The organism is Virgibacillus salexigens, from assembly GCF_000723585.1.
GTDB lineage: Bacteria > Bacillota > Bacilli > Bacillales > Amphibacillaceae > Virgibacillus > Virgibacillus salexigens.
Genome location: NZ_CCDP010000001.1, coordinates 2536310 through 2593790, shown reverse-complemented (window position 1 = coordinate 2593790; position 57481 = coordinate 2536310). Strand labels below are relative to the sequence as shown.

The 57481-nt window shown below is 35.8% G+C and carries 66 protein-coding genes (2 of these 66 cut by a window edge); 34 read left to right on the top strand and 32 right to left on the bottom strand.

What is annotated here, in order from left to right; all coding sequences use genetic code 11:
* From BN990_RS12515 to BN990_RS12480, 8 genes are all read right to left on the bottom strand, one after another.
* Positions 1-759, bottom strand: partial view of a dicarboxylate/amino acid:cation symporter gene (locus BN990_RS12515; protein WP_021291767.1) — the 5' portion only. 486 nt of this gene lie to the left of the window's left edge; 759 of the gene's 1245 nt are visible here — the first part of the coding sequence; the start codon lies at positions 757-759; its stop codon lies beyond the left edge, outside the window.
* 119 nt (positions 760-878) lie between these two features.
* Entirely contained in the window at positions 879-1736 is an 858-nt protein-coding gene (locus BN990_RS12510) for a DUF421 domain-containing protein (protein ID WP_021291766.1), read from the bottom strand.
* A 27-nt stretch (positions 1737-1763) separates the two neighbouring features.
* Positions 1764-1964 (bottom strand): DUF1657 domain-containing protein, encoded by a 201-nt coding sequence (locus BN990_RS12505; protein ID WP_038244582.1) that lies wholly within the window; start codon positions 1962-1964, stop codon positions 1764-1766.
* Between the two features lie 11 nt (positions 1965-1975).
* Complete coding sequence (gene spoVAE / locus BN990_RS12500) at positions 1976-2326, bottom strand: stage V sporulation protein AE (RefSeq protein ID WP_031335622.1); 351 nt, start codon at positions 2324-2326, stop codon at positions 1976-1978.
* Positions 2326-3339 (bottom strand): stage V sporulation protein AD, encoded by a 1014-nt coding sequence (gene spoVAD, locus BN990_RS12495; RefSeq protein ID WP_038244578.1) that lies wholly within the window; start codon positions 3337-3339, stop codon positions 2326-2328. The genes spoVAE and spoVAD overlap by 1 nt, the downstream gene beginning before the upstream one ends.
* Complete coding sequence (gene spoVAC / locus BN990_RS12490; RefSeq protein WP_021291762.1) at positions 3339-3818, bottom strand: stage V sporulation protein AC; 480 nt, start codon at positions 3816-3818, stop codon at positions 3339-3341. Before spoVAC ends, spoVAD begins: the two co-directional genes overlap by 1 nt.
* 19 nt (positions 3819-3837) lie before the next feature.
* A complete protein-coding gene (locus tag BN990_RS12485; protein ID WP_021291761.1) occupies positions 3838-4305 on the bottom strand; it encodes a hypothetical protein in 468 nt (155 codons plus the stop codon).
* Positions 4306-4379: 74 nt separating this feature from the next.
* Entirely contained in the window at positions 4380-4586 is a 207-nt protein-coding gene (locus BN990_RS12480; RefSeq protein ID WP_021291760.1) for a DUF1657 domain-containing protein, read from the bottom strand.
* 172 nt (positions 4587-4758) lie between these two features.
* Here BN990_RS12480 and BN990_RS12475 point away from each other — a divergent pair, with 172 nt between their 5' ends.
* The gene (locus tag BN990_RS12475) at positions 4759-5205 is read left to right on the top strand and encodes a hypothetical protein (protein WP_021291759.1); all 447 of its coding nucleotides are present in this window, start codon (positions 4759-4761) and stop codon (positions 5203-5205) included.
* 37 nt (positions 5206-5242) lie between these two features.
* Here BN990_RS12475 and nfsA read toward each other — a convergent pair whose 3' ends face one another.
* Positions 5243-5995 (bottom strand): oxygen-insensitive NADPH nitroreductase, encoded by a 753-nt coding sequence (gene nfsA / locus BN990_RS12470; protein WP_021291758.1) that lies wholly within the window; start codon positions 5993-5995, stop codon positions 5243-5245.
* A 218-nt stretch (positions 5996-6213) separates the two neighbouring features.
* On the opposite strand from nfsA, the gene BN990_RS12465 reads away from it, so the two are divergent.
* The 3 genes from BN990_RS12465 to BN990_RS12455 all read left to right on the top strand — a co-directional run bounded on the left by BN990_RS12465 (position 6214) and on the right by BN990_RS12455 (position 10042).
* Positions 6214-6624, top strand: coding sequence for a YwpF family protein (locus tag BN990_RS12465; RefSeq protein WP_021291757.1), 411 nt, complete (start codon positions 6214-6216; stop codon positions 6622-6624).
* Positions 6625-6695: 71 nt separating this feature from the next.
* On the top strand, positions 6696-8060 hold the full coding sequence (locus BN990_RS12460; RefSeq protein ID WP_021291756.1) for a TrkH family potassium uptake protein: 1365 nt from the start codon (positions 6696-6698) through the stop codon (positions 8058-8060).
* A gap of 20 nt (positions 8061-8080) precedes the next feature.
* Positions 8081-10042, top strand: a complete 1962-nt coding sequence (locus tag BN990_RS12455) for an EAL domain-containing protein (RefSeq protein WP_051739102.1) — start codon at positions 8081-8083, stop codon at positions 10040-10042.
* A 46-nt stretch (positions 10043-10088) separates the two neighbouring features.
* Here the strand turns inward: BN990_RS12455 and BN990_RS21965 are convergent, their stop codons facing one another.
* The 4 genes from BN990_RS21965 to lepB all read right to left on the bottom strand — a co-directional run bounded on the left by BN990_RS21965 (position 10089) and on the right by lepB (position 13514).
* A complete protein-coding gene (locus BN990_RS21965) occupies positions 10089-10214 on the bottom strand; it encodes a YjcZ family sporulation protein (RefSeq protein ID WP_021291754.1) in 126 nt (41 codons plus the stop codon).
* A gap of 95 nt (positions 10215-10309) precedes the next feature.
* On the bottom strand, positions 10310-11452 hold the full coding sequence (locus BN990_RS12450) for a S1C family serine protease (RefSeq protein WP_021291753.1): 1143 nt from the start codon (positions 11450-11452) through the stop codon (positions 10310-10312).
* 25 nt (positions 11453-11477) lie between these two features.
* Positions 11478-12647 carry a zinc-ribbon domain-containing protein gene (locus BN990_RS12445; protein ID WP_238323678.1) on the bottom strand — a complete coding sequence of 390 codons (1170 nt, stop codon included), beginning with the start codon at positions 12645-12647 and terminating at the stop codon, positions 11478-11480.
* A gap of 342 nt (positions 12648-12989) precedes the next feature.
* Entirely contained in the window at positions 12990-13514 is a 525-nt protein-coding gene (gene lepB / locus BN990_RS12440; protein WP_021291751.1) for a signal peptidase I, read from the bottom strand.
* Positions 13515-13692: 178 nt separating this feature from the next.
* Between lepB and BN990_RS12435 the strand changes: the two genes are divergently transcribed.
* Positions 13693-13872 carry an aspartyl-phosphate phosphatase Spo0E family protein gene (locus tag BN990_RS12435; protein ID WP_021291750.1) on the top strand — a complete coding sequence of 60 codons (180 nt, stop codon included), beginning with the start codon at positions 13693-13695 and terminating at the stop codon, positions 13870-13872.
* A gap of 9 nt (positions 13873-13881) precedes the next feature.
* On the opposite strand, the gene BN990_RS12430 is transcribed toward BN990_RS12435, so the two are convergent.
* Positions 13882-15045, bottom strand: coding sequence for an aminotransferase A (locus tag BN990_RS12430; protein ID WP_038244570.1), 1164 nt, complete (start codon positions 15043-15045; stop codon positions 13882-13884).
* Positions 15046-15162: 117 nt separating this feature from the next.
* Here BN990_RS12430 and BN990_RS21960 point away from each other — a divergent pair, with 117 nt between their 5' ends.
* On the top strand, positions 15163-15318 hold the full coding sequence (locus tag BN990_RS21960) for an FbpB family small basic protein (RefSeq protein WP_021291748.1): 156 nt from the start codon (positions 15163-15165) through the stop codon (positions 15316-15318).
* 44 nt (positions 15319-15362) lie between these two features.
* On the opposite strand, the gene BN990_RS12425 is transcribed toward BN990_RS21960, so the two are convergent.
* Positions 15363-16265 carry a DMT family transporter gene (locus tag BN990_RS12425; RefSeq protein WP_021291747.1) on the bottom strand — a complete coding sequence of 301 codons (903 nt, stop codon included), beginning with the start codon at positions 16263-16265 and terminating at the stop codon, positions 15363-15365.
* Positions 16266-16407: 142 nt separating this feature from the next.
* Between BN990_RS12425 and BN990_RS12420 the strand changes: the two genes are divergently transcribed.
* Entirely contained in the window at positions 16408-16740 is a 333-nt protein-coding gene (locus BN990_RS12420; protein WP_021291746.1) for a hypothetical protein, read from the top strand.
* Positions 16741-16803: 63 nt separating this feature from the next.
* On the opposite strand, the gene BN990_RS12415 is transcribed toward BN990_RS12420, so the two are convergent.
* The 6 genes from BN990_RS12415 to BN990_RS12390 form a co-directional block, all read right to left on the bottom strand.
* Entirely contained in the window at positions 16804-17010 is a 207-nt protein-coding gene (locus BN990_RS12415; RefSeq protein WP_021291745.1) for a hypothetical protein, read from the bottom strand.
* A gap of 73 nt (positions 17011-17083) precedes the next feature.
* Positions 17084-17548 carry a YkyB family protein gene (locus BN990_RS12410; protein ID WP_021291744.1) on the bottom strand — a complete coding sequence of 155 codons (465 nt, stop codon included), beginning with the start codon at positions 17546-17548 and terminating at the stop codon, positions 17084-17086.
* A 121-nt stretch (positions 17549-17669) separates the two neighbouring features.
* Positions 17670-18245: an SCO family protein gene (locus BN990_RS12405; protein WP_021291743.1), complete on the bottom strand. Its 576-nt coding sequence runs from the start codon at positions 18243-18245 to the stop codon at positions 17670-17672.
* Between the two features lie 102 nt (positions 18246-18347).
* Positions 18348-19202, bottom strand: a complete 855-nt coding sequence (locus tag BN990_RS12400) for a metallophosphoesterase (protein WP_031335615.1) — start codon at positions 19200-19202, stop codon at positions 18348-18350.
* 205 nt (positions 19203-19407) lie between these two features.
* Positions 19408-20325 carry a cation diffusion facilitator family transporter gene (locus BN990_RS12395; RefSeq protein WP_021291741.1) on the bottom strand — a complete coding sequence of 306 codons (918 nt, stop codon included), beginning with the start codon at positions 20323-20325 and terminating at the stop codon, positions 19408-19410.
* Between the two features lie 12 nt (positions 20326-20337).
* The gene (locus BN990_RS12390; protein ID WP_021291740.1) at positions 20338-20640 is read right to left on the bottom strand and encodes an ArsR/SmtB family transcription factor; all 303 of its coding nucleotides are present in this window, start codon (positions 20638-20640) and stop codon (positions 20338-20340) included.
* A 210-nt stretch (positions 20641-20850) separates the two neighbouring features.
* Between BN990_RS12390 and cbpB the strand changes: the two genes are divergently transcribed.
* The 8 genes from cbpB to BN990_RS12350 all read left to right on the top strand — a co-directional run bounded on the left by cbpB (position 20851) and on the right by BN990_RS12350 (position 28703).
* Complete coding sequence (cbpB, locus tag BN990_RS12385; protein WP_021291739.1) at positions 20851-21291, top strand: cyclic-di-AMP-binding protein CbpB; 441 nt, start codon at positions 20851-20853, stop codon at positions 21289-21291.
* 151 nt (positions 21292-21442) lie between these two features.
* Positions 21443-22162 carry a 2,3,4,5-tetrahydropyridine-2,6-dicarboxylate N-acetyltransferase gene (gene dapD, locus BN990_RS12380; RefSeq protein WP_021291738.1) on the top strand — a complete coding sequence of 240 codons (720 nt, stop codon included), beginning with the start codon at positions 21443-21445 and terminating at the stop codon, positions 22160-22162.
* 16 nt (positions 22163-22178) lie between these two features.
* Positions 22179-23291 (top strand): N-acetyldiaminopimelate deacetylase, encoded by a 1113-nt coding sequence (locus BN990_RS12375; RefSeq protein ID WP_021291737.1) that lies wholly within the window; start codon positions 22179-22181, stop codon positions 23289-23291.
* Between the two features lie 72 nt (positions 23292-23363).
* Positions 23364-23606 (top strand): YkuS family protein, encoded by a 243-nt coding sequence (locus BN990_RS12370; RefSeq protein ID WP_021291736.1) that lies wholly within the window; start codon positions 23364-23366, stop codon positions 23604-23606.
* A 96-nt stretch (positions 23607-23702) separates the two neighbouring features.
* Positions 23703-24149 carry a TlpA family protein disulfide reductase gene (locus BN990_RS12365; protein WP_021291735.1) on the top strand — a complete coding sequence of 149 codons (447 nt, stop codon included), beginning with the start codon at positions 23703-23705 and terminating at the stop codon, positions 24147-24149.
* 179 nt (positions 24150-24328) lie between these two features.
* On the top strand, positions 24329-26080 hold the full coding sequence (locus BN990_RS12360) for an ABC transporter ATP-binding protein (protein ID WP_021291734.1): 1752 nt from the start codon (positions 24329-24331) through the stop codon (positions 26078-26080).
* A 15-nt stretch (positions 26081-26095) separates the two neighbouring features.
* On the top strand, positions 26096-27934 hold the full coding sequence (locus BN990_RS12355) for an ABC transporter ATP-binding protein (protein WP_021291733.1): 1839 nt from the start codon (positions 26096-26098) through the stop codon (positions 27932-27934).
* A gap of 103 nt (positions 27935-28037) precedes the next feature.
* Positions 28038-28703 carry a potassium channel family protein gene (locus tag BN990_RS12350; protein WP_021291732.1) on the top strand — a complete coding sequence of 222 codons (666 nt, stop codon included), beginning with the start codon at positions 28038-28040 and terminating at the stop codon, positions 28701-28703.
* Between the two features lie 36 nt (positions 28704-28739).
* Here the strand turns inward: BN990_RS12350 and rnjA are convergent, their stop codons facing one another.
* Together rnjA and BN990_RS12340 are read right to left on the bottom strand one after the other, a co-directional pair.
* Positions 28740-30407 carry a ribonuclease J1 gene (gene rnjA / locus BN990_RS12345; protein ID WP_021291731.1) on the bottom strand — a complete coding sequence of 556 codons (1668 nt, stop codon included), beginning with the start codon at positions 30405-30407 and terminating at the stop codon, positions 28740-28742.
* 3 nt (positions 30408-30410) lie between these two features.
* Positions 30411-30620, bottom strand: a complete 210-nt coding sequence (locus tag BN990_RS12340; RefSeq protein WP_021291730.1) for a DNA-dependent RNA polymerase subunit epsilon — start codon at positions 30618-30620, stop codon at positions 30411-30413.
* A gap of 507 nt (positions 30621-31127) precedes the next feature.
* Here BN990_RS12340 and BN990_RS12335 point away from each other — a divergent pair.
* Complete coding sequence (locus BN990_RS12335; protein ID WP_021291729.1) at positions 31128-31901, top strand: Cof-type HAD-IIB family hydrolase; 774 nt, start codon at positions 31128-31130, stop codon at positions 31899-31901.
* A gap of 198 nt (positions 31902-32099) precedes the next feature.
* On the opposite strand, the gene def is transcribed toward BN990_RS12335, so the two are convergent.
* Positions 32100-32651, bottom strand: a complete 552-nt coding sequence (def, locus tag BN990_RS12330) for a peptide deformylase (RefSeq protein WP_021291728.1) — start codon at positions 32649-32651, stop codon at positions 32100-32102.
* Between the two features lie 185 nt (positions 32652-32836).
* Here def and BN990_RS12325 point away from each other — a divergent pair, with 185 nt between their 5' ends.
* The 5 genes from BN990_RS12325 (at position 32837) to lpdA (ending at position 38749) form a co-directional block, all read left to right on the top strand.
* The gene (locus BN990_RS12325; RefSeq protein ID WP_038244529.1) at positions 32837-33526 is read left to right on the top strand and encodes a YkyA family protein; all 690 of its coding nucleotides are present in this window, start codon (positions 32837-32839) and stop codon (positions 33524-33526) included.
* Positions 33527-34005: 479 nt separating this feature from the next.
* Positions 34006-35049 (top strand): pyruvate dehydrogenase (acetyl-transferring) E1 component subunit alpha, encoded by a 1044-nt coding sequence (gene pdhA, locus BN990_RS12320; RefSeq protein ID WP_231378701.1) that lies wholly within the window; start codon positions 34006-34008, stop codon positions 35047-35049.
* Between the two features lie 3 nt (positions 35050-35052).
* The gene (locus tag BN990_RS12315; protein WP_038244527.1) at positions 35053-36030 is read left to right on the top strand and encodes an alpha-ketoacid dehydrogenase subunit beta; all 978 of its coding nucleotides are present in this window, start codon (positions 35053-35055) and stop codon (positions 36028-36030) included.
* 24 nt (positions 36031-36054) lie between these two features.
* Positions 36055-37338: a dihydrolipoamide acetyltransferase family protein gene (locus BN990_RS12310; protein ID WP_038244524.1), complete on the top strand. Its 1284-nt coding sequence runs from the start codon at positions 36055-36057 to the stop codon at positions 37336-37338.
* 4 nt (positions 37339-37342) lie between these two features.
* Complete coding sequence (lpdA, locus tag BN990_RS12305) at positions 37343-38749, top strand: dihydrolipoyl dehydrogenase (RefSeq protein WP_021291723.1); 1407 nt, start codon at positions 37343-37345, stop codon at positions 38747-38749.
* 241 nt (positions 38750-38990) lie between these two features.
* Here lpdA and BN990_RS12300 read toward each other — a convergent pair whose 3' ends face one another.
* Complete coding sequence (locus tag BN990_RS12300) at positions 38991-39365, bottom strand: hypothetical protein (protein ID WP_021291722.1); 375 nt, start codon at positions 39363-39365, stop codon at positions 38991-38993.
* Between the two features lie 162 nt (positions 39366-39527).
* Positions 39528-41057, bottom strand: a complete 1530-nt coding sequence (locus tag BN990_RS12295; RefSeq protein ID WP_021291721.1) for a glycine betaine uptake BCCT transporter — start codon at positions 41055-41057, stop codon at positions 39528-39530.
* Positions 41058-41322: 265 nt separating this feature from the next.
* Between BN990_RS12295 and BN990_RS12290 the strand changes: the two genes are divergently transcribed.
* The 3 genes from BN990_RS12290 to BN990_RS12285 all read left to right on the top strand — a co-directional run bounded on the left by BN990_RS12290 (position 41323) and on the right by BN990_RS12285 (position 43089).
* Entirely contained in the window at positions 41323-42171 is an 849-nt protein-coding gene (locus tag BN990_RS12290) for a polysaccharide deacetylase family protein (RefSeq protein WP_038244521.1), read from the top strand.
* Positions 42172-42367: 196 nt separating this feature from the next.
* Positions 42368-42481 carry a GapA-binding peptide SR1P gene (locus BN990_RS21955; RefSeq protein ID WP_021291719.1) on the top strand — a complete coding sequence of 38 codons (114 nt, stop codon included), beginning with the start codon at positions 42368-42370 and terminating at the stop codon, positions 42479-42481.
* A gap of 338 nt (positions 42482-42819) precedes the next feature.
* On the top strand, positions 42820-43089 hold the full coding sequence (locus BN990_RS12285; RefSeq protein ID WP_038244518.1) for a UPF0223 family protein: 270 nt from the start codon (positions 42820-42822) through the stop codon (positions 43087-43089).
* Between the two features lie 42 nt (positions 43090-43131).
* On the opposite strand, the gene BN990_RS12280 is transcribed toward BN990_RS12285, so the two are convergent.
* Positions 43132-43749, bottom strand: a complete 618-nt coding sequence (locus BN990_RS12280) for a YktB family protein (RefSeq protein WP_038244516.1) — start codon at positions 43747-43749, stop codon at positions 43132-43134.
* A gap of 223 nt (positions 43750-43972) precedes the next feature.
* Between BN990_RS12280 and BN990_RS12275 the strand changes: the two genes are divergently transcribed.
* Positions 43973-44164 (top strand): hypothetical protein, encoded by a 192-nt coding sequence (locus BN990_RS12275; RefSeq protein ID WP_021291715.1) that lies wholly within the window; start codon positions 43973-43975, stop codon positions 44162-44164.
* A 237-nt stretch (positions 44165-44401) separates the two neighbouring features.
* On the top strand, positions 44402-45211 hold the full coding sequence (locus BN990_RS12270) for an inositol monophosphatase family protein (protein WP_038244513.1): 810 nt from the start codon (positions 44402-44404) through the stop codon (positions 45209-45211).
* Between the two features lie 156 nt (positions 45212-45367).
* Here the strand turns inward: BN990_RS12270 and BN990_RS22610 are convergent, their stop codons facing one another.
* Positions 45368-45538 (bottom strand): DUF5325 family protein, encoded by a 171-nt coding sequence (locus tag BN990_RS22610; protein WP_021291713.1) that lies wholly within the window; start codon positions 45536-45538, stop codon positions 45368-45370.
* A 169-nt stretch (positions 45539-45707) separates the two neighbouring features.
* Between BN990_RS22610 and BN990_RS12265 the strand changes: the two genes are divergently transcribed.
* Positions 45708-46016: a YlaH-like family protein gene (locus BN990_RS12265; protein WP_021291712.1), complete on the top strand. Its 309-nt coding sequence runs from the start codon at positions 45708-45710 to the stop codon at positions 46014-46016.
* A gap of 48 nt (positions 46017-46064) precedes the next feature.
* On the opposite strand, the gene BN990_RS12260 is transcribed toward BN990_RS12265, so the two are convergent.
* Positions 46065-46268, bottom strand: a complete 204-nt coding sequence (locus tag BN990_RS12260) for a YlaI family protein (RefSeq protein WP_021291711.1) — start codon at positions 46266-46268, stop codon at positions 46065-46067.
* A gap of 182 nt (positions 46269-46450) precedes the next feature.
* Here BN990_RS12260 and BN990_RS12255 point away from each other — a divergent pair, with 182 nt between their 5' ends.
* On the top strand, positions 46451-46738 hold the full coding sequence (locus BN990_RS12255) for a hypothetical protein (RefSeq protein WP_038244510.1): 288 nt from the start codon (positions 46451-46453) through the stop codon (positions 46736-46738).
* A gap of 33 nt (positions 46739-46771) precedes the next feature.
* Here BN990_RS12255 and BN990_RS12250 read toward each other — a convergent pair whose 3' ends face one another.
* Both BN990_RS12250 and BN990_RS12245 read right to left on the bottom strand, forming a co-directional pair.
* Complete coding sequence (locus BN990_RS12250; protein ID WP_021291709.1) at positions 46772-47374, bottom strand: YhcN/YlaJ family sporulation lipoprotein; 603 nt, start codon at positions 47372-47374, stop codon at positions 46772-46774.
* Between the two features lie 123 nt (positions 47375-47497).
* Positions 47498-47983 (bottom strand): hypothetical protein, encoded by a 486-nt coding sequence (locus BN990_RS12245; protein ID WP_038244500.1) that lies wholly within the window; start codon positions 47981-47983, stop codon positions 47498-47500.
* 161 nt (positions 47984-48144) lie between these two features.
* On the opposite strand from BN990_RS12245, the gene BN990_RS12240 reads away from it, so the two are divergent.
* From BN990_RS12240 to pyc, 3 genes are all read left to right on the top strand, one after another.
* Positions 48145-48426: a YlaN family protein gene (locus tag BN990_RS12240; RefSeq protein ID WP_031335609.1), complete on the top strand. Its 282-nt coding sequence runs from the start codon at positions 48145-48147 to the stop codon at positions 48424-48426.
* Positions 48427-48574: 148 nt separating this feature from the next.
* The gene (gene ftsW, locus BN990_RS12235; protein WP_021291706.1) at positions 48575-49759 is read left to right on the top strand and encodes a putative lipid II flippase FtsW; all 1185 of its coding nucleotides are present in this window, start codon (positions 48575-48577) and stop codon (positions 49757-49759) included.
* Positions 49738-53181, top strand: a complete 3444-nt coding sequence (gene pyc / locus BN990_RS12230; RefSeq protein ID WP_038244497.1) for a pyruvate carboxylase — start codon at positions 49738-49740, stop codon at positions 53179-53181. Before ftsW ends, pyc begins: the two co-directional genes overlap by 22 nt.
* Positions 53182-53217: 36 nt before the next feature.
* Here the strand turns inward: pyc and BN990_RS12225 are convergent, their stop codons facing one another.
* Complete coding sequence (locus BN990_RS12225) at positions 53218-54180, bottom strand: COX15/CtaA family protein (RefSeq protein ID WP_021291704.1); 963 nt, start codon at positions 54178-54180, stop codon at positions 53218-53220.
* A gap of 481 nt (positions 54181-54661) precedes the next feature.
* Here BN990_RS12225 and cyoE point away from each other — a divergent pair, with 481 nt between their 5' ends.
* The 3 genes from cyoE to ctaD form a co-directional block, all read left to right on the top strand.
* The gene (cyoE, locus tag BN990_RS12220; protein ID WP_038244494.1) at positions 54662-55606 is read left to right on the top strand and encodes a heme o synthase; all 945 of its coding nucleotides are present in this window, start codon (positions 54662-54664) and stop codon (positions 55604-55606) included.
* Positions 55607-55669: 63 nt separating this feature from the next.
* The gene (gene coxB / locus BN990_RS12215) at positions 55670-56722 is read left to right on the top strand and encodes a cytochrome c oxidase subunit II (RefSeq protein WP_021291702.1); all 1053 of its coding nucleotides are present in this window, start codon (positions 55670-55672) and stop codon (positions 56720-56722) included.
* 40 nt (positions 56723-56762) lie between these two features.
* Positions 56763-57481 carry the start of a cytochrome c oxidase subunit I gene (gene ctaD / locus BN990_RS12210; protein ID WP_021291701.1) on the top strand. 1135 nt of this gene lie beyond the right edge of the window, so only the first 719 of its 1854 coding nucleotides appear in the window; the start codon lies at positions 56763-56765; the stop codon falls past the right edge of the window.

Genomic DNA, 57481 nt, shown 5'->3' with positions numbered 1-57481 from the left:
TAAAATGTTTTTCCAGAATCGGACAATTCCTTTTTTACCACCAGCGATAAATGCGTAAAGTGTGAATCCAATAGCAAAATACAAGATGGAAACAGGGTAGTATACAAGGACTGCTTTAGCGTAATCACCGATAAAATCTGCTCCAAATTCTCCTACTAAAGCTGCAAAGTAGGCACCTAACCCTATTGGCGCATAATACATTACCAGTTGGATTATTTTCATGAACACTTCAGCGCCACTTGATAAGAACGTAGCAAAAGGGCGCCCCTTTTCACCCGTTAATCCAGTCGCTACACCAATCAGGACAGAGAAAATAATAAGTGCTAACATGTTTTCGCGAGAGAATATATCAACAAAATCAGGAACGGTAAACGTTTCAACGAGCTGTTCAGAAAAGCTTGCTTCTTCTTGTGTTGATTCTGGCTGTGATAAAGGGATATCGACTCCGCTACCTGGCTGGAAGATGACAGTAGCAATTAACATAAATACGGATGCAATAATACCTGTGACAATAAAAACAGTAAGCATGGAACCCATAATTTTACCTAACCGTTTCATACTATCCATACTTGCAATTGCAGATGAAATCGTAAAGAAAACAAGTGGAACGACAATCATAAATAATAAATTAATAAAAAGGTCACCCAATGGTTTTATTACCGCTGCATCTTTACCCAGCAGAAGACCAACTATCGATCCAATGACAATGGAGATTAGTAAAATAATTGGAAACCGATAGGCTTTTACTTTATTTTTCATTGTATGCCTTCCTTTCTGTTTAAAATAATAATAACTATTTTATTCTACACGAAACTAGAGACCGAAAAAAGACTAATAATTAAAACAACCCAATCCAAGTTATGGTTTGGGTTGTTTTATCAGGAGAGATAAGGACGAATCAAGTCAATTGCTTGCTGGAGTTTTTTACTGTTTCTCTCATAAAGTTGTTTTGAATGTTGATTTTCTGTCGCTAAGGCAAATAATTCAAGGTCAGCCTGACATTTATTCATCGTTGCTAGTAAAAGAGGTATTTCTGAAGGAGACGGCACTGCGAGTTTATCATCATAAAGATCCAAATATAATTGACCCTGATTATCTGCTTGTGCAAGAAATACATTTTCAATACTAACATTTTGTTTATCAAGTTCCGTTTCCAACCAATTGACATTTAATGATAAGTTAGCCAATGGCTCTAATAGCATTTCTCCGTCCATGATGACAGTTTGTGGTTCTTTTTCTGGAGCTACGTTTAAACCAAGATCTTTTGCCGTTAATGGTTGATTTTCTTTCTTCGGAAGTACACTCAGTGAACCTGATGGCTCCAGAACGGCAAATTCAACATCGGAAGCTAAAAAAACATTATTGTCTCTTAATTTTTCTAATAGATCATCCGTAGAGTATCCCTCTTTCTTAAGATTGTCTTCCATGATTTTGCCATCCTGAATCAAAACAGTACTTTTCCCCTCTGTAAAATCGCGAAACCGCTTGCTTTTTAAAGAGACATACTCCACACATAATGGAACAATAAACCATATAAACATAGAGAGAAAGGCGTAAACAATGTTTGCATTAGGATCAATGGTATGAATAGCGACGATACCACCCAAAACGATTCCGGATATATATTCAAATACATTTAATTGAGAAATTTGCTTTTTTCCTAGCCATTTTGTCATGAAGAACAAGATAATTAACAAGGAAAATGAGCGCAGGACTACTACTATCCATTCCGGCATGGTTATCTTTCCTTTCTGACTTCAAGTTTATTTATATTGGGGTTCATCTTTTGTTAATTGTATTACTTGATGCTGTAGATCATTTTTTACTTCAGATATGATTTGCTCGACTTGTTTAAACGCAGTTTGCTGTTCTTGATCGGCAGTTTTTGCAGCTAATGTTTGTAAGGTTGCCTCGATGCTTTTTATCGATGAGAAACATCCTTTAACTTGCGATCCAACGGTCATATTTCATCCTCCTAACCTTTTGGTTTGAATATGAGTGCACCAATAACACCAAAGATAATCGCAGCAGATATACCTGCACTGGTTACTTCAAACATCCCTGTTACAACACCTACTAATCCATGTGTTTCTGCTTCAGCCATTGCACCATGGACCAATGAATTCCCGAAACTTGTTATGGGAACAGTTGCTCCAGCTCCAGCAAAATCAATTAATGGTTCATACAATCCAAAGCCATCCAAGATAGCTCCAGAAACAACTAATATGGTTAGTGTTTGTCCAGGATTTAATTTCAATACATCAAGTAATAGTTGACCAATAACACATATTGCTCCGCCAACTACAAACGCCCAGAAAAATATCATCATACATCACTTCCTGACTCTATTGAAACTGCATGTGCGATACACGGAATGGGATCATTCTGTTGAATACTTAACGGAGAGTGGAGTGCACCTGTTGCTACTACTAATATGCGATGAAGGTCACCTTTCTTCATTCGATTAAGAAAATGTCCATAGGTTACCACTGCTGAACATGCCGGACCGCTTGCTCCGGCCAATACTGGTTGACCTTCCCTATAGATAGTAAGTCCACAGTCAACGTATTGGTTTTCCTGAATGGACAAGCCTCTTTTCTTTAATAAATCCAAGGATATCTCTCTTCCGATGTGGCCCAAGTCTCCTGTTATTATCAAGTCATAATAGGAGGGATCAATATTACGTTCTTTGAAATGTGTTTCAATTGTATGAACAGCTGCAGGAGCCATCGCACCACCCATATTAAAAGGGTCAGTTATCCCCATGTCAATGATTTTACCAATGGTAGCAGATGTAATCTTAGGCCCTTGCCCGTCTTGGGATACTAAAGCACATCCAGCTCCAGTAACGGTCCATTGTGCAGTAGGAGGCTTCTGTCCCCCATATTCAGTAGGATAACGGAACTGTTTTTCAGCTGCTGCATTATGACTAGAAGTACCACTTAAAATATAATTAGCACCTTTAGCATTTATAATCATAGCTGAAAGGGCAAGGCTCTCCATTGAAGTAGCACAAGCATTAAATAAACCAAAATAAGGTATGCCAATTGTTTTTGCTGCAAAACTTGTTGGTGTTATTTGATTAATTAAATCTCCACTAATAAAAAATTGAACTTGTTCCTTCTCAATTGAGCTTTTTTTAACAGCTGTTTGACAAGCCTCTTCCATTAATGTTTGTTGTGCTTTTTCAAAGGAATCCTGTTTTAGCCACATGTCATCGTGTAATAAATCAAAATCATTAGGTATATTGCCGTTCGCTTCAAATGGCCCCCCAACCGTACCTGTAGAGATAATAACTGGCTTATTATTAAAAACCCAAGTTTGATGTCCGGTTAACATTATAATCCACCCCATTGGATGAGGATTGTTTTAATTAGAGCAACGACGAAGGCCGAAAATACACCATAAACGATAACTGGACCAGCTAATTTAAACATATTCGTACCTACACCTAAAATAAATCCTTCTGTTCGATGTTCAATGGCAGCAGAAATAACGGCGTTTCCAAAGCCAGTTACTGGAACCGCAGATCCTGCACCTGCAAACTGTCCGATTCGATCATAAAAACCAAAGCCAGTGAATAACATCGTGATAAATATTAACGTTGCTACTGTTGGATTGCCTACGGTTTGCTCAGTGAAATGAAAGAAATAGATGTAAAAGGTTGAAATGATTTGTCCAATGAAACAAATAAAACCACCTACAAAAAATGCCTTTATACAATTTTTTACAATTGGACGTTGTACCTCTCGTTGTTGTTGAAATGCTTGATACTCTTGGGCATCAGGCGGTGCATTTTTCTTCTTTTTATCTGCCATGAATGCTCCCTCTTTTCATTTAAGTTTGTTCTTTTGAAAATTCAACGAGTTTATTCAGTTTTTTCTGCAAATCTTTTTTAGGATAGACTTGCTTTTTTAAGTTTTTTTCAAGCTTATCCAACTCCATAACAATTTTCTTATCTGTCGATAGCTCAACCTTGAGATTGTCAAATTCCTCTTTCATCTCTTTCGTTAACTGTTCTCTGATTTTTGCAAGTTTAAAGCGCTCCATATGCTTAATCTCGATTGCAATAAGTATTTCTTTATCTGAATTCACTGCTTTTATTGTAGTGATTTGGTCATAATGACTTAATATATCCTTTGCTCGATTAGATGGTTCTTGACTTATGGACTGGTCAGTAGAAATCTCTGATAAATCTATGTCTTCATTTCTTTGTTTGCTCGGTGGATCTAATGCAGAATCAGTTCCACAGCCAATTAGTGTAAAAAGGAATGCACTAATCAATAACCATTTACCTAATTGCATTTTTTCACCTACTTTTGTTTAGTAAAAAGAGAGGCTGGTACCCCAGCCTCAACAACTTGCCTACCTAAAAAATTTTAAAATCCTTTATATTGAGGTTCCTCTTGTTCTAATTGTTGAACGCGTGGCTCGACACTTTGTAAGACAGCCATTGTTTGTTGTGCAGCATTCTCATAAAGCTGCTTTGCCTGTTTGTTTTCTGTTTGGAGCGCAAACTGTTCAAAGCTAGCTTGAGCGCTTTTTAGACCTGCAATGGTTTGTTTTACTTGGCTAGATACAGTCATACAGATCCTCCTTTTTGGTATATCATCATTAATTAGAATGAGGTACAACCAAATGAATTATACGATGGTTATTTTTCCTTTTATAACCAGCAATGAAAAATTTTGAAAAAAGTTGAAACATTCCTAACGTATCTATCGTCTTACATATATAGAGCATATGAGGAGGATAGCAGTGAAAAAGAAATTTATCTTAATAATAATCGTTATCGGTGCTGTATTTATTGCTCTTATTTACGGAGGTTTTGGAAATGCAAATGCAAAGTTGGTGGAAAATAAAACAGTTACAAAGCAGGAGGGAGACTTCATTTTACATATAAGCATTGAAAATGCAGATGCCGGTGTTAAGGTTTATAGTTCCATTCAATATGTTGGAGATAATCCCGTAATAATTGAGCATCGAGCACCCTTGGTATCTATATCCCTGGATCAGCAGCAGCACAAATATACAGGAAGTCCTGTATCGAAGGAACTAAACAAAGGAAATATATACCACCCACCATATAGCAATGAATTTGACATTCAAAATAGACCGTGTGCTTCCTTGTATTTAGAAGCAAGGTTTAAAGTAGATGATGAGGAAATACGAATCCAGCATGTTGAGGAGCTTGAATTTAAATAGCCAGCAACCTTCTACATTAGAAGAATGCTGGCTTATATTACTTCTTATTCATGTTTTTCATTTTTAGGAAAGGTGTTACATCCAAACGAATGGGATTGGAAAACTTACGAGTGATTTGTGCAGTCCACGTATCTACACGTTTATTGCTTGTTCGTTTCGCATAATAAGATTTTAGGTTCTCATCAAATTCTTGAATAAGTGGAAGTTGTTTTTCAAATGGCTGATAGAAATTCTGGTGATAAACAACTTCAAGAGGTAAGCGTGGCTTTTGTTCTGGCTGATGATCAGGGTACCCAACGGCAAGGCCGAATAACGGAATAACTTTATCTGGAAGCTGAAGCAGCTCATTTACTCGATTAATATCATTACGCAAACTACCAAGAAAACAAATACCTAATCCGAGATCTTCAGCTGCAGTAGCAGCATTTTGTGCTGCTAACGCTGCATCTACGGTCGCTACGATAAATTGTTCCGATGTTTCTAGACTTTCTTGCATGGCGTTTTGTTGCTCCGAAGTACCTAATTGTTCTGATCGATGTAGATCACCACAAAAAACAAATAAATGACCGTTATCTTTAACATAGGGCTGCCCAGATACGGCAGCTAATTCTTCTTTCAACTTCTCATCTGTTATACCAATAATTGTATAGGCCATCACATAACTAGATGTCGATGCGTATTGTGCTGCTTCTATAATTGTCTCTACTTGTTCAACCGTTAATTTTTGATTTTTAAACTTTCGAATCGATCGATGGTTTAAGATTGTCTCAATCGCTTTGTAGGTCATCATTCTCCGTCCCCTCTATAGTTATAATATGCATGGTATATTAATGATAAGCTTTTCTATTTTTAAATGTCAATTTACTGAGCTTTTATTATGAGGGATATAAGATGTATCAATTATCCATGATTTTTGATACACTTACGATATAAAAACAGTAAGAACGAATCATATATAATTTCGTACATGTAAGGTACTATTTTTGAAGTGTGAAGGGAGGTTCTGCTGTGAAAACTTTTAAATTAAAAGCTTTGAATGTTATGGAAGAACAAGATGGGGAAATTATACCAAATCGAATTCCACTACTAGATGGGTTGATCATTAATCGAGAAGATGATAAAAATCAATGGACAATTGAAGCTTATATCGATCATTCTTATGCAAGTTATTTTCAAGAGCTTCGTCAACTAAAATCCGAAATTTTAGTACAAGTAAAAATCACAAAAGAAAGTAATGATATTGCAACATTCATCACTTCCATGATAAGTATTAATGATATTGGGTCAAATCTGAATGTTTTGTTTGTTGGAAACATTGTAGATAGACGCAAAGCAAATATTGAATCTATGTTGACGACATTAATTGAAGAAGGTTATCAAGGAAAAGAATTATTAAAGAAATTTAAAGAAATTACATAAAAGAAGTTGTGCTAAATTTAATTTCCGTATATCAAAATTGTAATCATCACAGCTAGCAAGGAGTAATTAATATGCAATACCAAAAGTCTATTATTCGCTGGGCCAATCGGTTATCACCTGTACAAATCTTACTGCTATTTTATTTTTTTGCAGTTCTACTTTCTACCATCATCATGTCGCTCCCTTTTGTTTATCAGGAAGGGGTAGAAATGCCATTTATTGATATTTTATTTACTGCAGTTAGTGCTTTAAGCGTTACAGGTTTAAGTTCTATTTCAATAGCAGATACATTAAGCACAACTGGAATTATTTTACTAGCTGCTATTTTACAACTTGGTGCAGTAGGGGTAATGGCAATTGGTACGTTTATTTGGCTGTTACTAGGTAAAAAAATTGGTCTTAAAGAACGAAGATTAATCATGACTGACCAAAATCAAACCACATTTGAAGGAATGGTACGGCTTATTAAGCAGATCGTTTATGTGTTGCTTACAATCGAATTTTTAGGATTTATGATATTGGGAACTTACTTTTTACAATACTTTGATACAGCGAAAGAAGCTTATCTGCACGGCTTTTTTGGTACGATTAGTGCCGTATCCAATGGTGGTTTTGATATTACTGGCAGCTCATTAATTCCATTCAAGGATGACTATTTTGTGCAATTTATAAATATGCTGCTAATTATTTTTGGAGCAATTGGATTTCCGGTGCTAATCGAAGTGAAAGAGTATATATTTGCTAAATCAGATAATCGTAAACATGTACGATTTAGTCTTTTCACAAAAGTGACGACAAGTACATTTTTATTTTTAATCATCATTGGTGCGCTCTTCATGTATTTATTGGACGTGACCCATTTTTTTGCAGATAAATCTTGGCATGAAGCATTTTTTTATTCCCTATTTCAGTCTGTTACAACGCGTAGCGGGGGATTATCAACCATGGATGTTAGCCAGTTAACAGAAGAGAATCATTTGTTTATGTCATTATTAATGTTTATTGGCGCTTCTCCTAGTAGTGCAGGAGGCGGGATTCGTACGACGACTTTTTTACTGGTTGTTATCTTTATTATTACGTATGCAAGAGGTGGAAAGAGCATTCGGCTGTTTAATCGTGAAGTATATGACGAAGATTTACTAAAGGCTGTAACTGTAACACTGATGGCGTTAATCATGGTGTTTACATCGATCATACTTATTTCGATTGCAGAACCTTTCTCGTTAACTCAGATCTTGTTTGAGGTTACTTCAGCGTTTGGTACAGTAGGGTTATCATTAGGCATTACAAGTGAATTAACAAGTTTTAGTAAAGTTATTTTAATGCTATTAATGTTTATTGGTCGAGTAGGTATAATAACCTTCTTATTTATATTTAAGAATAATAAGAAGAGTGGTAACTACCATTATCCGAAGGAGAAATTAATAATAGGATAGTTAGTTAGGAGAGAATGTTTATGAAGGAGCAAAATCAACTTTTGCCAATTCCTCATCGTATTCTAGAGAATCTAAAAGAACCTATCCTCATAACAGACAAGAGTGGAACATTCATAGCTGGAAATGCTGCTGCTTATTCAACCCTTGAAATTGAATGCGCTGAGCCTGGTAATATTAAGCAATATTTGGCTATTAGTATGCAAGAAATATCAAAAGAGTTTCATCAACTGGTTGAACTACAACGAAATGCGAATACGCTCATTGAAGTGAAAGTAATCGAAGCCAAGTATAATTATTTTTGTTTTTTATTAAATAATTTAACGATAAACGGCGCACTTCAGGAGCTTAAATATTCGTTTAGTAATGGAATTAACCATGACTTAGAAGGAATTATTCTGTATGAAGTGAATAATGGAACAATTATTGACTATGATTCCCCATTTGCCTCCATGTTCCATTATGCACCACAAGAATTATTAGGAATGAATATCCGATCTATCTTTCATAAAGATAGCGTTCATCTACTGTATGACCACGTGCATAAACATCCTGAGAAACCTTTTCTATTAACCGGATTAAAGAAGGGAGGGGCTCCTTTTTATGTGGAAGCATACGGACATCCTTGCGAATATCAAGGAAGAATTATTCGGATATGTTTAATTAAAGATATAACAAATCAAGAATTAAATAAAAAACGAGTAGAGTACTTATCCTATTTTGATGCACAGACAGACTTACCAAATCGGAATTATTTATTCCAGGTTTTAAAACATACGATTGCGCATGCAAAAGAGCAAGAAAAAGGAATAGCCATTCTTTCGATCAATATGAACTATGATAAAGAGCGGTATCATACATTAGGCTACGCTTTTGATCAGAAATTTACCAGAACTTGTGCAGATCGATTAACAGCATACGTACAGGAGCATACATTTATAGCGTACATCAATGAAAAAGATTTCGTTCTTCTTCATTCCGGATTGAACAATAGACGAGAGATGGAGGTTTATGTAGAAAAATTAATAAATCATTTGAAGACGCCCGCTTATATAGATAATCAAGAAGTAAATGTAAACGTTCATATTGGTATTAGCGTTTTTCCTGAACATGGGGAGCAGGAAAATGACCTACTCAAACATGCTGATTCTGCAATGTATATAAGTAGAAGCACTTATTTTTCAGAATATACGTTTTTTCAACCTGCATTCCATCTTCACTTTAAATCAATCCTTACATTGGAGCATCAATTAAAGAGAGCAATGCAAACAAATCAGTTACAACTATATTATCAGCCACAAACAGCATTTATGAACAATCAAGTCATTGGGATGGAGGCATTGCTTCGCTGGAAACATCCAAAAAGAGGTATGATCTTACCATTAGAGTTTATAGCAATTGCAGAAAGAAGCGGACTTATCATTGATATTGGAGATTGGGTAATCTATGAGGCTTGTCGACAAAATAAGCATTGGCAAGATAAGGGATTTAATCCTATCGTTATGAGCGTTAATCTGTCTCCAATTCAATTTTATCAACGTAATTTCGTAACGAAGGTGAGACGTATTTTAACGGAAACCAATTTAAATCCATGCTACTTAGAACTGGAAATAACAGAAACAATGGCTATGCAAATTGAGGAAGTTAGCTTACAAATTATCGAGGAGTTAAGAAACTTAGGGGTTTCAATCTCAATTGATGATTTTGGTACAGGCTATTCGTCTTTAAAATCATTATGTTTATACCCGATCACTAAACTTAAAATTGATAAAATGTTTATGAGGAATGAATATAAAGGGAATCAGATGATCGTTCGTTCGATCATAAAGCTGTCGCATTCTTTAGATATGAAGGTAATTGCTGAGGGAGTGGAGACGAAAGAGCAGTTTACGTTTTTACAAAAAGAAGAATGTGATGCATTTCAAGGTTTTTATATCAGTGCACCATTACCCCCGGAAGAACTGACAGGGTATTTTATAAAGTAAACAACAGCTTGTGCCGACAAGATGGCACAAGCTGTTATTGTTTTTATTAGCAATAAAATGCAGCACCTACAATGATCAATAAAATAAAAAGCACTACGATTAATGCAAAGTTACTACCATATCCGCCGCCGTTGCTAGGATATCCGCAGCCTCCGCCGTATCCGTATCCCATTATTTCACCTCCTGATCTTACAGTTATACTATATGCAGACGCGGAGAAATGGTTTGGACGTTTTGCCTAATTTTTTTCTGTTGATTATTTATATTTCATTCACTCAATTCTTCCGTCGATATATTAGAGATCTTTAATTGGTCATTTTCATATTTCGTAGTAAATATGAATTTTTGCTGTGATTCGGTGAATTCCTCTTCACTTTTTGACCTTGTTTCAATGGTTACTGGGACTTGAATTTTTATAATACCATCATCAGATATGGAGCTCTCTAGCTTATCAAAACTTAAATTAATCACATCAATATACCCATCTCTGAAATCTTGATATGAAGTTTTGGATTGCATGTCACTATCTAATAAAGTGTAAGCATTAATATAATCTCTAATTTCAATACTTTCTAGAAAGTAATTAATAAGGTATTCGGCATCTTCTTTTAACTGTTCCGGTTCTTTTGTGTTTATAATATCGGATGTACTAGCAAAATCTAATTTATCCGTTTGTGCCTCATTAGACCATTTTTCAATTTGATCAATTACCTCTGTAATAGGGATACTAAATCCAATAGTTCCATCTTTTGTTCCAACAGAATTTATCCCGACTACGTGACCTGTTTCTCGATCAATTAGTGGGCCTCCGCTATTACCATGTGAAATTTGAGCGGAGATTTGATATACATTCGAATAATTAAAACCATCTACATTAAAGTTTCGTTCCGAACCAGAGATAATTCCTAATGTCACTGTATTTTGAAAGCCGTGTGGGCTGCCTAATGCGATGACTTCATCTCCAATCTCTGAAGTTACCTCTTTTTCTATTTCCATAGATTGTCCGGCCAGTTGTGGAACACGAATCACAGCTATATCCGTTTCTTCTCCAATACCGACAACCGCAGCGGGATATATTTGTGCATCGGCAGTTCGGACATAAAGAATGTCAGCATCTTTAATTACATGGGCATTGGTAATAATATCTCCTTTGGAATTGTATAAAAAACCAGAACCCGTAACAGTACTTTCACTATTTTGCCCTTCGATTTGTATCACGTTCTTTTCAGCTTCGTGTATGATCGATTTTAAATCAAGCTCTTCACTACTCGATGTTACTTTGTTAATAAGAGGGTTGCTAATGGACATATCTTCAGCATCCCATTGTTGATAAATATATATGAGTACAGCTATTCCAATGATTAAAAGTAGTGAAGAAAGTATTAAAACTGGTGATTTTCTTATACGCATGTGCTCACCCCATTCATGTCTGCGATTAGTCGGTATACCAGGTTATTTTCTTAACTTTAGGTTGAACATTTTTTCCTTTGTGCTCAATATCGAAATGGGTAAATTCAAATTTTCCTTTTTCCTCTGGGTATAATTCATCTGGATAAACATACACTTCATTCGTTGTTAATTCATTTCCATTTTCGGTTAAAAGTGCATACTCAATCATAATGGAATTGATGGGAATAGTTGCTACACTTTGAACTTCACCTTTTACTACAAGGTTTCCTTGTTCATCGTCCGTAATATCAATAGATAACATCTCTATGGCATCTGTTTCATTCACTTGTTTTTCCTTTGTGGCTGAAGTCATCGCTTGTTCAATCCTCTTCTGTTGGGCAGTTTCGAAGGCTACTTTTTCTTTATCGATTGTAGTCTGTAAGCTGAGCAATTTCTCCGAATCGGGTGCGTATTTTAACCCATCTTCAACAATTAACTGCGCATCCGTAAATTGTTTATTATTCAACTGTTCATTCGCTTTTGTGGATGTATAGTCAATAATTTGATTACGAATATTTTTTGTAATAGGTTCAGCTTTCTCTGAATCAATGGAAGCAACATCCCATAATAGAACTTTTAATTTATCGATGTTAGGGTTTTTGGCTAATGACTGTTGGACCTGTTGTAATTTGATTGCGTTACGTTGTTGTGTAATTGTTTCGATCAGGTTGTTTACAGCGCTACCGTTAAAATCATTAAGCTTGCTTTCCGATTGATTAATAACCGATAGAGCTTCTTGGTAGTTTCCTTCTTCACTTAGTTTGGTTGCTTGTTCTAATGATGACCGAATTTCAATGGCAATATCCATGAACTCTAAAGAGAAGTGTGCCTGTTGAAAATTCGCTTTGTGGTTTATGGCTTGTTGGAACAACTCTTTTGCTTCTTTGTATTCTTGATCTAGAACCTTTTCTTCTCCTTCATTGTATAGTTCTTTTGCTTTGGCAGAATTTATTTCTAATGTTACGTATAATATAATAGAAGAAAGTATGATACCGGCAGTAATAAAAAGCGGAAACTTCCAATTTCTATTTATCCATTTTTTATTTGTTATTCGATTATATCTGTCTTCTGGCAGAAGCTTTCCGCATTTTATACAGTAATTTTCATCCTCTTTTATCGATGTACCACAATATGGACAATGAAGCATAATAATCACCTGCAATCAAATATGTAATATCCATCAATCATTTTATCATAATTTGTCTTTTATTAGGGTAAGGAAATTGGTATGATATACTGGAAGTAAACTTATAATAAGCAGAGTTTTGAAGTACATATATCTTTCGTTGGGGAGGTGCTCGTATGGAAATGGCTTTAGGTATTGTTTGTTTAGGAATTTTAGTACTAAATATTGGATACTGTATTTACGATGGTGAAAAATAAAACTTCCTATACGGCAAAAAGGGACTAGAGTGATTACAACACCAAAAGTAGATGAAAATACCTTTTGAGTAGTTGGAAACATCCAGTCCCTTTTGTTATTTTCGTTGTTTTTCCATTATCTTGTTAACGACCATTGATCAAATGGAAATATGATAAATTCAGAACGTCCGATAATATCATTTTCATCGATCAAGCCGAGCCCGTTTCTGCTATCTTTACTAATTGCTCGATTATCACCCATTACAAAATAACTGTCTTCTGGTATTTTGGTAGGACCATAATTACCTGTTTGACGCTGGGCGTCCTCATCTAGAAATGTTTGTTCATATTTATTACCATTAATATACAAACTGCTCCCATTAATTTCAATTGTCTCTCCAGGCAGCCCGATAATACGTTTAACGTAATTTTTTGATGGTCTTTCAATAATAACAATGTCTCCACGTTCTGGTTCATCGAGGATGTAAATAATTTTATTAAATATCACTCTTTCTCCATTTTGAAGGGTAGGATCCATGCTTTCACCTTCAACAATCGAAGTTGCAAATATAAACGTTCTTAGAAAGAATGCAATTAAAATTGCAATAATGATTGCTTTTACCCATTCCAACCATTCACTTTTCTTTTTTGATTCTGTCACAGAAGACATCCTTTCCTAAAAAACATCTAATATAATAGTAGCATAGTAACGGGAAGGAATCGAGTTAAAAACCACCTCTATCATAGAGAGGTGTTATATATCAAGAAAAACTTGTCATATTCTGTAATACTATGCTACAGTATAATAAATTAAAGGAGGAGGTATCACTACAATCATAATGAATAAAACAGACCATCTTCTTAAACGCATTGAATTTTTACGTAATAAAATGACAGAGGTTGCATTGGAAAAAGGATTTACTAATTTTGAGTCCGTAGCAATTAGTCAAGAATTGGACAGGCTATTAAATCTTTATGAAAGTATAAAACATTTGGAAAAGCACGAAAAGATCGAATAACCAGTAGTATTATCTTAGATCATTCTTCTTTAAGAATTCTTCTAGTCGGTCAAGGCCACACGCAAGCATGCTATGTTCATATGCGTAGGATAAACGCATGTAACCTTCTCCTAAATGAGAAAAACTCTCTCCTGGTACCAACGCAATTTTCCCTTTTTTAACTAATTCAAGTCCAAGTTCAAAAGAACTTATTTTCTTTATCGGAAACTTAGGAAAGAAATAAAACGCTCCCTCTGGTTTCGTTACTTCTAATCCCATATTCAATAACCGATTATATACATAGTCTCGTCGTTCTTCATAGGATACGCTCATTTTTTTGGTATCTAATAAACCATTAGTCAAGGCTTCTAATGCAGCATATTGGCTTATAGATGAAGCACAGGAGACATTGTATTGATGTACCTTTAACATATGTTGGCTGATCCATTTAGGCGCAAGTACATAACCAATACGAAAACCTGTCATTGAATGTGATTTTGAAACACCGTTAATAACAATTGTCTTATCTTTTACCTCTGAAAAACGAGCAATTGATATGTGTTGATGGTCATAAACAAGTTCACTATAAATCTCATCTGCCAAGATAAATATCTGTTTATCCTTTAAAACAGATACCAAATCTTGTAATTCTTTTTTGGTAAAAGATGCCCCTGTAGGATTGGAAGGATAAGGTAGTACGACACACTTGGTGTTTTCATTGATATGTCGTTCTAATGTTTCCTTTGTTAATTTCAGTTGTGTTTTTGTAGTATCCATATATATTGGATGGGCACCTGCTAAGCGAATTAAGGGTTCATATCCTGGATAAATAGGACCAGGAAGTAATACTTCGTCACCAGGGCTTAAAATCGTACGGAATGCTATATCTATGGCTTGGGATGCACCTGTAGTAACGATGACTTCAGATTCTGGATGGTAAGCAATACCATAGTTTTGTTCATTAAATTTAGAAATAGCGTTACGTAATTCTATTATTCCGGCATTGTGAGTGTAAGTAGTCTTATTATCCATTAATGCTTTTGAGGCTGCTTGTTTTACATGTTCAGGTGTATGAAAATCTGGCTGCCCAATTGTTAATGAAATAACATCTTGTTCGTCAGAGACCATATTAAAAAATCGGCGAATTCCGGATATTTGTATTTCTTGTACATTTTTATTCAATAAGTGATGCATTTCATAACCTCCAGGGATAAATTAATTAAATTGTTAAAAAATATTTAAAAATTTGTGATCTCGTATACATAAAAAATGGGTATACTAGGAATGTAAGTTATAAAAGGAGTGTATCATATGCGGCCAAAAACGTTAAACTTTGAACAATTAGTTGCTCGTAATAAGCGAGAATTACTCGAAGATGAAATTAAAATTTCACAAATAGAGAAGCGTTTAGAAAATAAACAAGCTGAGATTGTTAATAAGAAAAGAAACAAAAAGATAAACATGTAGACGAAAACGAGAGGAAGATAAATACTTTCTCTCGTTTTATTATTTTAACTAATTTGACGGGAAGATGTGTAAGGTTTTTCGGCAATTACTTGAATAAATAAAACTGCTCCGATAATACAGATCATTCCAAGCATTTGAAGTAGCGTAAATACCTCTTGAAAAAGAAAGATACCGATTAAAGTAGCTACGACTGGTTCAACGGTTGATAATATGGATGCTTTCGAAGCCTCTGTTCTATTCAGTCCGTAGGTATAAATGATATATGCAAAAGCAGTAGGGAGGAATCCCAATCCAAATGCATAGAAAAGAACGGCTGGGTTACTGAGTAATTCCCCTTTTTGAACAAAAGGAAAGAAAGGGGAAAGTGTAACTGCTGCAGTAATAAATGTAAATGTCGTAATACTTAAGCTGGAATATTTTTTTAGTGCAAACTTACTAAAAATACTATATAAAGAATAACCAAGCCCAGAGCCGAGTCCAAACAGAATGGCATTGTAGGAAACAGCCGTCAAATTCAACGGAATAACACCGACTACAAGACAAGTCCCGATTAATGTAAGTACTAATGCTATCATTTTTCCTTTTGTTAAAGATTCCCCAAAAAAGATAGCAGAGAAGATAGTAACAAAAGCTGGAGCAGTATAGAGTAAAGCTGTTGCTACAGGAATAGTGCTTAACTCCATAGCTGTAAATAAACAAAAATTAAAAAAAGCAATACTAAAAATCCCTGTACCTATGAAATAACGAATATCTTTTAAAGATGCGAGCTTTAACTTATTGCGAGCAAAACAGAGTAGAAAGATAACTAATAGTATTGCCGTCGTCCAAACACGTAATATGACAACTTCCATGGGAGTGAAACCGTACGTATACAAGTTTTTTACATACCAGCTAATGGTTCCCCATAATCCTGCGCCGAGAATGATGTAGAAGTAGGCAGGTTTCAATTAATAACCACCTTTCTATTTATATGTTTAGGCTATTATATCAAATCAAATTTGGTAAAGGGACAACTATTCTTCTGAAGTATAAAAAAATATAACATCGACTAAACTGCTACCAAAGATACATGAAAGAGGTGAATGCAATATGATGCTTACTGGTCTACAGATGGATGGACTTGTACAAGCAGGTGCAGAGAAATATTGGTATATTTTGTTTTTAGTAATTGGTACTTGGATTGTTTATCGTTTCATTCGATCTTATATTCGTTGGTCTATACGCAGACGGTCTATGACGTTGTTATCCTATATTGTGATTTGCTTGTTACTATTTAGCATCTATTTTGGAATCAGTCTCCTAAATGGCGGTTTAAATGATTCCTTTTATTATTCATTTCCATTATTTTTACAAAGCTTAGCTATATTTGGAGTTATCCTAATTTGTATTTCTGGAATTAAACGGTGGTTGCTTAATAGGTGAAATATAATTAAAAAAGAGCCTCTTCAACTATTGATCGAAGTCAATAATTGAAGAGGCTCTTCTTTATGAATTGTCGATTTGATTTTGTAAGTTTTCAAGCCATGAAAAAACTGGATGATGTTGTTGATTAGGAGTTTCGATATCTTCAGGTGCAGTAGACATGACAAACTCTTTTTCGTCATCTGTTAACTTTTCATATTTATCTTTTAATGTATGGGTCTGATCTGCATAACGATGCAATTCATAAACAAAATCTTTTAATTCAGTCATTCCCAATCCTCCTTTTACATACATATAGCCTTATTGGAAATAGGTTAAACATGTAAAGAGGATGATTTTTTAATTAGCTTCGATGTGATTTTGACGGAGGCCATTCCATCTTTCCTAGAGATGAGGGAGTGAAATAGGTAGAAGCGTAATTTTTTTTAATGGTATTTATATTTTTCTTTGGTTTCCAGTCAATATACCTGTAAATGACTTTCTTGGCTTGGGATAATGACATTTTTGCTTGTGGGTTTCGATAGTTTTCATCTAATGATCCTAGGTGCTCCAATTCTTTAAAGTCGTGTTTGGTTGGAGGGACGTGAAAGTAATAATTAGCAACTTTAACTAAAAGCGTAGAGTGCTGATTACTGTATTTTGGATGCTTAGAAAAATGAAGTCCAACTTTAATAGCTTTCTTTTCGGACAGTAGTCGATGAATTGCTTCTTTCTTAATAAAGTAGAGGTGTTTTGGTTCGGGAGCTGTTTTAGCGTGACGATTAATCGTATAAAGTGCCTTCGCAATGTCTTCTAATTTATCACTCATGTATTCTCCTCCTTTTCATCCTATTATAATAGCTTGTCTTTATCCTATCGCAAAGGCTCTAGTGTTGCAAGAGCCATTCTATAAAAGTGAAAAAGGAGGAAAAGGAACGAACCTTTTGCTCCTACTTAAAGCCTTTAATGGTTTCTACAATTTTTTCCACTTCTGCTGGTTGAATACCAGAGTATTTGTAAATGAAATTGCCTTCTGGTGAAACAAGAAAAAACTGATTACTATGCATTACTTGATCAGAATCTGGGCTATTCTCTAATGGTGCTTTAAAGGATTTGATCGAGAACGCTTTAATTTTGTCAAAATCATAACCAGTCAGGAAGTCCCAATTGTCAAAAGTAGCACCTCTTGATTTTCCAAATTCTTTTAATTTCTGAGGCGTATCATTTTCTGGATCTACACTAAACGATACAAGCCGTACATCATCTAAGCCTTCTTCTTTAAGCTGTGCTTGAAGTTTCGCCATATTTGAAGTCATTGGAGGACAGACTGTTTCACAATTGGTAAAAACAAAATCAGCTACCCAAAACTCTCCATCTAAATCACTTTTCGAGATAGTCTTCCCATCTTGATTTGTAAAAGAAAAATCGTTCACTTCTTCAGAATAATCTCCCTCATATTCGTTTCCGCAGGCAACAAGAAATAATAATACTGTTAATGGTAATAGCAGTTTACAAGAAACTTTCATATGTAAAAACCCCTCCATATGGATGAAATCCCATTTAGTTTAGCATGGGGGAAAAGAAAATACCATGTATAATTTGTTAACGTTTCCCCCTATGCTGCCATTTTAACGCTGCCCCTCAAGTGTATACAAGTGAATTTCTGGTTTACACAAAAATCGGTATGGGAGGCGTGTTGTACCAATACCACTGTTTACATATAAAAGTAATTTGTCTTGACCAATCCAGTATTTTCCTTGAACATACTTTTCTGCATAGGATGGGGTATAAAGATGTCCGATAAATGGGAATCGAACTTGCCCTCCATGGCTATGCCCCGATAATTGCACATCAACAGGATAATGAACGACTGTATCTGCATAGTCTGGTTCATGAGCTAACAAAATGGTGAATAAATCTGGATTCGCCTGATGCAGTGTAGTATCCATGTTTGGTTTTCCAAGCATTACATCATCTATACCTGCAAGAACCATTTTGTTCCCCTTAACGTCGATCGTTGTATGGCTATTTTGCAATAACGTAAAACCAGCGTTTTCCATTACTTCTAACACTACTTCGGTTCCATAGCCGCCATGATCATGGTTTCCATATATCCAGTATTTGCCATGTGGTGCATGTAGTTTTGCTAATGTTTGGATAATTGTTTCATTCCAATGATAGGTATGGGGCTTATCAACTAAGTCACCAGTAAAAACCAGGAGATCGGGATTTAGCCCATTGATTTTTGAGACTAATTCATTTAGTTGTTCCAGTGTATAGTGAAAACCGATATGTGTATCAGAAAACTGCACGATCTTAAAATTGGTAAATGCTTGAGATAACTTATCGGAAACAATTTTATTCTTATTTATATGAAGAAGCACTGGTTCGATTTCCTTAGCGTAGTAATAAGTTCCACCACTTAACCCTAGTAAAGCTAGTAAGCTGCCAAGTGCTTTTTTTAAAAACGATCTTCTATTCATCATAGTCATACCTTTCGGACTTCAATTAAATCTATAAATAAGTTTATCATAACTTGCTGCAAATAAATGTTTTATCTGCAAAAGTAACAGCTACTAGCTTAGGATATCTAGTAGAAAATAGCAATACATATTTTTATAGATATGACAAAGAAAAGGACAAAAAAACATGCTGCACAAAGCAGCATGTTTTTTATAGAAATTTGTTTTATGGACAAGAATTACAATCTTTCTGAATAGTAGTATGGATTCCTTCCATTTGCAGTGTAGAGTGAGATATATTGAATTGTTTTTTTAAGAGTTGATTTGCATTATTTAATAACTCGTCTCGATTAACCGATTCATCCACGACTAAATGACAGCTTAAAGCTGGGAATTCAGAAGTAATTGACCAAACATGTAGATCGTGCACATCTTTTATTCCTGTTAAGCTCTTTAGGTTACGTTTAATTTCTTTAATATCAACATGACTTGGCTTGCCCTCCATTAATATATGAATCGATTCGCGTGTTACTCGATAACCGGAAACCAATATCAATATAGCTACAATTACACTTGCAATTGGATCTGCAATATTCCAGTCAAAAAGCAAGATAAGAATTCCGGCAATAATAGCACCAACAGAACCTAAGAGATCACCAAGGACATGCAATAATGCACTTTTAATATTCAGGTTTTCTTCTGAATCTCCTCGCATCAGCATCCAAGCAACGATGACATTAACAATTAAGCCTACAATTGCGATAATCATCATATTTGCACTTACATTCGGTGGTTCAATAAAACGATGAAATGCTTCATAAAAGATGTATATGGAAATTACAATTAACGTTATGCCATTAATGAATGCTGCAATTATTTCAAACCTTCGGTAACCATATGTTTTAGAAGATGTAGCTTGACGTTCACCGATTTTAAAAGCTAATAAGCTTAGACCGAGAGCAGCTGCATCACTAAGCATATGCCCAGCATCAGATAATAAGGCAAGGCTATTTGTTACATACCCCCCAATTGCTTCAATAACCATGAAAGCTGTAATGAGGATAAAGCTCCAAAAAAGCACTTTCTTATTACTAGTATGGTGATGATGACCATGTGAATGATCGTGGTGATGCTCGTGTCCCATAAAAAAAACCTCCTAACTAGTATGCTTACTATGTTCAATCGATTGTTCTAATAAATTCATCACATGATAATCATCTGGTGAATAATAGTACATCGTTTTTTCGCGCCGATTTTTCACTAATCGTAACTGTTTTAGATATTTTAATTGATGAGAGATGGTTGATTGATTCATATTCAGATGCCCTGCAATTTCACTGACAGAACATTCTTTATGAAATAGCAAATGCAGTATTTTAATTCGTGTAGGATCTGACAATGCCTTAAATGTCTGGGATATGTGATCAATTAACTTTTCATCAATTGGGTGGTAATCCATATTATCCTCTCCAGTACTATATGATCATATGCTCATATTATAACTAAAAGCTTTGGTTTTTTCAATTCTTTTGTAAACATTTCATCTTTTGTGAGTGAATATGGTAAAATATAGATTGACGTTTGTTCCATCTTACTATTTACCAATAGGAGATAAACAATTCAATTGACGATTAACCTTTTAGAAAGAAAGTGATTAAGGGGTGATGTGATGAGTATGTTGCAAGAAAAACAACTGACGGATCTAACTGTGGGTGATGTGATGATTTCTTCAGAGAAAGTAGCTCATGTACAAGTGAATAATCCATTAGAACATGCTTTACTTGTGTTAGTAAAGTCTGGTTACTCAGCGATTCCTGTTCTTGATTCTTCTTATAAATTATTAGGGACAATAGCAAAAACAAATATCTTAAATCAAATACTTGGACTTGAACGGTTCGAATTCGAAAGGCTATCGGATATAATTGTAGAAGAAGTATTGAATGAAGATATTCCATGCTTAACAAAGAGCGATAGTTTATTAAAGGGATTGCATTCCGTGATTAACCATCCATTTGTTTGTGTAGCCGATGAAGAAGGTTATTTTGATGGGATACTAACAAGAAGAGCTATTTTAAAGCAAGTTAAAAAAGATATATATTCAAAAAAGTAATTGTACCATCCCTGTCCAATGCAGGGGTGTTTTTTAATGGTCATTTTTTGTTTCTCTTTTAATGAATCAAGAAAGGAAATAGATATTAATTGTAAGTATAAAAACGATCTGCTAAATTAAGAGTTAGTACATATATAGGAGGAATACAAACATGAATATGATGGATGCAAATGAAATTATAAATTTTATCTCTAATAGTGAGAAACAGACCCCTGTAAAGGTATATGTGAAAGGTGCAGATTTAAATCAACTGCAACTTGATGAATCTGTGCAATCATTTATTGAATCAAAAAGTGGAGTTATCTTTGGTGAATGGGACAAAGTAAAAGAAGTTCTAAACAATAATCAACAGGTTATTACAGATTATGTAATCGAAAACGATCGCCGTAATTCTGCGATTCCATTATTAGACCTAAAGGGAGTTAATGCGCGAATTGAACCAGGAGCAATTATTCGTGATCAAGTAGAAATAGGCGATGGCTGCGTCATTATGATGGGAGCTATGATCAATATAGGCTCTGTTGTTGGTGAGGGGACAATGATCGATATGAATGCTGTTTTAGGTGGACGAGCAACTGTTGGTAAAAATTGTCATATTGGTGCTGGAACGGTTCTTGCGGGTGTTATTGAACCACCATCTGCCAAACCTGTCGTCGTTGAAGATGATGTAGTGATTGGTGCTAATGTAGTTGTGCTGGAAGGAGTTACGATTGGTAAGGGGTCAATTGTTGCTGCGGGTGCAGTTGTAACAAAAGATGTTGCCCCTAACACACTAGTTGCTGGTACTCCTGCAAAAGTATTAAAAGAAATTGACGATAGTACAAAATCAAAAACGGAGATTAAGCAAGAGCTTCGCAAATTGAATGATTAAATAGGGGACTATTAAAATGTTGAACTTGCAACAAATCAGAAGAGACTTGCATCGAATACCAGAACTTGGTTTTCAAGAAATAAAGACACAACAATACTTGTTAAGCACAATTGACCAGATAAAGACGGACCGTGTTTCTGTTCAACTGTGGAAAACAGGAATTTTAGTGTTTGTTGCTGGTAGAGAGCCTGAAAAAACGATTGGTTTTCGCGCGGATATTGATGGATTACCTATAACCGAAAATACGAATTTGCCATTTTCCTCTGAACATTCTGGAAGAATGCATGCTTGTGGACATGATTTTCATATGACTATTGCGCTTGGTACACTTGAGCAAGTAATTGAACAACCTATAAATGATAATTGCTTATTTGTATTTCAACCTGCAGAAGAGGGACCGGGAGGAGCGCTTCCACTCTTACAATCTAGTGAATTTAACAAATGGCGGCCTGATCTGATATTTGCTTTGCATGTTGCTCCAGAACTTCCGGTTGGAACGGTATCCAGTAAACCTGGATTACTCTTCGCTAATACTAGCGAATTGTTTTTAGACTTTATTGGCAAGGGGGGGCATGCCGCCTACCCGCATCTAACGAAAGACATGACCGTAGCTGCGAGTAGTTTTGTCGTGCAAATGCAGCAGATCGTTTCAAGAAACATAAATCCATTAGAAAGTGCAGTCGTAACCATCGGCAAAATGGAAAGTGGTTTTGTCCAGAATGCGATTTCTGAACATGCACGATTAGAAGGAACCATCCGCACACAACATCCACAGGCGATTCAAACGGTAAAATCACAAATAGAGAAAATCGTACATGGGTTTGAAATAGCTTATGATTGTTCGATTCAAGTGGACTATGGGGCTAATTACTACCAGGTCTATAACGAAACAGCATTCGTGAACCAATTTAAAGATATGATCAAATCTTCAAAGATTACTTACAAGGATGCTGCTGCAGCAATGACAGGGGAAGACTTTGGTTATATGTTAAAAGACATTCCTGGTTTTATGTTTTGGTTAGGTGTAAACGCCTCTTTTGGTTTGCACCATGCCCAGTTAAATCCTGATGAAGCTGCATTAGATGTCGGTGTGGAAGCAGTTATCCGTACAATTCAGTGTTTTTCTTGAAAACATGGTATATCTTTATTTCTACTGTACAACCTAAATGTGTAACTAGTATACATTTAGGAGGCAATAAAGATGGCAAGAATCGGTGTTGAAGAAACCTTAACTGATGTGAAACAAGCATTAACCGAAATGGGACATGAAGTAGTAGATTTGAGGAATGAAGATGACGCTGCTTATTGCGACTGTTGTATTATCTCAGGTCAAGATAAGAATGTTTTAGGTATGACAGAAACCCAGATATCTGGTGCGGTTATTAACGCTAATGGTTTTAACGCAGAAGATGTATGTAATATGGTAAACGACAAATTAGTTTAACCACCTCTACATATCCTGTTCAACGTTCAACGGGAACCATTTCTATAAATAAACATATATAGATATGGAGTTGAATGTCAGGATGGAGGTAGTAATATGCGTTTACGTGATGAGATGCCAGAATTACATGGTGGGACGGATTGGTTGAATAGCAAACCCATTACTAAGAAGGACCTGCTTAATTCGGACCCCACTTTTATACATTTTTGGTCAATCAGTTGTGACTTGTGCAAAAAAGCAATGCCTAATCTGAATCGGATACGGGATACTTATTCAGATCAAATAAAAGTTATTTCCATTCATCACCCACGATCAGAAATGGATAAAGATCGAAGGGAGATTCGACGAACGGCTAGTGACCATGGATTGACGGAACCGATTATTATCGATAATCAGGAACGTCTATCAAAGGCTTTTCGACTTCATTATGTTCCATCTTATTTTTTATTTGATCATTCAGGTATCCTACGATTTGTTCAGAGAGGGAACAGCAATACCAGCTTGCTTGAAAAACGTATCAAACGTATAATAACAAATCCATAAATAAGGTCAATCCTCTTACAACCTCGTTGTAAGAGGATTTTTTGTATAAAAACGTTAGTAAATAAATTAAAATTACCAACTTAAAAAAATTTTAAAAAATTGAGTAAAAACAGTAGAAATTTATTTCGTAACCCGTTATATTAGTTATTACGGAATTCAACTAAAGGGAGGGAAAGCACATGGATACGTTTAAAAAACTAAAACAATTTTTTTGGCCTTACAAAAAATATTTTCTTTTATCGATCTTCTTTTTATTCTTTGTCACCGTTATCACCGTTGTCTACCCAATTATTTTACAGCAGACCATCGATATCGTTGTCTTAGCAGACCGTTACGAGTTAATTCCCTATATTTCAGCTGTCTTTTTACTACTGATGATTATTAAAGGGGTGGCAACATTTTATCATCAGTATTTAGGAGATTTATTTGGTATAACGGCTGTATATAAATTAAGAGATGAATTGTATAATAAGCTTCAAAAGTTATCATTTAAGTATTATGATAATGCAAAAACAGGGGATATCATGTCAAGATTAACAGCTGATGTGGAAGGCTTTCGATTTTTTCTGTCATTTGGATTTTCAGAATTAATACGTATTGTACTCCTGATTGTCGTTAGTCTTAGTGTTATGTTTTATTTTTCTACACCGCTTGCATTGGTAACGATGGCCGCCATGCCATTTTTAGGTGTTGTTGTTTATCAGTTTGACAAACGTGTTCACCCTGCGTTTAGAAAAATCCGCAAATCTTTCGGGAGGTTAAATACCAGAGTACAAGAGAATATAAGTGGAATGAATACAGTTAAATCCTTGTCTAGAGAGGATTTTGAAATTGGGCGATTTTCCAATAGTAATGATAACTACCGACAAAACTACTTAAAAACGTCGTATATCTGGTCTAAATATTTTCCTTTAATGGAGTTTATCGGCAATTTTTGTGCAATAGCATTACTGGCATACGGTGGATACCTAGTTGTTGATGGTCAATTATCAATTGGTGCTTTAGTAGCCTTCTTTAGTTTAGTTTGGTATATTATGGGGCCATTGATGAACTTAGGGTTTGTAGTAAACCAATTTTCACAAGCAAAAGCTTCAGCAGAGAGGCTTTTAGAGATTTTGGAAGCAAAAGAAGATATTACAGAAGAAAATACCGCAATTAATCAAAGAATAGAAGGCAGTGTGACATTTGACCATGTTACGTTAACATATTCAAAGGATGATGATTCTGCGCTTAAAGATATTAGCTTTGACGCGCCTTCAGGAAAAGTAATTGGATTGATAGGTTCTACTGGTTCTGGAAAAACGAGTATCACACAACTAATTACCAGATTTTATGAGCCAGAAAAAGGAGAAGTTCGTATTGATGGTAGGCCGGTATCAGATTACCAACTAAAGACGTTACGAAAAGCAATTGGCTTCGTACTACAGGAACCTTTTTTGTTTTCAACCTCGATAAAGGCTAATATAGCTTACGGTGCTCCGGATGTATCTGAAGAACAGATAATTGATGCAGCAAAACGAGCGCAAGCTCATGACTTTATTATGAAAATGCCGAATGGCTATGAAACAATGCTAGGTGAGAGAGGGATGGGATTATCAGGTGGTCAGAAGCAGCGAATTGCTATCGCAAGAGCAATCTGTATAAATCCAAGCATTTTAGTTTTAGACGATGCAACCTCTGCTGTGGATATGGAGACGGAATTCAAAATTCAACAAGCATTAAAAGAAGTAATGAAGGGGAGAACTTCTTTTATCATTGCACATCGTATTTCTTCTTTAAAACATGCAGATGAAATTCTAGTGTTGGAAGACGGCGAAGTAATTGAACGAGGGACACATGATTTTCTCGTGGAAAATCAAGGAACATATCAGCGAATATATAATATCCAATATCGGGATCGGGAAGAAATTATGAAGCGACAACGTGCTTAAAAAGGGGGGATTGTTATGGCTAAAGGATCCAATGAAGTAGAAAGTAAGCATTTGCAGCGCTTTCATTATACGTTAGATCAAGCGATTGAGAAGCCATTTAATTGGAAACAGATGTGGCGATTATTAGTTTATTTAAAGCCTTATTCCAAAAATTATTTACCTGCTGCAGTAATAGCTATGCTTATATCGACTGCGGTGAGACTAATTGTTCCAATCTTAATTGGTAAGGTAGCAATTGATGTGGCAATTGCTGATAAGGATATAACCATGTTAACCTACCTAGTTATTGGTATCGGGGTATTGTATTTATTAAGTTATGTAGGAAATGTATATCGAATCAAGTGGGTAAATATTTTAGGACAAAACGTGATTTATGATATAAGGCAGCATCTATTTTCTCATATTCAACGATTGTCTCATCGCTTTTTTGATTCAAGATCAGCTGGATCGATCTTGGTCAGGATTATGAATGATATTAATTCTCTTCAAGAGTTATTTACAAACGGTATTATAAACTTACTTATGGATGTGGTCACACTTGTTGGGATTATTGTAATTCTATTTGTATTGAGCCCTAAACTAGCATTAGCCATTATGGTAATCTTACCGTTGATGTTTTATCTAACTACAAAATTGAGACGAATGATTCGACGGTCATGGCAATCGGTGCGCATCCAACAATCTCGTATGAACTCTCATTTAAATGAAGGATTACAGGGGATGCGTATCACGCAATCATTTTCTCAGGAAGCAGAGAATGGTGAATATTTTCATGGGGTAAATACCGATAATTTCAATAGTTGGAAAGATGCTACTAAAAAAAGCGCTATGTTTCGCCCTTTTGTAGAAATGAGTAATGCGATTGGCACAATTATTTTAATAGCTTATGGATCTTATTTAATTTTAGTAGGAGTTGAAAACGGAGGAATTGAAATCGGTGATTTTGTCACTTTCGCCTTTTTTATTGGAATGTTTTGGGACCCTATTTCTAGATTAGGTCAGATGTATAATCAAATGTTAATGGCAATGGCAGCATCTGAACGGATTTTTGAATTTCTCGATGAACGTCCGAATGTGAAAGAGCAAGAGGGGGCTCATGAGTTTATAGATATGATTGGGGATATCGAATTCGATAAAGTCGAATTCTCTTATGACCAAGAACGCATCGCATTACATGAAATTTCGATTCATATTCAAGCTGGTCAAACTATTGCATTAGTTGGACATACGGGAAGTGGGAAGTCTACCATTGCTAACTTAATAAGCCGGTTTTATGATCCTACAAAAGGAACGGTAAAAATAGATGGCTATGATTTAAAACAAGTAACGCTAGCGAGTTTACGTAGCAAAATAAGTGTTGTACTGCAAGACACATTTATATTTTCAGGTACGATTATGGAAAATATTCGTTTTGGAAACCCCAATGCTACGAATGAAGAAGTCATTCAGGCAGCAAAGGTAGTAGGAGCAGATGAGTTTATACAGCGATTGGCAAACGGGTATGAAACAGAAGTAGAAGAAAGAGGGAATATATTATCGGCAGGAGAGAGGCAACTCTTATCATTTGCTAGAGCATTGTTAGCAAATCCGAGCATTCTAATATTAGATGAAGCAACGGCAAGTATTGATACAGAAACAGAAGTGAAAATTCAGGAAGCATTGGGACGGTTACTGAAGGGGAGGACTGCAATTATCATTGCACATCGTCTATCTACTATACGTGAAGCAGACACAATATTTGTTTTAGAGCAGGGGCGTGTTTTAGAAAGTGGAAGTCATGAAGAATTAATGGATAAACGTGAAGAGTATTTCAGTCTTGTGAAGTCACAATTTCAAATGTTGGATGCGATGTAGTAAATAGAAAGGGAGCTTGTAAAGTAAAGCTCCCTTTCTTGCTTTTAACTTTCGTTAAAACTATGGTAAGCTATGGATATAGCTAAGTGATGGAGGAACTAGAATGAAACGAGAATTTGCAGTTATTGGACTAGGGAGATTTGGTGGAAGTATTTGTCGGGAGTTAAGTATGGAGGGAATGGAAGTTCTCGCTATTGATAATAATGAAGATCGAATAAATGAATTTAAGAACATTGCTTCACACGCCGTTATTGCTGATTCGACCGATGAAGCATCTCTTAAAGAATTAGGCATTAAGAATATTGATCATGTGATTGTTGCCATTGGTGATGATATTCAAGCAAGTATTCTTACCACGGTTATATTAACAGATCTTGGCATTAAAAAGATTACGGTAAAGGCACAAAATGATTACCATGAAAAGATACTTAATAAAATTGGGGCGAATCAAGTAGTTCATCCTGAACGAGATATGGGGAAACGCATTGCGCATAATATCATTTCCAATAATATTTTAGATTACTTAGAATTATCAGACGATCATAGTATCGTTGAAGTTAAAGTCGGAAATAAAATGCTTGGGAGAACGCTTGCAGATTTAGATATTCGTGCTAATTATGGTTGTAACGTTGTCGCTGTAAAACAAGGGAAGGATATTAACGTTTCTCCAAGTGCTGATCACAGTTTTTCAGAAGGGGATGTTTTGATTGTAATAGGCGCTGATAAGGACATTTCCAGATTTGAAAAACATTTAGTTATCGAGGATTAAAAAACAGCCAGATGTAAGCCATCTGGCTGTTTTTTTTTAAACTTCCATAATGATAGGTAGTACCATCGGTCTCCGTTTTGTTTTTTCATAAAGAAATGGTGCAATTGTGTCTGTAATTTCATTTTTAATTTCTGACCACTGGGACGTTTTGCGTTCCATTACTTTATCTAAATGATTGGAGACAAGTTTTTGTGCTTCGTTAATTAGATCTTCAGATTCCCTCATATAAACAAATCCACGAGAGATGATATCTGGACCTGCAGATATTTTAAATTCTTTCATGTTGATGCTAACAACAACGATTACCAATCCTTCTTCAGATAGAATTCGGCGATCGCGAAGCACAATATTTCCAATATCGCCAATTCCGCTTCCATCTACATAAATAGATCCAGAAGGTATTTTGCCTGCGATAATAGCGGTATCTTTTCCAAGTGCCAGCACATCACCGTTATCCATTATAAATGAATTTGCTGGTTCAACATCACAGGATTCTGCTAATTTCATATGCTCTTTCAGCATACGATATTCACCATGAATCGGCATGAAATGTTTAGGCTTAATTAGTCTTAACATTAATTTTTGTTCTTCTTGGCTACCATGGCCAGAAGTATGAATATTGCTTAATTTTCCATGAATGACATCTGCACCTGCACGATACAATTTATTGATTGTACGACCGACGCTAATTGTATTTCCAGGGATTGGAGAAGAAGAAAATACAACTGTATCACCAGGGATAATTTGGATTTGCCGATGTGTCCCATTTGCAATTCGAGAAAGAGCTGCCATTGGCTCACCTTGTGAACCCGTACAAAGTATGGTTACCTCTTGTGCAGGCAATCGATTGATTTGATTCGCATCGATAAATGTGTTTTTAGGAGCCTGAATATAACCTAACTCTTGTCCAAGGTTGATAGCTGATTCCATACTCCTGCCAAAAACAGCAATCTTTCTATTGTTTTTAACAGCTGCTTCTACAACTTGTTGAAGTCGGTAGATATTCGATGCAAATGTAGCAAAAATTACTCTACCATCTACTCTGCTGAAAATATCCTTTATGTTGCTTCCAACTACTTTCTCAGACATAGTAAAACCTGGAACTTCACTATTGGTACTGTCTGATAATAAACAGAGGACACCTTCATTGCCGATTTCTGCCATTTTAGATAAATTAGCAGGTTCACCAACAGGAGTAAAATCAAACTTGAAATCACCTGTATGCACTATATTTCCAGGGGGTGTTTTTACAACAATACCATAAGCATCGGGAATACTGTGTGTCGTTAAGAAAAAGCTTACGGAAGTTTTACGGAATTTAATAATATCGTCTTCTTGAATGGTATTTAATTTAGCATTTCTTAATAGACCGTGTTCGTCTAATTTGTTTCGAATTAATCCGATCGCAAGTTTACCAGCATAAATTGGCACATTAATTTCACGCAGAAGATATGGGATTCCCCCAATATGGTCTTCGTGTCCATGAGTGATAAATAATCCTTTGATTTTATCTTGGTTCTGCACGAGATACGTATAATCAGGAATGACATAGTCAATTCCGAGTAATTCATCTTCAGGGAATTTAATTCCTGCATCAATTAAGATGATTTCATCCTGAAATTGCACCCCGTACGTGTTTTTACCGATTTCACCAAGGCCGCCTAACGCAAATACAGCAGCCTGGTCATTCTTTACAAATTTCATTGGTTAGATATTCTCCACAGTAAAATCGTCGGATAGCTTTTCATAGTCTAAATGTGCGTCATTCACTTCTTGGATAAATTCGATATTATACTTGCGTTCGTTTAATTTTGTTCTTACTTGTCTTACGGATTCGCCTTCTACATAAACACTTTTTGTACGTTCACGAACTGGAATTTCATCAGGCAGTTCTTGATATAATACTTTATAAATCATCTCATCTCTCCTTGAATATTCACTCTTATTTTTCTTTCTTAATAACACGATTTTGATTTGCTAAATTATTGATATACCTTCAAACAAGAAATCACGAGTGAAAAGGTATTCCGTCAGTTTCCGATATTCCGCTTTATTCGATTTCCGATATTATGATACCTTTATTGTTGTGATTGGTAATATCAATGGTAGTCTTTCTTACAAGTTGTAGGTACACGTCCTTGGCCTAAAAAGTCTTTCCAGCGTTTCTTGAGCTTTTCTTTTAGGCGTTTCAACATGACGTTACAGCTCCTTTCACATAGTTAAGAAAAGCAAGAAAAACGTTCTACCGATCCAATCCCTCTTATCTATAGTATAGTATGAGTAGAGGAATATTGAAATAAAAATACTTTATTTCTTTAAAAAAATATTTATTATTGCTTCACAGACTTCTTTCTGATACACTGCTATACTTAGTTTTAACAGAGAATGAATTCTTATACATCAAGATATAAAGGAGAGTATATTATGCATAACAAAATCGTATTTTTTGATATTGACGGCACTATTTTAGATCACGATAAGCAAATCCCGCTGTCTACAAAAAAATCAATCCAAAAATTGAAGGAGAATGGTGTTTATGTTGCTATAGCTACTGGCAGAGCGCCATTTATGTTTGAAGATATTCGAAAAGAACTTCAAATCGAATCCTATGTTAGTTTTAATGGTCAATATGTTGTGTTTGAAGGAGAAACAGTTTACGAAAATCCAATTGCTACAGAGGAGTTAACAAATTTATACCGAAAAACGGAACAGATGGAATATCCGATCGTCTTCATGAATAACCAGGAAATGCGTGCTTCTGTCGGAAATCATCCATTTATCACGGAGAGTATGGGTAGTTTGAAATTTGATTACCCAAAAGTTGACCCTGAATTTTATCAATCAAATAAAATACACCAAGCATTGTTGTTCTGTGAAAAAGAGGAAGAAGCACCGTTTGTTCAAAGCCATGATCAACTTCACTTTTTACGCTGGCATGATTACTCATGTGATATTCTACCTAGCGGTGGTTCAAAAGCAGTCGGGGTAGAGAAGTTAATTCAGGCCAGTGGATTAGATATAAAAGATACGTTTGCATTTGGTGATGGACTAAATGATATTGAAATGATAAAAGAAACTGGAACAGGTATTGCAATGGGGAATGCTGTACCGGAATTGAAAAAGGTTGCTGATTTCACAACAGATTCAGTTGATCTTGACGGTATTCAAAAAGGATTAGCGTATTTCCAGTTAGTCTAAAATGGCGCTGAAATATTATGAAACCGAATATTCTAATAGAGGAGGTTTTCTCCAGCAGGGTCTTGGCAAATGGGCAAGGGGCTAATTTGTTAAACAACAAATTTATAAATCCGAACTATTCGTACGAGGTATTTGGTATCCTCAGATGATAGTTCGGATCCTTTTCTAAACTATTTTGCGTTAACAGAGTACAAGAGGTTATTCAACTGGTGTTGCATTTTCAGGAACTGCGAACGGCTGCTCTTGATTAATATGATCATAAAACATAATTCCATTTAGGTGATCAATCTCATGTTGAAATACAACAGCCGCATACCCTTTTAATCGCAGTTTCAACGGATTGCCTTCTTTATCAAAAGCTTTAACTGTAACTCTGGCATGTCTAGGAACATAGCCTTCAACTGGACGGTCAACAGATAAGCATCCCTCACCAGTTGATAAATATGACTTTTCAACCGAATGGCTAATGATTTTAGGGTTGACTAGTCCGTAACTATAATGTTTCCCATTCGGGTCTTCAAAATGTACTGCAACGAGCCGTTTGTTTAATCCAAGTTGCGGTGCAGCAAGGCCTACCCCAGCGCGTAGCTGATACTTTTCTGCAATCTCTTCATCTTGACTATTTTTTAAAAACATCAACATATCTTCAATTAACTGTTTATCCGACTCATTTAATGGAATATCTACTTCGTCAGCTACTTCTGTCAAGGAAGGATGTCCTTCTCTGACAATATCTTTCATGGTTATCATGAGTACCACTCCTAATCATTATTACTCTATTTCTATGTTACAATTTCATATTTTATCATATTTACGTTATATTAATCATAGCTTGACTATATAAACTAGTATAGTTTTTTATAATCCAATAGAGTTCGCTTTGTGTTATACTAAAACTCGTACGTATGATGCAATGATGTAGGAGGTAGAAAATCATGCCGATGAAAAAGTCTGTCCTTATTGTAATCAGCTTTTTGCTTTTTATGATGGCAGCTTGCAGTAGCGAAACGACGGAAGAACAGATACAAGGGCATTTAGAAGAAGCTGTTTCATTAGAAAAGGATTTTGAAGAGCAACAAAGTAAGATTACTGAATTAGAAAAACAAGAACAGGAATTATACAGTAAAATTATAAATCTTGGAATGGATGAAATGGATAAGATTAAAGAACTTTCCGGACAAGCAATTGATTCAATTGAAAAACGTTCAGAAGCAATAAAAACGGAGAAAGCAAGTATTGAAAAAGCAGAAGAAGAGTTCGCTGAAACAGAAGATTTAATAGCCGAAATAGAAGATGAGAAATTAAAAGAAACAGCAACATCAATGACTGAAGTGATGCAACAGCGATATGAAACATATCATCAATTAAATGATGCGTACAAAAACGCACTAGCCTTAGAAAAGGAAATGTACAACATGTTGCAAAAAGAAAATTTAGAACAAGAAACCTTGACTCAGCAAATAAACGAAATTAATGAAAGTTACCAAAAGGTAATTGATTTAAATAATTCGTTTAATGAGCATACCGTTGATTACAATGAACAGAAAAAAGCTTTCTATGAACAAGCAGGTATGGAAGTGAATTACGAGAAAAATCCTACCGGAAATAAATCAAAAGAAGAATAATTAGGTTGAGTAAAATACAGCGCCTTGGAGCAACCCTAACTACAGGGGGAGGATCCATAGGCGTTTTTTTGTTTGAAGATAGGTAACTGAAAGATTGATTACGGAATGATGTTAATAATACAGTTTGCAAAAACGATTATAACAGAATAATAAGAAGCAACATATTTTGTTAGCCAAGCCTCGTTCAAATTAAAATAAGTAAATGAGAACAAAGTGTTTGACCAATAGAAATAATTAAGCTAGAATTTACATGAAAAGAAATTGTACTAGTGATTTTTGCTTTATTTATGTAACAGTTTATATACATCATTTTTTGATTAATAGCAAATAAAAAAGGGAACATAGGGTAAGAGCAAAAAGTACAGATTTTTTTCTTATTTTGGGTAGGCTAGAAATGACAATACTATTAAGGATATAAAGAAAGGAAGAGGTGAACTATTTTGAAACACGTACTAGAAAGTGTTGAAAGTCAGTTCGAAATGTTCCAAATTCTTAACGAAGATGGAAAGATTGTCAATAAAGATGATATGCCCGATCTTTCAGATGACGAATTAAAAGAGCTTATGCGCCGAATGGTTTACACACGCGTATTGGACCAGCGCTCTATTGCTCTAAATAGACAAGGACGTCTAGGGTTTTATGCACCTACAGCAGGTCAAGAAGCTTCTCAATTAGGAAGTCAGTTCGCACTTGAAGAAGAGGACTTCTTATTACCTGGATATCGTGATGTTCCACAGCTAATTTGGCAGGGACTTCCATTATACCAAGCATTCCTATTCTCAAGAGGTCATTTCCATGGGAACCAAATGCCTGAGGGTGTTCATGCAGTAAGTCCACAGATTATTATTGGAGCACAGTACGTACAAACCGCCGGTGTAGCATTAGGAATTAAAAAACGCGGCAAAAAGGCTGTAGCTGTAACTTATACTGGTGACGGTGGTACTTCGCAAGGAGATTTTTATGAAGGAATCAACTTTGCAGGTGCATATAAAGCACCAGCACTTTTCTTTGTTCAAAATAACTACTTTGCGATTTCTGTACCAGTTGAAAAACAAACAAATGCTAAGACTTTGGCTCAAAAAGCTGTAGCGGCTGGTATCGAAGGAGTACAAGTTGACGGAATGGATGTACTTGCTGTTTATGCTGTTACAAAAGCTGCCCGTGAACGCGCAATTAACGGGGAAGGCCCAATGCTAATTGAAACGTTAACGTATCGTTATGGACCTCATACAATGGCTGGTGATGATCCTACTCGTTACCGTACGGATGACCTTGACAATGAATGGGAGAAAAAAGACCCACTTGTTCGTTTCCGTAAATTCTTAGAAGAGAAAGATCTATGGTCTGAAGAAGACGAAAACAAAGTTATTGAAGAAGCAAAAGATGAAATCAAAAAAGCAATAAAACAAGCGGATGAATATCCAAAACAAAAAGTAACGGATTTCATTGGCAACATGTTTGAAGAACTTCCATCTCACTTGCAAGAACAAATGGAAGAATATAAAGAAAAGGAGTCGAAGTAAATCATGGCACAAATGACAATGATTCAAGCCATCACAGACGCATTGCGCACGGAATTAAAAAATGATGAAAATGTGCTTGTATTTGGGGAAGACGTTGGTCAAAATGGTGGCGTATTCCGTGCTACTGAAGGACTGCAAGATGAATTCGGTGAAGAGCGTGTATTTGATACGCCCTTAGCTGAATCTGGCATCGGTGGTCTTTCTATCGGTCTTGGATTACAAGGCTATCGACCAGTACCGGAAATTCAATTCTTCGGCTTCGTTTATGAAGTAATGGATTCCATTAGTGGACAAATGGCTCGTATGCGTTACCGTTCTGGAGGTTCACACCATTCTCCAATCACGATTCGTTCACCTTTTGGTGGTGGTGTTCATACACCAGAACTTCATGCTGATTCATTAGAAGGATTAATTGCTCAGCAACCAGGAATAAAAGTAGTTATTCCTTCATCACCATATGATGCAAAAGGATTGCTTATCTCTGCTATTCGTGATAACGATCCAGTATTATTCCTAGAACATATGAAACTTTATCGTTCTTTCCGCGGGGAAGTGCCAGAAGAAGATTATACCATTGAGCTAGGAAAAGCAGAGGTTAAACGTGAGGGTACGGATGTAACGCTTATCTCTTATGGTGCAATGGTTCATGCTTCACTAAAAGCAGCAGAAGAACTGGAAGAAAAAGGAGTAAGTGCAGAAGTTGTTGACTTACGTACAGTATCTCCTTTAGATATGGAAACGATTATCGAATCGGTTAAGAAAACAAATCGTGTTGTTGTAGTTCAAGAAGCTCAACGCCAAGCTGGGATAGCTGCTAATGTGATTTCTGAAATACAAGAGCGTGCCATCTTACACTTGGAAGCTCCTGTATTACGTGTTACAGCGCCAGATACGGTTTATTCATTCTCAGCAGCAGAAGAAGTATGGTTACCAAACCATCAAGACATCATTGAGAAAGTGGATCAAGTAATAAACTTTTAATTAAGAAGATAGGAGGTCATTCGTATGGCATTTAATTTTAAGTTGCCAGACATCGGTGAAGGAATTCACGAAGGCGAAATTGTTAAATGGTTTGTTAAAGAAGGCGACGAAATCAAAGAAGATGATGTATTGTGTGAAGTCCAAAACGATAAAGCAGTCGTGGAAATCCCATCTCCAGTTGATGGCACCGTAGAAAAAGTACATGTGGAAGAAGGCACTGTTGCAGTCGTAGGAGACACTATTATTACATTCGATGCAGAAGGTTATGAATCGAATGATGATGAAGAAGAGGCTCAAGACGATAAGGAAGCTGAAAAAGAAGAAGCTTCTAAATCTGAAGACAAGCAAGTAGAGGAAAAATCACAACCAGCAAGTGATTCTGGTGATAATAAACGAGTTATTGCTATGCCATCTGTAAGAAAATATGCACGAGACAATGATGTGAATATTTCAGAAGTTACTGGTTCGGGTAAAAATGGTCGTATTCTAAAAGAGGATATCGATAGCTTTAAAAATGGTGGCCAAGCAACTACGGAAACATCTGAAGCGACTGAGGAAAAAGCAGAACCTAAGAAAGGGACGACTGCGCCTGTATCAGAAGGTGATTTCCCTGAATCTCGTGAAGCAATGAGTGGCATTCGTAAATCAATTGCAAAAGCAATGGTTAATTCGAAAACAAAAGCACCTCATGTTACACTCTTAGATGAAGTTGATGTAACGGATCTTGTTGCACATCGTAAGAAATTTAAAGCAGTAGCTGCAGAACAAGAAATTAAATTAACCTATTTGCCATATGTAGCTAAAGCGCTAGTATCAGCTTCTAAGAAATTCCCGATTTTAAATGCTGCAGTGGATGATGAAACAAACGAAATTATTCACAAGCATTATTATAACATTGGAATTGCTGCTGACACAGACAAAGGACTACTTGTCCCAGTAGTTAAAAATGCTGATCGTAAATCGATTTTTGCAATTTCTCAAGAAATTAATGAATTGGCAGATAAAGCTAGAAGTGGTAAACTATCACCTGAAGAGATGAAGGGTGCTTCCAATACAATTACAAATATTGGATCTGCAGGTGGCCAATGGTTTACACCAGTATTAAATTATCCTGAAGCTGTTATTTTAGGAATTGGCCGTATCGCAGAGAAGCCAATTGTTCGCGATGGAGAGATTGTAATTGCACCGGTACTCGCATTATCATTAAGCTTTGATCATCGTATTGTTGATGGTGCTACTGCACAGTTAGCTCTAAATCAAATCAAGCGATTATTAAGCGATCCACAATTAATTATGATGGAGGCGTAGGTTTATGGTAGTAGGAGATTTCCCAATTGAAGTAGATACACTTGTTGTTGGAGCTGGACCTGGTGGTTATGTAGCCGCTATTCGTGCTGCACAACTAGGACAAAAAGTAACAATTGTAGATAAAGGAGCACTTGGGGGAGTTTGTTTAAATGTTGGATGTATTCCATCCAAAGCGTTAATTCAAGCTGGACATTTAACAGAACATGCTCACGGTAATGAAGAACTTGGAATAAAAACCGAAAATGTTACTGTAGATTTCACTAAGGTTCAAGAATGGAAAGGAAGCGTAGTTAAAAAGCTAACTTCCGGCGTAGAAGGTTTATTAAAAGGAAACAAAGTCGATATTGTAAAAGGTGAAGTTTATTTCGTTGATAATAAAACGGTTAAAATTATGGATGATAAAAACTCTCAAACCTATACTTTTAACAACTGTATTATTGCAACGGGTTCTACACCAATTGAAATCCCTAGCTTTAAGTTCTCTGACCGTGTACTTGATTCTACAGGAGCATTAAATCTAAAAGAGATTCCTGGAAAAATGGTTGTTATCGGTGGAGGATATATTGGTACTGAATTAGGAACTGCATACGCTAATTTCGGTACGGAGGTAACAGTTCTTGAAGGAACAAAAGATATTCTTGGCGGATTCGAAAAGCAAATGAAACAAGTTGTTAAGAAGCGTCTGAAAAACAAAGGTGTTAACATCATCACGGAAGCAATGGCAAAAGGTGTAGAAGAATCAAAAGACGGCGTAAAAGTTTCTTATGAAGTAAACGGTAAAGAAGAAACAATTGAAGCTGATTATGTATTAGTAACAGTTGGTCGTCGTCCTAATACGGAAGAACTTGGTCTAGAACAAGTTGGTATTGAAAAAGATGACCGTGGATTAATTAAAATCGATAAACAATGCCGTACAAACGTAGAAAATATCTATGCAATTGGCGATATCGTAGAAGGTATGCCACTAGCTCATAAAGCTTCTTATGAAGGAAAGGTTGCTGCTGAAGCAATTAGTGGAGAGAAAGCAGAAATCGACTACGTAGGTATGCCAGCAGTAGTATTCTCTGATCCTGAATTAGCGACAGTTGGATATACAGAACAAGAAGCTAAGGATGCTGGATATGACGTAAAAGCAGCTAAATTCCCATTTGCTGCAAACGGTCGTGCACTTTCATTAAATGATAGTGATGGTTTCATGAAGCTGATCACACGCAAAGACGATGGACTCGTTATTGGTGCCCAAATTGCAGGTCCAAATGCGAGCGATATGATTGCTGAAATCGGCTTAGCAATTGAAGCAGGGATGACTGCTGAGGACATCGCGCTTACCATTCATGCACATCCTAGCTTAGGAGAAATTACAATGGAAGCTGCGGAAGTTGCGTTAGGTACTCCTATTCACATGATGTAAGCTAGTAATCGTCTAGTGTAGCATAATGAAAATTAGTCCGGATATTGATGTTTAAGTCAATATTCGGGCTTTTATTTGTAAAAGGACTTATTTTACATAAAAAAACAATGGCTTATAATGGCCATTGTTTTTTTATATAAAAATACGTGCGTAGACTTATTATCCCTAGTTAGCCGGATAGTAATCCCTTATGAGAAGACGTTTGTGGTACAAAGAAGAAGACTGCCTAGCGGTTAAAAAATTACTTTATAATCCCTTCAAGCTTTTCCTTGATTTCATCTTTCTCCATCTCACCAGATAGGCTTTCAATTGTTCTACCATCTTTGGTAATTAATAATGCAGGTGTTTCTTGCTCCGTTACATTTTCTATATCTTCTATCGTTGTTTCGTTTGTTTGTACTTCACTAAAAGCATGCGGATATTCTGCCTTCACTTCGATAATTGCATCATAATAGATATTTTCTAACGCACTATTTGTTTTATCAGTAAGAAACATAACATCATATTCTTTTGGCTGAAAAGTAATAACGTCAATCATTGGTGACGATTGACAGGCACTTAGTAGCAAAATCATTATGCTAATTAGAGGGATGATTGCGCGTTTAATTTTACTCACCTTCCTGCTAATTATCAGTGTATACTCATAGTTTAACAAAAAGATGCGTGCAAAGTCGGGATGTTATAGAACTGTTAATGGTTTGAAATAGTTATGTTGGATTAGTAATATAGTTACAAATGAAAAGTTATGAACTGTAAAAAAGGTTAGAGCAAATGAGCTCTAACCTTTTCTTCTACTACTTAAGTCCACCTCTTTGGCCTCTTGTTTAAATGATTTAATCAAGGAGAATACGACAAGTATCATGATAATCGCAAATGGAAATGCTGCAATAATAGATGCCGTCTGCAATGCATTTAATCCTCCTTGCCAAAGTAACACTGCTGCTGCACCTGATTGAATGACTCCCCATACAAACTTAACCGAATTCGGTGGATACAAGCTACCGCCAGTCGTTTGCATTCCTAATACGAAAGTCGCTGAGTCAGCCGATGTGATAAAGAAAGTGCAAATAAGCAAGATCGCTATAATAGAAATAAATCCGCCAATTGGGAAATTCTCTAATAAGGCAAACAATGCTACTTCCTCACCAGTATTATTAATATGTTGCATAATATTGACGCCTTCAAAGCTTTCCAGGTGAATAGCTGAACCTCCAAAGACTGCGAACCAAAGCGCACCAAAGATTGTTGGTACAAGTAGTACACCTAAAACAAATTCACGAATTGTTCTACCTCTAGAGACCCGGGCAATAAACGTACCAACAAATGGTGCCCATGCAATCCACCATGCCCAATAGAATATAGTCCAACCATTAATCCATCCAGCATTATCTTCGCTAAACGGAGTCATACGTAAACTCATACTAGGCAAGTTTTGTAGGTAGCTTCCGAAAGACGTTGTAAAAAAGTTCATAATAAAGTTCGTCGGTCCAAGAATAAGAACAAATACTAGAAGTAAGAAAGCTAATATAAGATTGGTATTACTTAAATACTTTATTCCTCTATTAAGACCGGTCATTGCCGATGTCATATATAGAACGGTAACAATAGCAATAATAATTAGTTGTAAAGTGATCGTTGATTCCATTCCTGTTACAAAGGATAAACCACCACTTATTTGAATGGCACCTAAACCAAGTGAGGTTGAGACGCCGAAAATAGTAGCAAATACAACGATGAAATCAACAACCGTTCCCCATGTACCCTTGATTCGATCACCAAACAATGGCTCAAGGATTGCACTTACAACACCAGGTGCCTGTTTACGGAATTTGAAGTAAGCTAGTGCTAAAGCGATCGTTGCGTAGATAGCCCATGGATGGAGACCCCAATGAAAGAAGCTATATTGCATTGCTGTTTTAGCTGCCTCATTCGTTTCAGCATCTCCATACGGAGGAGTATGGAAGTGAGATAATGGTTCTGCGGCCCCCCAGAACACAAGTCCAATTCCCATACCAGCACTGAATAACATAGCAAACCAAGTTAAATAACTATATTCTGGCTTATCACCAGGCTTACCTAATTTAATATTTCCATATTTGGAAAAAATAAGATAGATTGCAAAAATGACAAATGCAGTTGCACTAATTAAATAAAACCAGCCAAATTTATCTACCAAAAAACCTTGAACAATCGTGGTTACATTATCTAAATTTGCATTTGGCCATACATCTTTAGGGATGATCCCCCAAATAATAAATAGTACTGCTATAAATGCAGAAATATAAAAGACTCGTGTTACTTTTTTCACATAAATTATCCTTTCTTTAATTATTTTCAGGCATTATATATGTAGGCACACTTATTGTATTAAAACATAATGAAATAATTTGTTCAAATCTCAACGCTTGTTTTTACTATTCCCGAGGCATAGAAATATCATACTATTTATTTTACTACCCATTCTAGAGCGAGTTTAAACAATTGTCTTTTTTTGTTTAAATTTGTATTGCCAGTTAATTTCCAGGAACTTATAATAGACTTGATAGAATGAATGGTAAGTGGGGAGGGGTAGCTTGAAAAAAGTAATTACTATTCTAATGTTGATCTTAGTGCTAGCTGCTTGTGGAGAAAGTGCTCAACCTGTCAGCGAAAAGCAATCTGAAAATGAAAATCAAAAACCGGAACAAACATCTGGAGAAGAGAGAGAACAACAACCGAATCAACAGGATACTGAATCAAAGCCAACTGAAAAAATGGAAGAACCGAAATATAAAGTTTCAGATGATGCAACCATTGTACCTTTGAAGGAAGGGATAAATGAAAAAGTCGTACTTTTAACGATTGATGACGTGCCAGATAAATATGCTGTTGAAATGGCTAAAACATTAAAAAAGTTAAATGTACAGGCGATTTTCTTTGCCAATGGGCATTTTTTAGAAACGCCTGAGCAAAAAAAACAATTAAAAGAAATACATGAGATGGGCTTTATAATCGGAAACCATACATATAGCCATGCGAATCTAACAACATTGTCTGAAAAAGAGCAAACAGAAGAGATTGTAAAAGTTAGTGATCAAATAGAAGAAATCATCGGAGAACGGCCAAAATTTTTTCGAGCACCACATGGTATGAATACCGATCATTCAAAGCAAGTGGCGAAAGAAGAGAATATGGTGCTAATGAATTGGACGTATGGCTATGATTACTTTGAGCCATATATGAATGTAGAAAAATTAACCAATGCTATGATAACAGGAGAAGGACCAGAGGTAGATATAGACTATTCTCTATTAAAGCCTGGTGCAAATCTGTTAATGCATGATAGAGAATGGACAAATAAAGCATTGGCAGATATCGTAAACGGGTTAAGAGATAAAGGTTATGAAATGGTAGACCCACATCAAGTTAAGACAATTGATTAGCGCTACAAACTAAGGCATGTCTTTACAACAAGCACATGCCTTAGTTTTTTATTTTTGATCATTTCAAGTGAGACAGGTCCATGCAAATAACAAATAAAATAAATATGACATACTAAATAGGGTTGATTTTTCCAATGTGTTATATTATAATATGAATACGCTATCATAAAATATCATCACAAAGGAGTTGGGCCAGATGGGCACCATTGTTTGTCAGGATTGTCAAAAAGTTATTGAACAGTTTGATGATGAAAAAGTCACTACCCTATACGGTACTTGTCCGACTTGTCGTGAAATAATAAATAAATAACTATAAGGTAATCATAAAGCTGCCGTCCAACTTGAAACGGCAGCTTTATTTGCATATGATACGTTTATTACTTGTAACGATTCTGGAGATTCATCTATCAATCCTATACAAGTACCCCCCAATTTTTTGTGAATGTATTGCTAACCTCCTCCGTCATACAATAGGATGAATCCTCATTGATTCAGTTTACCGATGCATCCTTATAAGCATCTTACTTGAAGTCGATCTTACGTACGATCAAAAAGAGTCAACAAATACGAGATAACATGATATCATTAAAATGCTGTTTGTGGATCGTTAAACGTAGGGAAAAATGATCTTGAAGGGAGGAGTTATAAGTGAATTATCATTATCCTATTGATGAAACATGGTCGAAAGAAGAAGTTATTCAGGTTGTGCAATTTTTTTCCTTGGTTGAACAGGCGTATGAAAAAAAGATAGATCGTGATGTCTTTCTAGCTGCATATCGTGAATTTAAAAGAATTGTACCGTCTAAAAGTGAAGAAAAGAAATTATTTAGTTCGTTTGAACAGGGTTCTGGTTATTCTAGTTTTCAAGTTGTTAAACAGGCTAGAAATTCCAACGATACGAGCATTTCTGTTGGATAAAAAAAGCAGCACACTTCGATCTCTGTGCTGCTTTTATCTATATTATTTACTATTCAACGCTTTATTATAAAATGGTAGTAATTGATTCATTGTCTCCTTTGCAGTATGAAGGAATGCTTCTCCATCAAAAACTCGCGCATCATTCTTTGGTAAATGTTGACCGATCAGAAATTCGGCCTTTTTAACATCACGGAATCGTTCTAAATCTTTTAATTCAAGTTCGTTTAATTGTTTCGCTTCCTTTTTCATATGATCAAGGGAAACAACAAAATTCGACGGCAATTGCTTGATTTCGTCATAGCTATCGATAAAGGTATTGGCAATTTCCGTTTTGTGATCCAATTCATAAATTAATGCTAACCAAATAAAAACATGGTCATCGAATAAGCCTACTTGAAAGTGAGGGTGCTTTTTATATCCACGTTTATTATCAGCTATTGCTAACCAAGTATCTTTAGGAGGATTAACCGTCCTCCTAGCATGTTTAGCAATATGTACAAAAACTTCATTACCTAATTCCATGGATAAATAATCTGCTAAGTAATTACCAATTTCCTGAAATTTAGGTTGAATTCTTGTTTGGATTGCTTCCATCCGAGCATCTAACCCGTTAATTAAGAATGTATCAAAATCACTTTTCTTAAAGCCATTAAACGTCATTATATCAACCTTTCTCTTGATGATAATTAATTATTATTTATAATAATTATTAATTATGGTTATACGGAAGTCAAGTTAAAAACATAATGCATAAAAATAATGTTTAAACAAGCAATTTTTTGGGGAATGTAATACAATAATTCGCGGATTTTTAAGAATTATTGAACCAAATTGTAAGAGAGCTCATAAATATATTAAAAGCGATCGAAAGGTTGTGTACAATTTGAAATACGTGATGGAGGCATTACGTCGTAAAGAAGCTCTGGAAAAGCTGCCTGTTATTCGTATGGAAATTGATTATGAACTTGTTACGCTTTATGATGCTATGAAAAACGAGGATACTGTTGGAATAATAAAAAGCAAGGAACGACTTAAACAATTAAGAAGACAATGGTTAGAGATTGATCATGCATAAAATAAAACCTTCATTAAAGCGTTGCTTTAATGAAGGTTCTTTTTTAGTAAGTAACTTACATTTAAAGAATGATGCATATAGGGTATCTAAAAGATATTCGCCCAACCCACTTTAGAACAATGTGACACTTTCTATGAACAACGTATAAAGTACTGTCAAAGAAGTACGAATCCAATGACTTGCTATTATTAATTTGGTAGTATAGGTGATATACAGAACATATTGGAGGGTATACAAATGAATACAGAGGTGCGTGAAACGATTTTTCAGCATGCTTTGGAATGGGTATTGGAAGCTGGTAAAATGATTAAAGCTCATATAAATGACCCTTTAACCATTGATACGAAATCAAATGCAAATGATCTAGTAACCACAATGGATAGAGATATAGAAGCCTTTTTTACTAGTAATATCAAGCAAATATTTCCCGACCATTTTATTTTAAGTGAAGAAGGATTTGGAGATCAGCTTGATACAATGGATGGAACGGTTTGGATTATTGATCCAATTGATGGTACGATGAATTTCGTACATCAAAAACGTAATTTTGCAATATCTGTGGGAATATATCAGGATGGTATCGGTGAAATTGGGTTCATTTATAACGTGATGGAAGATGTTTTATATAGTGCGAAACGTGGAGAAGGAGCATATAAAGGAAATAAGAAACTCCCTGCATTAAATGACAATCTTAACTTTCATGAGTCTATTATAGGGTTAAACCACTTTTGGTTATGCGAGAATCGTTTAGTTGATGAAAGGGTCATGCAACAATTAGTGAAAGATGTAAGAGGTACGAGAACGTATGGTTCTGCAGCGTTAGAATTTGCTTCTGTGGCTGAAGGGATTTTAGATGGATATTTGACACTTAGTCTCTCTCCCTGGGACTTAGCTGCAGGGATGGTAATCGTTAATGAAGTAGGAGGAATGACGACCACCATAGATGGAGAGAAGATTAATATGTTGGGTAATAACTCTGTTTTTACATGTAATTCCAAGATTCATCAAAGAATACTAGAAAGCTATTTACAAGAAGCGAGAAAATGACGGTGCAGATGAAATGAAAAAACATTTCTTCTATGAAGCGCCTACATAGAAATAGCCAGCTACAAGAACGCGCTTAATGAAGAGGCATAAAAAAAGCGAAACGAAGCTACCGTTAATCTAAGTTGACTTCTACAGACATAGCAAGTGACAAGGTTGTCACTTGCTTTTTTTCTTTAATCCAATGCCGTAACCCATAAAACCGAAACCTAATATTAAAAATAATAGGACAAGCCAGATATTTCGGTATGCAATAGAAATACCGATACCAGCAAACATTAGTATAACTAAAGTAGCTAATAAAAGCATTGGGAAGTTTATATTTTTCATGATCTCCACCTCTTTTGCCTTAATTCTAGTATATAAGAAAGCGCTAAATTGATCAAAGAATTGTTTCTAGTTATCCCTGTAATTTAGCTGGCGATATGGGAAAATATTTAGTATGATAAGACAAGAGTTTATGAAAAGGATTTATTATAGAAGGTAGTGGGGGATATACATGGAGAACACTAATTTCACGTTGATTTTTGACTTTGTACTCGATCAATTTGGAACAGATGTAAATATTTTTTGGGTTTTTTATATCTTAAATTTAATTTTTAGTATCATTGCTTATAAACTTGGGTTTGCTCGTAAACTTCCAATGTTAAAGTCAATTGTCGTTTATATTTTATTAGCCATTGGTGTCTATATATTAACGATTTTTAGCATTTTCCAAATGCCGATAACGGAAAGTTTGGTTGTTATTTCTATTGTTCTTGGCATTTATCGGTTTCGATTACATAGAGAAAGAAGCTCACAAGAATAAAGCAAAGCGCCTAGAGGTAAATACTTTGGGCGCTTTTTTATATGCAGATTAAATATAATCATCTGTAGGTTTTTTTTCTTCATATAGTTGAAACTTCCCTGTTGCATGTCGTTGCTTTGTTTTATATTCGATACGATCATAACAGGATTTACATAAATACATATGAATTCTTCGGTTTCGTAATCGTTTTGCTTCAAAGGAGTCGTCCTCTATGCTTTCTATATTGTCACAAATCGTGCACTTGACCTGCATAATTTCACCTCAATATCAAAAAATAAATATATCTAAAAAACAATATATGCTATCTTTGGCTTTCATGAATCTGTCTCTAGTGTATCATAAGATAGTTCCATTCAAGAAATATCTGCCATGTTTATTTTAAATTATATAGGGGAAAACTTCACTAAACAACAATCCAAAGAAAGGGCGATTCGATGAAAAGACGATATTTATATTCTGCTGGTGCAGCAAGTGTGATTGGTGCTACCGTAGCCGGGTTTTTTTTGAAAGATAAGGATAATCGAGACAAGGTAAAACAAAAAATAAAAAATTATCAAGACGGTATTCGATCAACATTTGAAGATGCAGGGGTACCAGATCAGTCTGCAAATCAAGATTTAGCTCAATTAGAAAATGCTAAAATGGTTTCAGAAGGTTCTCAATTTGGAGTGCAATATTATACGGAAAATAAAGAAAAAAATACGAGCGAACAGCAACAATAAGAAAAGCGTTTCCGCAAAACGGAAACGCTTTTCTTATTCGTTATTATGTTGATTGGATTGTTTTTCTTCCGTATCTTCTAACTTTTGTTTATCTTCTTTTGGTATTACTTCTTTGTTTTGGTCTGGTTCTTGTGGGCGGTTTTCGCTAATAGGAAAATCGGGCATATAACGACCGACAATTGCAGCTACTTCGTCTACAACCGCATGAACTGGATGTCCTTGGCTAATCTTATCAGCCATTCCTCTAATTCTTTCATTACCATCTGCATCAGCCACTACGACGGCAGTTTTGCCATATGGATCATGATATAAAGCCTCTAATACACTGTATTTAATGGTGCCAACTCGTGATCGATCAAGGTCTTTGTCGACATCAATACCGACAACTGCATAAGGACCTGCAACGACGGAAGTAGCACTGTTAACATTTGGTACATTACTAGCTATATTGGCCAAATGATCAGCAATTTCATTATTTGAAAGATTTTTTTGTTGGGTAGGGTCTGAATTTTTAACTTGAATCATTTGATTATTCTTTTCTTCATCGGATAATGGTTTCTCTTGACTTTGCTGTTGGCATCCTGCAAATATAACAATACTTACCAACATAATTGTATATAACGGTATCTTGTTCACCTAAAATTCCTCCATCCTATTTAAGCCGATTACTTTTATTTTGGATGAAAAAATATAAATTATGCAGAAGTTATAGCGGATGTGATTTAACTAAAAAAAGAGCTTGTTTGTAAACAAGCATCTTTATTGAAACCTTACAGCCATAATGTGTTTAATTGGATTTTCGCGGTTGGAACCATCTTTATAATATAAATGGACCGGGCCGTCTGCATGTAATGGTTTGCCCTCTTTAGAAAAAAGAAAATAACTATTATATAAATCCGAAATAGGGATCGTTATATCTCCTTCTTTTGTTACGAGGATAGCTGAAGTAGCCTCATCTTCAATCTCTGCATTATTCAGAAAATCATCTAAAGGGATTACATACGAACTTTTTAGCATTTTCTCACGCTCAAATTTCTTTATACTCCGATTTACAGGTGGTTTGCTAAGCTGGGAAACTTCTCTATCCCATCTTTCAGAGACACGCTTTAATTCATCGGATTCTTCAGAATGAGATGCTTCAGATTCAAACGCTTTCTCAAATTCGATTTTTCTGTCATCAAAAATCCATACGGTTGGATCTAGTGTAATGGGATAAGTAACTTTCCCGGTAATTGGTACGATCATTTATATCACCTCTTAATAGTTGTCCTAGTCAAGGATAGCAGAACTAGAATTTTTTTTCACTTCTAATAAATAATATTTTATTTTAATTTTATTTGCATTTTATCGATGCTAACGATAATATAATATAGAAAGAAGTCTTTTACTCGGAGGGGATAGATTTGATTCATGAGGTGACAGTAAATCATCGCGAAAAAGCCCATGCCCTTCTTAAGGCTGATGCTGAAAAAATTTTGCGACTAATTGAAGTTCAGATAGATAACCTCACTATGCCACAATGTCCATTATATGAAGAGGTATTAGATACACAAATGTTCGGGCTTTCAAGAGAAATTGATTTTGCTGTTCGTTTGAACTTAATCAACGAAGATGAAGGTAAAGCACTCCTTGAAAACTTGGAGAGGCAGCTAAATATACTGCATGAAGCAGCGCAAAATTCCGTTTGATTCAACCTTGATCGGCATTTGCGGTTGAACGAAGAAGCAAAAACTTTGCCTACATACCATCATGGCAAGGTTTTTTTGTTTCATCATTCGATTTATATAGAGAAAATAGAAAAAACCGCTTGTATCACATGAAGTAGGGAGAAGGACAATGTTACAAAAATTAAAAAATTACGATTTTACATTAATGATTACACCAATCCTATTAGCCGCATTTGGATTAGTCATGATCTATAGTGCAAGTATGGTATTCGCGGTAGTTCAAGAGTACTCAGCGACACATTATTTAACCCAGCAATCGATTCGGTTCGCAATGGGACTTGCCGGTTTTATCATATGCTGTTTATTTCCATATAAATATTATCAAAAATTGATGAAGCCATTAATTTTGGGTGTTATTCTATTATTAATAGGTGTGTTACTATTTGGATCGAGTGTTAATAATGCTCAGTCGTGGTTTTTGGGAATCCAGCCCGCAGAATTTGCTAAATTAGCACTAATTTTGTATTTAGCTTCGGTTTATTCTAAAAAACAAGATTACATAAATGAGTTTAGTAAAGGTGTTCTACCACCGCTTATTTTAACAGGGATTATTTTAGGTTTAATTGTGATGCAACCAGATATCGGTACAGCTTCGATTATCTTCTTCATTGCTTGTTCTGTCATTTTTAGTTCTGGCATCCGTTTCAAACATTTATTTATTTTAATTGGAATAGGTGTAGCTTTACTGTTATTAGCAACGCCTTATATGATTACGGATGAGCGGCTATCGCGTTTTACAGGCGCCTATCAGCCATTTCAAACACCAGATTCTGATGGATATCAACTAATACAATCCTATGTAGCTATTGGAAATGGCGGTTTACTAGGAGAAGGGTTAGGGCAGAGTGTACAAAAACTTGGTTATTTAACTGAAGCTCACACCGATTTCATTATGGCTGTTGTGGCTGAGGAGCTTGGTTTTGTTGGAGTTGTAATTGTTATAGGAATGCTAGCCATTATCGTGATAAGAGGAATTGTTATTTCCAGAAAAGCACAAGACAGCTTTGCTGCATTGTTGGCTATTGGAATTTCTTCGATGGTAGGCTTACAAGCATTCATTAATCTAGGGGCAATTAGTGGCTTACTTCCGATTACAGGGGTACCACTTCCATTTGTTAGTTATGGCGGTTCATCTCTTTTGGTGCTAATGATATCAATGGGGATTTTAAATAATATAGCAATGCATGTGAAGAAAAGAGAGTTAGAACCAGCAGAAGAAAAACAAGAAGACAAAGAAAACAGAGTACTACAAACCTATCGAGGAGGAAAAACATGGAAGAACACAAGCAGATAAATAAAATATTAGTTGCGAACCGTGGGGAAATAGCAATACGCGTTTTTCGAGCTTGTACTGAATTAAATATCCGTACCGTTGCAATTTATTCAAAAGAAGACTCAAGCTCTTATCATCGCTATAAAGCAGATGAGTCTTATCTGATTGGGGAAGGAAAAAAACCCATTGATGCATATCTTGATATAGAAGGAATCATTTCACTTGCTAAACGAGTAGGGATAGATGCGATTCACCCGGGGTATGGTTTTCTATCTGAAAATATCTTGTTTGCTAAACGTTGCGAAGAAGAAGGAATTACTTTTATTGGACCAACAAGTAGACATTTAGATATGTTTGGGGATAAAGTGAAGGCTAGGACCCAAGCTATTCATGCAGGGATTCCCGTAATTCCAGGAAGTGATGGTCCAGTACATTCACTAGATGAGATTGAAACGTTTGCTGAAAAGCATGGGTTTCCGTTGATGATCAAAGCTTCACTTGGCGGAGGCGGCCGTGGTATGCGGATTGTCCGCAGTAAAGAGGGCTTAGCCGAAGCTTATGATCGAGCGAAATCCGAAGCAAGAGCTGCATTTGGTAATGATGAAATTTATATAGAGAAGTTAATTGAAAATCCTAAGCATATTGAAGTACAAATACTTGGTGATCATGCAGGAAATACCGTACATTTATTCGAACGGGACTGTTCTGTTCAACGAAGACATCAGAAAGTAGTAGAAGTAGCACCAAGTACATCACTACCCGAAGAATTAAGAATGAGAATTTGTGAGGCCGCTGTTAATTTAATGGCCAATGTAGAATATGTGAATGCAGGAACGGTGGAGTTCCTTGTGACAGATAATGAATTTTTCTTTATTGAAGTCAATCCACGAGTTCAAGTTGAGCATACGATAACAGAAATGATTACAGGGATTGATATTGTACAAACACAAATTAAAATCGCTGAAGGCCAAAAGTTACATGACCGATCCATCGGTATCCCCATTCAAGAACAAATTGTCACAAATGGATTTGCCATTCAATCTCGAGTAACGACGGAAGATCCTTTAAATAACTTTATGCCGGATACTGGGCGCATTATGGCTTATCGTACTGGTGGAGGGTTTGGAGTTCGATTAGATGCTGGTAATGGCTTTCAAGGAGCAGTTATATCCCCGCATTATGATTCACTCTTAGTAAAAGTTTCTACATGGGCACTTACATTTGAGCAAGCTGTACAAAAAATGGTCAGAAACTTAAAAGAATTTCGGATACGTGGAATAAAAACAAATATCCCATTTTTAGAAAATGTTATCTTGCATGAGCAGTTTTTATCTGGTGTCTATAACACTACGTTTATTGATCATACACCGGAATTATTTGTTTTTCCGAAGCGTAAAGACCGTGGAACAAAAATGTTGACTTATATTGGTCATACGACTATCAATGGTTTAGATAAAAACGGCAAGAAGGAAAAACCGGAGTTTTCTAAACTGCAAATTCCGAATTTTGATGCAACAGAAAAAATTCCGGCAGGAACCAAGCAGATCCTCGATGAGAGAGGCCCTGAGGGACTTGCGAATTGGATGAAAGAACAAAAAGAAGTTTTATTGACAGATACCACTTTTCGGGATGCACATCAATCTTTACTTGCAACCCGAGTAAGAACAAAAGATTTAAACCAAATAGCTGAACCAACAGCGAGATTACTACCTAATTTATTTTCAGTAGAAATGTGGGGAGGAGCTACGTTTGATGTTGCGTATCGGTTCTTAAAAGAGGATCCATGGGAACGTCTATTAAAGCTTCGTGAAAAAATGCCAAATGTTCTTTTTCAAATGCTATTGCGAGCAAGTAATGCCGTAGGATATAAAAATTATCCTGATAATTTAATCAAAGAATTTGTTGAGAAAAGTGCGACTGCGGGAATTGACGTTTTCCGAATTTTTGATAGCTTAAATTGGGTTGAGGGAATGCAATTAGCAATTGAATCAGTGAGAGAAAATAATAAAATCGCTGAAGCTGCTATGTGTTATACAGGAGACATTCTTGATGTTGGACGCTCGAAATATGATTTAGACTATTATAAGAATTTAGCGAAAGATCTTGAGCGTTCTGGAGCCCACGTTTTGGGTATTAAAGATATGGCAGGCCTATTAAAACCAGAGGCTGCTTATCAGCTTATAACAACGTTAAAAGAAACAATAAGTTTACCGATTCATTTGCATACCCATGATACCAGTGGTAATGGAATTTACCTTTATGCTAGAGCCATCGATGCAGGTGTAGATGTAGTAGATGTAGCGGCTGGCCCCATGGCTGGTATGACATCACAACCGAGCGCACAAACGTTATATCATGCGTTAGAGACACATGAAAGACAACCGAAAATAAATGCAGCTTCCTATGAAAAACTATCCCATTATTGGGAAGGTATCCGTAATTACTATCGTGATTTTGAAAGTGGTATGAAGGCGCCACATACAGAAATATATATGCACGAAATGCCTGGGGGACAATATAGTAATTTGAAACAACAAGCAAAGGCAGTTGGGTTAGAAGAAAGATGGAATGAAGTTAAGTCCATGTTCCGAAAAGTGAATGATATGTTTGGTGATATTGTTAAAGTAACGCCTTCTTCAAAAGTAATCGGAGATATGACATTGTTTATGGTTCAAAATAATCTGACAGAAGATGATGTCTATGAGCAAGGGGAATCCATTGATTTTCCTGACTCGGTTATTGAATTTGCGCAGGGCTATATTGGTCAACCATATCAGGGATTTCCTCAAGAATTACAACGAATTATTTTAAAAGGGAAAGAACCATTAAAAGTTCGGCCAGGAGAATTACTTGATCCAATTGATTTTACACAGCTAAAAGAAACATTATTTAAAACATTGGATCGGCCAGTTACGAGTTTTGATATGATTGCTTACGCTCTTTATCCTAAAGTATATATGGATTATCATAGGTTCTATGATACGTATGGAGACATGTCTGTCTTAGATACACCTACCTTTTTCTATGGTATGAATTTAGGAGAAGAAATAGAAGTAGAAATTGAACAAGGAAAGACATTAATTGTAAGACTAGTATCCATATCAGAAGCTCGCGCAGATGGTACACGAGTAATCTACTTTGAATTGAATGGACAAACTCGAGAAATTGTTGTAAAGGATGAAAGCATCCAGTCTGAAATAGAGGTACGTCCAAAAGCTGATAAAACAAATGAAAAACATATAGCTGCAACGATGCCGGGAACGGTAGTTAAAGTGCTTCGTAATGTTGGAGATAAGGTAGATAAGGGAGATTATCTATTGATTACCGAGGCGATGAAAATGGAAACAACTGTCCAGGCACCGTTTAGTGGAACAATTAAAGGCATCCAAGTCTCAGACGGAGATACGATTGCTGTGGATGATTTATTAATCGAATTTGAATAATAAAAAACCGAGCAGTTTATCGAACTGCTCGGTTTTTTACTTACTGCTGTGTTGTACAGAAGTAGCTTGACTTGTAGTATGTATCTGTTTTGCATATCTTCCACTTCGATTGGCTAATAGGACAAAATATGTAATCATAGCAAAATAAAGGGAGATAACTAATGCATGCATTAATGCAGTTCCAAGGTGTAATCTCGTAAAGATAATCATAGCTCCAAAGAATACTTGTAATGATATAAGCAATAAGACTGTGATCCAGCCCCAATACATAACTTTATTGCTACGATAATGCAGTAACATTTTAAAGACTAAGGTAACTGTCCAAATAAACAATAAACCAGCTGCAAGACGATGCCCCATTTGAATCCACTGAGGGAAGGTATAGGCTGAGAAACCAAAAGGTTCATTGTTATTACAAAATGGCCATCCACCGCAAACTAGATTAGATTCTGTGTGCCGAACTAAAGCTCCTGTATATACAACCAACATGGTGTAAATGGTCAATGCATAAATTTCAAAACGATGTGCCTTTTTTATAAATAAAGCCTTTGCATCATATTTTTTATCGACTTCAAAAACAAGTAACATCAATAGAAAGACAGATGCAAACGAAATAAGTGAGATGCCAAAGTGTGCAGCCAATATAAAATCAGATTGTCCCCACATCACTGCCGCAGCTCCAATCAGTGCTTGTAGCACAAGAAATAAGACAGATAAGACAGATAAGAATTTTACTTCCCTAATATAGCCGATTTTCTTCCACGCTAAAATGGCTAATCCTACTACTGCAAATCCAACAATACCAGTAACCATCCGATGGCTTAATTCGATAATAAGCTCAGGTGTTATCGTGGATGGTACAAATTCTCCTTCACATAGTGGCCAACTGTCACCGCAACCATCGCCTGACCCCGTTTTGGTAACAAGTGCTCCGCCCAGCAATACAAACATCATTCCAACCGTTGCAATTACAGAAAGCCACTTTAAGATTTTGATCATAAGTATAGCCTCACTTTATTTACGTTAAAAATAGTATGTTTACAAATCCGCTAGATTCATCATAATATTAATACCTAACAAAAAGCAATGGGATGTCCTCAAAATAGATTGAGTTGACACACAATTGTTATAGTATCATGTTTTCATTGCATTTTCACTATGGAAATACAAAAAACGCTTGCATTGTTCCCTGTTGTTTGCTAGAAATAGTGTAGAGACTTTGCATTGATGTGTTTTCGAATAACTACTACATACATAATGGATGAAAAAATTGTAATCATTTTGATTTTGTGACAATTAATTCACAAAATCGTCACAAAAAGAAATAGGAATTACAGTAAAATAAAACTGAGTAGTTATTAGATTGTAAAACAATTCCATGATACAATGAACGCTGGGGATACTTTGAAAAGGTTTTATTTTTAATAGGTATACCTTTGTCTTATTATGCCTTGGAGGTATTTGAAGGGGGGATATAAGCATGGATAAAGTAGAAACAGCTACTTCTCAAGTAGTCGGTAATGCGAATGTTGCTGATGAACAACGGTCAGCTTCTCTGTTAACAGATATAAAATCATTGATAAAAGTAGGAATTATAAACTCTAATTTAATTACTGTATTTGCAGGGTTTTGGCTTGCATTATACTTTACTGGTTCATCGTTTGTAGCTAATATTGGAACATTTGCATTAACGATGGTTGGAAGCGCTCTTGTTATTGCTGGCGGCTGTATGTTAAATAATTGGTATGATGCCGATATAGACCCAATCATGACAAGGACAAAATCACGTCCTACTGTTACTGGTACGATCTCGCTTCAAACCGTTTTGACACTTGGCATATTAATATCTGTGCTAGGATTTGGTCTATTACTATTCACATCTGTACAAGCGGCATTATTTGCCTTTATGGGCTGGTTTGTATATGTCGTTTTATATACGATGTGGTCGAAAAGAAAGTATACGCTTAACACCGCAATTGGAAGTTTTTCTGGAGCAGCACCGCCATTAATTGGTTGGTCAGCCGTCGAGCCTAATTTTCATATTGTTCCGTTTATATTATTTCTAGTTATGTTTATTTGGCAAACACCTCATTTCCTTGCATTAGCCATGCGGAAAAGTAAAGAATATAAAGCAGCAGGTATACCAATGCTACCAGTAGTACATGGTTTTGAATTTACAAAGCGACAAATTGTAGTATATATCGCTTGTTTATTGCCTTTGCCATTTTATTTGGCATCACTAGGTACTACTTTTGTTGTCATAGCTTCCATACTAAATGTTGGATGGCTGATAATAGGGCTTAGCGGCTTTTTTATGAAAAATGATTTGAAATGGGCAAATTTCATATTTATCTATTCCTTAAACTACCTAACGATCTTTTTCTTAATGATGGTAGTAGTTACATGGAATACAACATTTAGTTAACTTATGTCCTTAATTAAATTTAAATATAAGGAGCATCAAGAAAAGAAAGAGAGGTATGGATACATGAAAGGTTGGATGGGAAAAGTCAAATCTGTATTCCTTTTAAGTTTACTTGCGCTAGTCTTAGCTGGTTGCGGTAAGGAAAACTTAACTGCCTTTGTACCTAAAGGGTATGGTGCAGAGTCTTCCATGAATTTAATCATTTTATCTTCACTTATTATGTTGTTTGTTTTTATTATCGTATTTTTGGTTTACGTTATTACCCTTGTCCGTTTTCGCAAGAAGAAAGGACAAGAAGATTTCGTTCCAAAGCAGGTAGAAGGTAATAAAACACTTGAAACAGTATGGACAGTAATTCCAATTATATTAGTACTTGTCCTTGCAGTACCAACAGTTGCTGCTACATTTGATTTGGCAGATGAATCTGGGGCAAAAGACGGTATTAATATCGACGTCACTGGTAACCAATATTGGTGGCACTTCAGTTATGCAGGTGAAGAAATTCAAACAAGTCAGGATTTATACATTCCAACAGGAGAAAAAGTTTACTTAAACATGCAATCATCTGATGTGATCCATTCATTATGGGTTCCAAGTATTTCTGGTAAGATGGATGTCAGTCCTGAAAATGAAAACACCATGTATATTGAGGCAAATGAAGAAGGGGTTTATTGGGGAAAATGTGCAGAGCTATGTGGTCCTTCACATTCTCTAATGGATTTCAAAGTGGTAGCAGTTAGCCCAGAGGAGTATGAACAATGGGTGGAAGAAATGAAAAAGGTTGATCCAGAAGCTCAACCACAAGATGCTGTAGCCCAAGATGGTAAAGCAGCATTTGAAGAAAATAATTGTATGAGTTGTCACGCAATTGGATCATCACCTGCAGCAGTTGGACCCAACTTAACTAATTTTGGAGATCGCTCGAAAATCGCAGGTATATTAGAACCTACGAAAGAAAACTTAGTTCAATGGATTAGAGATCCTGAATCCATTAAGCCCGGAAATAAGATGACGGGGAATTATCCTGAGCTATCTGAAGAAGAAGCAAGTAATATCGCAGAGTATTTGCTGCAATTGCAGCCATCTGAGATAACACCAGAGAGTGCAGGTAACTAATAAACTAAAGGGTGGAAGATGTAAAAGGGAGGTTTGAAATTTGAGTATTGCAGCTGCTCAAAAAAAGGGCTTCGGAGCTTTCATTTGGGATTACTTAACCACGGTTGACCACAAAAAAATAGCGCATTTGTATTTAGTTGGTGGTGGTTTTTTCTTCCTACTTGGTGGTTTGGAAGCAATGTTTATTCGTATTCAACTTATTAAACCTGAAAATGATTTTTTAAGTGCAGGTTTATACAATGAAATGATTACCATGCATGGTACAACGATGATATTTCTGGCAGCCATGCCGCTATTAATTGGTTTAATGAATGCCATCATGCCATTACAAATTGGGGCTCGTGATGTAGCGTTTCCATTTTTGAATTCACTTGGCTTTTGGTTATTTATGTTTGGAGGAATTTTACTAAATTGTAGTTGGTTCTTAGGAGGAGCACCTGATGCAGGGTGGACGTCTTATACACCATTGTCTACACAATCTCCAGGTCATGGAGTTGACTTTTATGTTCTAGGTCTACAGATTTCAGGGGCAGGTACCCTCATGGGGGGCATAAACTTCTTAGTAACGATTGTTACAATGCGTGCACCAGGTATGACCTATATGCGCATGCCGCTATTCACCTGGACAACATTTGTTACAAGTGTACTCATCCTTTTCGCGTTTCCAGCTTTAACTGTTGGATTGTTCTTATTAATGTTTGATCGGATGTTCGGCTCTGCATTTTTTGATGTGGCATTAGGTGGTAACGCCGTTATCTG

What these genes read in the sequence shown, in the direction of transcription:
- BN990_RS12510 (WP_021291766.1), bottom strand. Translation starts at nt 1,736, where the DNA reads ATGCCGGAATGGATAGTAGTAGTCCTGCGCTCATTTTCCTTGTTAATT.
- BN990_RS12505 (WP_038244582.1), bottom strand. Translation starts at nt 1,964, where the DNA reads ATGACCGTTGGATCGCAAGTTAAAGGATGTTTCTCATCGATAAAAAGC.
- spoVAE (WP_031335622.1), bottom strand. Translation starts at nt 2,326, where the DNA reads ATGATATTTTTCTGGGCGTTTGTAGTTGGCGGAGCAATATGTGTTATT.
- spoVAD (WP_038244578.1), bottom strand. Translation starts at nt 3,339, where the DNA reads ATGTTAACCGGACATCAAACTTGGGTTTTTAATAATAAGCCAGTTATT.
- spoVAC (WP_021291762.1), bottom strand. Translation starts at nt 3,818, where the DNA reads ATGGCAGATAAAAAGAAGAAAAATGCACCGCCTGATGCCCAAGAGTAT.
- BN990_RS12485 (WP_021291761.1), bottom strand. Translation starts at nt 4,305, where the DNA reads ATGCAATTAGGTAAATGGTTATTGATTAGTGCATTCCTTTTTACACTA.
- BN990_RS12480 (WP_021291760.1), bottom strand. Translation starts at nt 4,586, where the DNA reads ATGACTGTATCTAGCCAAGTAAAACAAACCATTGCAGGTCTAAAAAGC.
- nfsA (WP_021291758.1), bottom strand. Translation starts at nt 5,995, where the DNA reads ATGATGACCTACAAAGCGATTGAGACAATCTTAAACCATCGATCGATT.
- BN990_RS12460 (WP_021291756.1), top strand. Translation starts at nt 6,696, where the DNA reads ATGCAATACCAAAAGTCTATTATTCGCTGGGCCAATCGGTTATCACCT.
- BN990_RS12455 (WP_051739102.1), top strand. Translation starts at nt 8,081, where the DNA reads ATGAAGGAGCAAAATCAACTTTTGCCAATTCCTCATCGTATTCTAGAG.
- BN990_RS21965 (WP_021291754.1), bottom strand. Translation starts at nt 10,214, where the DNA reads ATGGGATACGGATACGGCGGAGGCTGCGGATATCCTAGCAACGGCGGC.
- BN990_RS12450 (WP_021291753.1), bottom strand. Translation starts at nt 11,452, where the DNA reads ATGCGTATAAGAAAATCACCAGTTTTAATACTTTCTTCACTACTTTTA.
- BN990_RS12435 (WP_021291750.1), top strand. Translation starts at nt 13,693, where the DNA reads ATGAATAAAACAGACCATCTTCTTAAACGCATTGAATTTTTACGTAAT.
- BN990_RS12430 (WP_038244570.1), bottom strand. Translation starts at nt 15,045, where the DNA reads ATGCATCACTTATTGAATAAAAATGTACAAGAAATACAAATATCCGGA.
- BN990_RS21960 (WP_021291748.1), top strand. Translation starts at nt 15,163, where the DNA reads ATGCGGCCAAAAACGTTAAACTTTGAACAATTAGTTGCTCGTAATAAG.
- BN990_RS12420 (WP_021291746.1), top strand. Translation starts at nt 16,408, where the DNA reads ATGATGCTTACTGGTCTACAGATGGATGGACTTGTACAAGCAGGTGCA.
- BN990_RS12415 (WP_021291745.1), bottom strand. Translation starts at nt 17,010, where the DNA reads ATGACTGAATTAAAAGATTTTGTTTATGAATTGCATCGTTATGCAGAT.
- BN990_RS12410 (WP_021291744.1), bottom strand. Translation starts at nt 17,548, where the DNA reads ATGAGTGATAAATTAGAAGACATTGCGAAGGCACTTTATACGATTAAT.
- BN990_RS12405 (WP_021291743.1), bottom strand. Translation starts at nt 18,245, where the DNA reads ATGAAAGTTTCTTGTAAACTGCTATTACCATTAACAGTATTATTATTT.
- BN990_RS12400 (WP_031335615.1), bottom strand. Translation starts at nt 19,202, where the DNA reads ATGAATAGAAGATCGTTTTTAAAAAAAGCACTTGGCAGCTTACTAGCT.
- BN990_RS12395 (WP_021291741.1), bottom strand. Translation starts at nt 20,325, where the DNA reads ATGGGACACGAGCATCACCACGATCATTCACATGGTCATCATCACCAT.
- BN990_RS12390 (WP_021291740.1), bottom strand. Translation starts at nt 20,640, where the DNA reads ATGGATTACCACCCAATTGATGAAAAGTTAATTGATCACATATCCCAG.
- cbpB (WP_021291739.1), top strand. Translation starts at nt 20,851, where the DNA reads ATGAGTATGTTGCAAGAAAAACAACTGACGGATCTAACTGTGGGTGAT.
- dapD (WP_021291738.1), top strand. Translation starts at nt 21,443, where the DNA reads ATGAATATGATGGATGCAAATGAAATTATAAATTTTATCTCTAATAGT.
- BN990_RS12375 (WP_021291737.1), top strand. Translation starts at nt 22,179, where the DNA reads ATGTTGAACTTGCAACAAATCAGAAGAGACTTGCATCGAATACCAGAA.
- BN990_RS12370 (WP_021291736.1), top strand. Translation starts at nt 23,364, where the DNA reads ATGGCAAGAATCGGTGTTGAAGAAACCTTAACTGATGTGAAACAAGCA.
- BN990_RS12365 (WP_021291735.1), top strand. Translation starts at nt 23,703, where the DNA reads ATGCGTTTACGTGATGAGATGCCAGAATTACATGGTGGGACGGATTGG.
- BN990_RS12360 (WP_021291734.1), top strand. Translation starts at nt 24,329, where the DNA reads ATGGATACGTTTAAAAAACTAAAACAATTTTTTTGGCCTTACAAAAAA.
- BN990_RS12355 (WP_021291733.1), top strand. Translation starts at nt 26,096, where the DNA reads ATGGCTAAAGGATCCAATGAAGTAGAAAGTAAGCATTTGCAGCGCTTT.
- BN990_RS12350 (WP_021291732.1), top strand. Translation starts at nt 28,038, where the DNA reads ATGAAACGAGAATTTGCAGTTATTGGACTAGGGAGATTTGGTGGAAGT.
- rnjA (WP_021291731.1), bottom strand. Translation starts at nt 30,407, where the DNA reads ATGAAATTTGTAAAGAATGACCAGGCTGCTGTATTTGCGTTAGGCGGC.
- BN990_RS12340 (WP_021291730.1), bottom strand. Translation starts at nt 30,620, where the DNA reads ATGATTTATAAAGTATTATATCAAGAACTGCCTGATGAAATTCCAGTT.
- BN990_RS12335 (WP_021291729.1), top strand. Translation starts at nt 31,128, where the DNA reads ATGCATAACAAAATCGTATTTTTTGATATTGACGGCACTATTTTAGAT.
- def (WP_021291728.1), bottom strand. Translation starts at nt 32,651, where the DNA reads ATGATAACCATGAAAGATATTGTCAGAGAAGGACATCCTTCCTTGACA.
- BN990_RS12325 (WP_038244529.1), top strand. Translation starts at nt 32,837, where the DNA reads ATGCCGATGAAAAAGTCTGTCCTTATTGTAATCAGCTTTTTGCTTTTT.
- pdhA (WP_231378701.1), top strand. Translation starts at nt 34,006, where the DNA reads ATGTTCCAAATTCTTAACGAAGATGGAAAGATTGTCAATAAAGATGAT.
- BN990_RS12315 (WP_038244527.1), top strand. Translation starts at nt 35,053, where the DNA reads ATGGCACAAATGACAATGATTCAAGCCATCACAGACGCATTGCGCACG.
- BN990_RS12310 (WP_038244524.1), top strand. Translation starts at nt 36,055, where the DNA reads ATGGCATTTAATTTTAAGTTGCCAGACATCGGTGAAGGAATTCACGAA.
- lpdA (WP_021291723.1), top strand. Translation starts at nt 37,343, where the DNA reads ATGGTAGTAGGAGATTTCCCAATTGAAGTAGATACACTTGTTGTTGGA.
- BN990_RS21955 (WP_021291719.1), top strand. Translation starts at nt 42,368, where the DNA reads ATGGGCACCATTGTTTGTCAGGATTGTCAAAAAGTTATTGAACAGTTT.
- BN990_RS12280 (WP_038244516.1), bottom strand. Translation starts at nt 43,749, where the DNA reads ATGACGTTTAATGGCTTTAAGAAAAGTGATTTTGATACATTCTTAATT.
- BN990_RS12270 (WP_038244513.1), top strand. Translation starts at nt 44,402, where the DNA reads ATGAATACAGAGGTGCGTGAAACGATTTTTCAGCATGCTTTGGAATGG.
- BN990_RS22610 (WP_021291713.1), bottom strand. Translation starts at nt 45,538, where the DNA reads ATGAAAAATATAAACTTCCCAATGCTTTTATTAGCTACTTTAGTTATA.
- BN990_RS12265 (WP_021291712.1), top strand. Translation starts at nt 45,708, where the DNA reads ATGGAGAACACTAATTTCACGTTGATTTTTGACTTTGTACTCGATCAA.
- BN990_RS12260 (WP_021291711.1), bottom strand. Translation starts at nt 46,268, where the DNA reads ATGCAGGTCAAGTGCACGATTTGTGACAATATAGAAAGCATAGAGGAC.
- BN990_RS12255 (WP_038244510.1), top strand. Translation starts at nt 46,451, where the DNA reads ATGAAAAGACGATATTTATATTCTGCTGGTGCAGCAAGTGTGATTGGT.
- BN990_RS12245 (WP_038244500.1), bottom strand. Translation starts at nt 47,983, where the DNA reads ATGATCGTACCAATTACCGGGAAAGTTACTTATCCCATTACACTAGAT.
- ftsW (WP_021291706.1), top strand. Translation starts at nt 48,575, where the DNA reads ATGTTACAAAAATTAAAAAATTACGATTTTACATTAATGATTACACCA.
- pyc (WP_038244497.1), top strand. Translation starts at nt 49,738, where the DNA reads ATGGAAGAACACAAGCAGATAAATAAAATATTAGTTGCGAACCGTGGG.
- BN990_RS12225 (WP_021291704.1), bottom strand. Translation starts at nt 54,180, where the DNA reads ATGATCAAAATCTTAAAGTGGCTTTCTGTAATTGCAACGGTTGGAATG.
- cyoE (WP_038244494.1), top strand. Translation starts at nt 54,662, where the DNA reads ATGGATAAAGTAGAAACAGCTACTTCTCAAGTAGTCGGTAATGCGAAT.
- coxB (WP_021291702.1), top strand. Translation starts at nt 55,670, where the DNA reads ATGAAAGGTTGGATGGGAAAAGTCAAATCTGTATTCCTTTTAAGTTTA.